This is a genomic window from Corynebacterium ciconiae DSM 44920 (genome assembly GCF_030440575.1).
In the GTDB taxonomy this organism is placed as follows: domain Bacteria; phylum Actinomycetota; class Actinomycetes; order Mycobacteriales; family Mycobacteriaceae; genus Corynebacterium; species Corynebacterium ciconiae.
Window position 1 is genome coordinate 518265 of record NZ_CP047189.1, and the last position, 57671, is coordinate 575935.

General features: G+C 61.8%; 50 protein-coding genes and 1 tRNA gene (1 of these 51 only partly in view). 36 read left to right on the forward strand and 15 right to left on the reverse strand.

The features are described from left to right. From CCICO_RS02240 to CCICO_RS02310, 15 genes are all read left to right on the forward strand, one after another. Positions 1 to 858, forward strand: partial view of an ABC transporter substrate-binding protein gene (locus CCICO_RS02240; RefSeq protein ID WP_026161293.1) — the 3' portion only. 348 nt of this gene lie to the left of the window's left edge; only the last 858 of its 1206 coding nucleotides appear in the window; its start codon lies off the left edge, out of view; its stop codon occupies positions 856 to 858. 68 nt (positions 859 to 926) lie between these two features. Beyond that, positions 927 to 2072: a FecCD family ABC transporter permease gene (locus CCICO_RS02245; protein WP_040357193.1), complete on the forward strand. Its 1146-nt coding sequence runs from the start codon at positions 927 to 929 to the stop codon at positions 2070 to 2072. After that, entirely contained in the window at positions 2066 to 2830 is a 765-nt protein-coding gene (locus CCICO_RS02250; RefSeq protein WP_018018839.1) for an ABC transporter ATP-binding protein, read from the forward strand. Before CCICO_RS02245 ends, CCICO_RS02250 begins: the two co-directional genes overlap by 7 nt. A gap of 361 nt (positions 2831 to 3191) precedes the next feature. Continuing rightward, entirely contained in the window at positions 3192 to 5297 is a 2106-nt protein-coding gene (locus CCICO_RS02255; RefSeq protein WP_018018841.1) for a S9 family peptidase, read from the forward strand. A 1-nt stretch (position 5298) separates the two neighbouring features. Then, positions 5299 to 5916, forward strand: a complete 618-nt coding sequence (gene bluB / locus CCICO_RS02260; protein WP_018018842.1) for a 5,6-dimethylbenzimidazole synthase — start codon at positions 5299 to 5301, stop codon at positions 5914 to 5916. Between the two features lie 107 nt (positions 5917 to 6023). Further along, on the forward strand, positions 6024 to 6491 hold the full coding sequence (locus CCICO_RS02265) for an MFS transporter (RefSeq protein WP_018018843.1): 468 nt from the start codon (positions 6024 to 6026) through the stop codon (positions 6489 to 6491). After that, complete coding sequence (locus CCICO_RS02270; RefSeq protein WP_083878238.1) at positions 6470 to 7141, forward strand: MFS transporter; 672 nt, start codon at positions 6470 to 6472, stop codon at positions 7139 to 7141. The genes CCICO_RS02265 and CCICO_RS02270 overlap by 22 nt, the downstream gene beginning before the upstream one ends. Positions 7142 to 7199: 58 nt before the next feature. Beyond that, complete coding sequence (locus CCICO_RS02275; RefSeq protein ID WP_018018845.1) at positions 7200 to 7889, forward strand: DUF2334 domain-containing protein; 690 nt, start codon at positions 7200 to 7202, stop codon at positions 7887 to 7889. 10 nt (positions 7890 to 7899) lie between these two features. Beyond that, positions 7900 to 8379, forward strand: coding sequence for a glutathione peroxidase (locus CCICO_RS02280; RefSeq protein ID WP_018018846.1), 480 nt, complete (start codon positions 7900 to 7902; stop codon positions 8377 to 8379). Between the two features lie 167 nt (positions 8380 to 8546). Continuing rightward, complete coding sequence (locus CCICO_RS02285; protein WP_018018847.1) at positions 8547 to 8834, forward strand: hypothetical protein; 288 nt, start codon at positions 8547 to 8549, stop codon at positions 8832 to 8834. Between the two features lie 335 nt (positions 8835 to 9169). Beyond that, positions 9170 to 10588, forward strand: a complete 1419-nt coding sequence (locus CCICO_RS02290) for an aromatic ring-hydroxylating oxygenase subunit alpha (protein ID WP_018018848.1) — start codon at positions 9170 to 9172, stop codon at positions 10586 to 10588. 60 nt (positions 10589 to 10648) lie between these two features. Further along, on the forward strand, positions 10649 to 11203 hold the full coding sequence (locus CCICO_RS02295; protein ID WP_018018849.1) for an aromatic-ring-hydroxylating dioxygenase subunit beta: 555 nt from the start codon (positions 10649 to 10651) through the stop codon (positions 11201 to 11203). 34 nt (positions 11204 to 11237) lie between these two features. Next, a complete protein-coding gene (locus CCICO_RS02300) occupies positions 11238 to 12260 on the forward strand; it encodes a VOC family protein (protein WP_018018850.1) in 1023 nt (340 codons plus the stop codon). Between the two features lie 5 nt (positions 12261 to 12265). Beyond that, positions 12266 to 12988 (forward strand): hypothetical protein, encoded by a 723-nt coding sequence (locus CCICO_RS02305; RefSeq protein ID WP_018018851.1) that lies wholly within the window; start codon positions 12266 to 12268, stop codon positions 12986 to 12988. Between the two features lie 157 nt (positions 12989 to 13145). Continuing rightward, positions 13146 to 14549: an MFS transporter gene (locus CCICO_RS02310; RefSeq protein ID WP_018018852.1), complete on the forward strand. Its 1404-nt coding sequence runs from the start codon at positions 13146 to 13148 to the stop codon at positions 14547 to 14549. Between the two features lie 24 nt (positions 14550 to 14573). Here the strand turns inward: CCICO_RS02310 and CCICO_RS02315 are convergent, their stop codons facing one another. Further along, a complete protein-coding gene (locus tag CCICO_RS02315; protein WP_156809796.1) occupies positions 14574 to 15557 on the reverse strand; it encodes an exo-alpha-sialidase in 984 nt (327 codons plus the stop codon). A gap of 449 nt (positions 15558 to 16006) precedes the next feature. Here CCICO_RS02315 and CCICO_RS02320 point away from each other — a divergent pair, with 449 nt between their 5' ends. Together CCICO_RS02320 and CCICO_RS02325 are read left to right on the forward strand one after the other, a co-directional pair. After that, on the forward strand, positions 16007 to 17398 hold the full coding sequence (locus tag CCICO_RS02320; RefSeq protein WP_018018854.1) for a GntP family permease: 1392 nt from the start codon (positions 16007 to 16009) through the stop codon (positions 17396 to 17398). Then, entirely contained in the window at positions 17399 to 17968 is a 570-nt protein-coding gene (locus tag CCICO_RS02325; protein ID WP_018018855.1) for a gluconokinase, read from the forward strand. A 185-nt stretch (positions 17969 to 18153) separates the two neighbouring features. Here CCICO_RS02325 and CCICO_RS02330 read toward each other — a convergent pair whose 3' ends face one another. Further along, positions 18154 to 18648, reverse strand: coding sequence for a ferritin (locus CCICO_RS02330; RefSeq protein WP_018018856.1), 495 nt, complete (start codon positions 18646 to 18648; stop codon positions 18154 to 18156). A gap of 642 nt (positions 18649 to 19290) precedes the next feature. On the opposite strand from CCICO_RS02330, the gene nrdF reads away from it, so the two are divergent. From nrdF to CCICO_RS02360, 6 genes are all read left to right on the forward strand, one after another. Then, complete coding sequence (gene nrdF / locus CCICO_RS02335) at positions 19291 to 20304, forward strand: class 1b ribonucleoside-diphosphate reductase subunit beta (protein WP_018018857.1); 1014 nt, start codon at positions 19291 to 19293, stop codon at positions 20302 to 20304. Between the two features lie 327 nt (positions 20305 to 20631). After that, positions 20632 to 22326 (forward strand): aa3-type cytochrome oxidase subunit I, encoded by a 1695-nt coding sequence (gene ctaD, locus CCICO_RS02340; RefSeq protein WP_026161295.1) that lies wholly within the window; start codon positions 20632 to 20634, stop codon positions 22324 to 22326. Positions 22327 to 22685: 359 nt separating this feature from the next. Continuing rightward, positions 22686 to 23897, forward strand: coding sequence for a phosphoserine phosphatase SerB (serB, locus tag CCICO_RS02345; RefSeq protein WP_083878249.1), 1212 nt, complete (start codon positions 22686 to 22688; stop codon positions 23895 to 23897). An 11-nt stretch (positions 23898 to 23908) separates the two neighbouring features. Next, on the forward strand, positions 23909 to 24652 hold the full coding sequence (locus CCICO_RS02350; RefSeq protein WP_026161297.1) for a peptidyl-tRNA hydrolase: 744 nt from the start codon (positions 23909 to 23911) through the stop codon (positions 24650 to 24652). A gap of 36 nt (positions 24653 to 24688) precedes the next feature. Beyond that, a complete protein-coding gene (locus tag CCICO_RS02355; protein WP_156809797.1) occupies positions 24689 to 25765 on the forward strand; it encodes a YciC family protein in 1077 nt (358 codons plus the stop codon). Positions 25766 to 25906: 141 nt separating this feature from the next. Then, complete coding sequence (locus CCICO_RS02360) at positions 25907 to 26668, forward strand: YwiC-like family protein (protein WP_279625136.1); 762 nt, start codon at positions 25907 to 25909, stop codon at positions 26666 to 26668. On the opposite strand, the gene CCICO_RS02365 is transcribed toward CCICO_RS02360, so the two are convergent. From CCICO_RS02365 to CCICO_RS02375, 3 genes are all read right to left on the reverse strand, one after another. Further along, the gene (locus CCICO_RS02365; protein WP_018018863.1) at positions 26665 to 28065 is read right to left on the reverse strand and encodes a class I adenylate-forming enzyme family protein; all 1401 of its coding nucleotides are present in this window, start codon (positions 28063 to 28065) and stop codon (positions 26665 to 26667) included. The genes CCICO_RS02360 and CCICO_RS02365 overlap by 4 nt on opposite strands. Further along, positions 28062 to 30074, reverse strand: coding sequence for an ATP-dependent DNA helicase (locus tag CCICO_RS02370; protein ID WP_018018864.1), 2013 nt, complete (start codon positions 30072 to 30074; stop codon positions 28062 to 28064). Before CCICO_RS02370 ends, CCICO_RS02365 begins: the two co-directional genes overlap by 4 nt. Before the next feature lie 156 nt (positions 30075 to 30230). Then, positions 30231 to 31580, reverse strand: coding sequence for a nicotinate phosphoribosyltransferase (locus CCICO_RS02375; RefSeq protein ID WP_018018865.1), 1350 nt, complete (start codon positions 31578 to 31580; stop codon positions 30231 to 30233). Positions 31581 to 31702: 122 nt separating this feature from the next. Between CCICO_RS02375 and clpS the strand changes: the two genes are divergently transcribed. The 7 genes from clpS to rdgB all read left to right on the forward strand — a co-directional run bounded on the left by clpS (position 31703) and on the right by rdgB (position 36823). Then, a complete protein-coding gene (gene clpS / locus CCICO_RS02380; RefSeq protein ID WP_018018866.1) occupies positions 31703 to 32011 on the forward strand; it encodes an ATP-dependent Clp protease adapter ClpS in 309 nt (102 codons plus the stop codon). Positions 32012 to 32080: 69 nt separating this feature from the next. Further along, positions 32081 to 32620, forward strand: a complete 540-nt coding sequence (locus CCICO_RS02385; protein ID WP_018018867.1) for a DUF2017 domain-containing protein — start codon at positions 32081 to 32083, stop codon at positions 32618 to 32620. Positions 32621 to 32754: 134 nt separating this feature from the next. Further along, complete coding sequence (locus tag CCICO_RS02390) at positions 32755 to 33465, forward strand: rhomboid family intramembrane serine protease (protein WP_018018868.1); 711 nt, start codon at positions 32755 to 32757, stop codon at positions 33463 to 33465. 160 nt (positions 33466 to 33625) lie between these two features. Beyond that, positions 33626 to 34498, forward strand: a complete 873-nt coding sequence (murI, locus tag CCICO_RS02395; RefSeq protein ID WP_018018869.1) for a glutamate racemase — start codon at positions 33626 to 33628, stop codon at positions 34496 to 34498. A gap of 61 nt (positions 34499 to 34559) precedes the next feature. Then, entirely contained in the window at positions 34560 to 35327 is a 768-nt protein-coding gene (locus tag CCICO_RS02400) for an MBL fold metallo-hydrolase (RefSeq protein ID WP_018018870.1), read from the forward strand. Between the two features lie 50 nt (positions 35328 to 35377). Further along, positions 35378 to 36109, forward strand: a complete 732-nt coding sequence (gene rph / locus CCICO_RS02405) for a ribonuclease PH (protein WP_018018871.1) — start codon at positions 35378 to 35380, stop codon at positions 36107 to 36109. Between the two features lie 27 nt (positions 36110 to 36136). Next, entirely contained in the window at positions 36137 to 36823 is a 687-nt protein-coding gene (gene rdgB / locus CCICO_RS02410; RefSeq protein WP_018018872.1) for an RdgB/HAM1 family non-canonical purine NTP pyrophosphatase, read from the forward strand. Positions 36824 to 36940: 117 nt separating this feature from the next. Here rdgB and CCICO_RS02415 read toward each other — a convergent pair whose 3' ends face one another. Together CCICO_RS02415 and CCICO_RS02420 are read right to left on the reverse strand one after the other, a co-directional pair. Beyond that, positions 36941 to 37300 (reverse strand): DUF3817 domain-containing protein, encoded by a 360-nt coding sequence (locus CCICO_RS02415; RefSeq protein ID WP_018018873.1) that lies wholly within the window; start codon positions 37298 to 37300, stop codon positions 36941 to 36943. A 6-nt stretch (positions 37301 to 37306) separates the two neighbouring features. Continuing rightward, positions 37307 to 37669: a hypothetical protein gene (locus CCICO_RS02420; RefSeq protein WP_018018874.1), complete on the reverse strand. Its 363-nt coding sequence runs from the start codon at positions 37667 to 37669 to the stop codon at positions 37307 to 37309. A 217-nt stretch (positions 37670 to 37886) separates the two neighbouring features. Between CCICO_RS02420 and CCICO_RS02425 the strand changes: the two genes are divergently transcribed. Then, a tRNA-Leu gene (locus tag CCICO_RS02425) sits at positions 37887 to 37971 on the forward strand. 295 nt (positions 37972 to 38266) lie between these two features. On the opposite strand, the gene CCICO_RS02430 is transcribed toward CCICO_RS02425, so the two are convergent. From CCICO_RS02430 to CCICO_RS02440, 3 genes are all read right to left on the reverse strand, one after another. Continuing rightward, complete coding sequence (locus tag CCICO_RS02430) at positions 38267 to 39673, reverse strand: NAD-dependent succinate-semialdehyde dehydrogenase (RefSeq protein ID WP_018018875.1); 1407 nt, start codon at positions 39671 to 39673, stop codon at positions 38267 to 38269. 148 nt (positions 39674 to 39821) lie between these two features. Then, positions 39822 to 40454: a response regulator gene (locus tag CCICO_RS02435; protein ID WP_018018876.1), complete on the reverse strand. Its 633-nt coding sequence runs from the start codon at positions 40452 to 40454 to the stop codon at positions 39822 to 39824. Further along, positions 40451 to 41560 (reverse strand): sensor histidine kinase, encoded by a 1110-nt coding sequence (locus CCICO_RS02440; protein ID WP_026161301.1) that lies wholly within the window; start codon positions 41558 to 41560, stop codon positions 40451 to 40453. Before CCICO_RS02440 ends, CCICO_RS02435 begins: the two co-directional genes overlap by 4 nt. Before the next feature lie 110 nt (positions 41561 to 41670). On the opposite strand from CCICO_RS02440, the gene CCICO_RS02445 reads away from it, so the two are divergent. Together CCICO_RS02445 and CCICO_RS02450 are read left to right on the forward strand one after the other, a co-directional pair. Then, the gene (locus CCICO_RS02445; RefSeq protein WP_026161302.1) at positions 41671 to 42273 is read left to right on the forward strand and encodes an ABC transporter ATP-binding protein; all 603 of its coding nucleotides are present in this window, start codon (positions 41671 to 41673) and stop codon (positions 42271 to 42273) included. After that, entirely contained in the window at positions 42257 to 43477 is a 1221-nt protein-coding gene (locus tag CCICO_RS02450) for an FtsX-like permease family protein (RefSeq protein ID WP_018018880.1), read from the forward strand. The genes CCICO_RS02445 and CCICO_RS02450 overlap by 17 nt, the downstream gene beginning before the upstream one ends. Before the next feature lie 77 nt (positions 43478 to 43554). On the opposite strand, the gene CCICO_RS02455 is transcribed toward CCICO_RS02450, so the two are convergent. The 3 genes from CCICO_RS02455 to CCICO_RS02465 form a co-directional block, all read right to left on the reverse strand. Continuing rightward, on the reverse strand, positions 43555 to 44226 hold the full coding sequence (locus tag CCICO_RS02455; protein ID WP_018018881.1) for a hypothetical protein: 672 nt from the start codon (positions 44224 to 44226) through the stop codon (positions 43555 to 43557). Positions 44227 to 44258: 32 nt separating this feature from the next. Next, a complete protein-coding gene (locus CCICO_RS02460) occupies positions 44259 to 44543 on the reverse strand; it encodes a hypothetical protein (protein WP_018018882.1) in 285 nt (94 codons plus the stop codon). 299 nt (positions 44544 to 44842) lie between these two features. Then, positions 44843 to 46069, reverse strand: coding sequence for a pentapeptide repeat-containing protein (locus tag CCICO_RS02465; RefSeq protein WP_040357204.1), 1227 nt, complete (start codon positions 46067 to 46069; stop codon positions 44843 to 44845). Positions 46070 to 46331: 262 nt separating this feature from the next. Here CCICO_RS02465 and CCICO_RS02470 point away from each other — a divergent pair, with 262 nt between their 5' ends. The 3 genes from CCICO_RS02470 to CCICO_RS02480 are packed head-to-tail and all read left to right on the forward strand — an operon-like array spanning position 46332 to position 56189. Beyond that, entirely contained in the window at positions 46332 to 55403 is a 9072-nt protein-coding gene (locus tag CCICO_RS02470; RefSeq protein ID WP_026161303.1) for a type I polyketide synthase, read from the forward strand. A 40-nt stretch (positions 55404 to 55443) separates the two neighbouring features. Next, entirely contained in the window at positions 55444 to 55890 is a 447-nt protein-coding gene (gene acpS / locus CCICO_RS02475; RefSeq protein WP_026161304.1) for a holo-ACP synthase AcpS, read from the forward strand. A gap of 17 nt (positions 55891 to 55907) precedes the next feature. Next, positions 55908 to 56189 carry a hypothetical protein gene (locus CCICO_RS02480; RefSeq protein WP_018018887.1) on the forward strand — a complete coding sequence of 94 codons (282 nt, stop codon included), beginning with the start codon at positions 55908 to 55910 and terminating at the stop codon, positions 56187 to 56189. Between the two features lie 13 nt (positions 56190 to 56202). On the opposite strand, the gene CCICO_RS02485 is transcribed toward CCICO_RS02480, so the two are convergent. Continuing rightward, positions 56203 to 56763, reverse strand: coding sequence for a TetR/AcrR family transcriptional regulator (locus CCICO_RS02485; RefSeq protein WP_244263973.1), 561 nt, complete (start codon positions 56761 to 56763; stop codon positions 56203 to 56205). Between the two features lie 299 nt (positions 56764 to 57062). Continuing rightward, on the reverse strand, positions 57063 to 57539 hold the full coding sequence (gene bcp, locus CCICO_RS02490) for a thioredoxin-dependent thiol peroxidase (protein ID WP_018018889.1): 477 nt from the start codon (positions 57537 to 57539) through the stop codon (positions 57063 to 57065). Positions 57540 to 57671 lie beyond the last annotated feature (132 nt).

The window sequence follows — 57671 nt, forward strand, 5'->3', positions numbered from 1 at the left end:
ATCGGCAATATGGCCAAGGGTGATGTCACCGTGGAAAACCTGCTCTCCTTCGAGCCGGATGCTGTGGTGATGACCGCCGATCACTATGATGCCGTTTCCACCACCGGCATGCTGGACAAGCTGGATCAGGCTGGCATCAAATACATCGTCACCGATTTCCGCCAGCACCCTCTGGAGAACACCACCAAGTCCGTGGCCGCCTTGGGTGAGCTCTTCGACCGAGAAGACGAGGCCGAGAAGTTCAACAAGGACTGGCAGGAGACCATCGACCGCATCGAAGAGAAGACCAAGGATCTCTCCGAGGATGAGCGCCCCTCCACGCTGCTGTGGCGTGCCGCTGGTCTGAAGGACTGCTGCGCCACGGTCTCCAAGTCGAACCTGGGTGAGTTCATCACCATCGCCGGCGGAAAGAACCTCGGCGATGAGATCCTGGACACCGAGTCCGGCGACATCACCGCTGAAAAGGTCATCGCCGAGGCCCCGGAGGCCATCATCGCCACCGGCGGCTCCTGGGATCCGGAGGTCTCCGGCTCCAAGGACGATGCCACTAAGCAGGCCATTCCCCACGTGGAGCTCGGCTACTTCGCTACCGAAGATAAGGCCCAGAAGACCTTGGCCGGCTTGCTGCAGACCAATGGCTTCGAGCAGCTGGAAGCGCCGAAGGAGGGCCACCTCTACGGGGTGTGGCACCAGTTCTACGATTCTCCGATGAACTTCCTCGCCCTGGAGCAGTTCGCCCAGTGGCTCCACCCGGAGCTGTTTAAGGATGAGGACGTAGAGGCGCACTGGAAGCAGGCCCACGAGGACTACCTGCCCTTCGAGGCCTCGGGCGTGTTCTTCGTCCAGCACAACAAGTAGGCATCTACTCACTATCGCGGCGCAGTCGGCTTTCGGCTGCGCCGCCCGCGTACTCAGGAACAGTATCTATGACCTCACGCGTGCATTCTCCCAGCACGACTCCCACATCCACTCCTGATCCCCAATCGCCCGCCACGCCTGCGCCCACCGCCAAGACGGCGGGAGGCACGGCCGTGGCGACCCAGCTGGTGCGACAGCACCGGGCCACGGCCATCAAACGGTGGCTCATCATTGCCCTATTGGTGGCGGTGGCCATCGCTGGATTCATTGCCGCCACCGTGGTGGGCCCCACCGAACTGGGGCTGCGCGGGGTGGTGCAGGGACTACTTAATCCCGGTTCGCTCAGCACCCAAGACCACACCGTGCTCTACACGCTGCGCCTACCGATGTCGGTGATGGCCCTGCTGGTGGGCATCGTGCTGTCGGTCGCCGGGGCGCAGATGCAAACCATTCTGGCTAATCCTCTGGCCGAGCCCTTCACTCTCGGGATCTCCGCTGCGGCGGCCTTCGGTGGTGCGGCCACCATCGTGCTCGGCTGGGTGATTATTGATCAACCCCAGTTCAACCTCGCAATGGTGGCGTGGGTTTCGGCGATGATCGCCACCGCCGTGATCGTCGGCGCCTCTATCTGGCGCGGGGCCAGCGCCGAGACCATGATCCTGCTCGGCATTGGTTTGGTGTTCCTCTTCCAAGCACTGCTGGCCTTGATCCAATATCGCGCCTCCACCGAAGCGCTGCAGCAGATTGTGTTCTGGTCCATGGGGTCAATGACCCGCGCTACCTGGGCCGGCAATCTGGTGCTCGCAATTGTGGTGGCTATCAGCATCCCCATCTTTGCGCTCCTATCGTGGCGACTCACCGCGTTGAAGCTTGGCGACGCCCGCGCCCAGGCCATGGGCGTGAACGTCCAACGTTTGCGCGTGGGTGTGCTCCTGCTGTGCTCGATCATGGCCGCCACGGCCGTGGCCTTCTCCGGCATTATCGGCTTCGTCGGCCTGGTGGGCCCGCACATCGCCCGCATGCTCGTGGGCGAGGACCAGCGCTACTTCATTCCCGCCTCCGCCGCGGCGGGCGCTGTGATGCTTTCGGTATCGCACGCGGTGAGCATGCTCATTATTCCGGGGGTGGCGGTGCCCATCGGCATCATTACCGCGCTGGTAGGCGTGCCCTTTTTCATCACCCTCATCGTGACCAAGAGGAGGAATTTGTGGTAACCACGCTCACTCTCGACTCCGTGGAGGTGCGCTATGGCCGCAGCGTCATCGTGCCCAATTTTGACTGCGAACCGCTGCGCGCCGGGGAGTTCACCTCCCTGTTGGGGCCCAATGCGGCAGGCAAGTCCACGCTGCTCAAGGCCATTGCAGGGGTGAATAAGCACCGCGGAACCGTGGTGCTTGATACCGGTGATGCCCGCTTCCATGGGGCCAGCCTGCGCCGTCACGTGGGCTATGTGCCCCAGGATTTGCCCAGCTCGGCGGCTCTGCACGCCTATGAAACCGTGCTTATCGCGGCGCGCCGAGCACAGGCGAGTAGCACCTCACCAGAGATGGCCGCAGCCGCTACCATGGAGCGGCTCGGTATCGCCGATCTAGCGCACTGCTATCTCGGTGAGCTCTCTGGTGGCCAGCGCCAGCTGGTGGCTGTGGCACAGGCGCTGGTGACCGAGCCGGATGTGCTGGTGCTGGATGAGCCCACCAGTGCTCTCGACTTGCACCGGCAGCTCTTCCTGCTGGATCTGGTGCAAGAGTGGGTGCGCGAGCACAATGCCATCGGCCTCGTGGCGATTCACGATATTAATCTCGCCGCCCGCTATTCAGATCGGTTGATCGTGATGAAAAAGGGCGAGCTCCATGCCGATGGGGCGCCCGAGAAGGTGCTCACCCCTGAGCTCATCGATTCCGTCTACGGGGTACGTGCCGAGGTGTTCGAGCGCGGCGGGATGCGCATGGTGCAGCCCTTGAGCGCAGTCTAAAGGGCCAGTTCGGGCATTATCCTGCGCTACAGTGGGGCGTGGTTGCCGGGCCGTCGCCGGCACGGCCCGGAGGAAGAAAGTAGGTGGATGTATCCATGGGTATAATCGAGCTCGCCGTTGTTGTTCTCACACTCCTTCCGATCATCGCTGGGGTGGTGTGGCTGGTGCGAAAGATCAACAGGATAGATCGCAGGCTCGATCAGCTTTCGCTGCGAAACGACAACCTTGAGCGCTGAGCGGGTCTTCACCTCGTGTGCGCTATGGACGATCAAGGGGCTGCGGGGCAGCGAGGTGGCGTCGATAAGCAACCGCAGTGCAGGGCGGAACCGCCGTTGAGGGTGGCTTTGTAGAATAAGGCCTTATGACACTTGAGCCCCCAGTAGCGGATATCCGACCCATCACCCGCACGCACCACGGCCGCAGCTTTGTGGACAACTACGAGTGGATGCGCGCAAAAGACGCCCCCGAGACGATCGAGTATCTCAACGCGGAAAATGCCTACACAGAGCAGGAAACCGCGCATCTCGCGCCACTCCGCGAGGCTCTATTTTCCGAGCTGTCCTCTCGCATTAAACAAACCGACATGTCCGTGCCCTCGCGCACGGAACACTACTGGTATTTTGGCCGCACGGAGGAAGGTAAGTCCTACGGGCGTTCCTGCCGTATTCCTGTGGAAGGCGATTCGTGGACCCCGCCGGAGATCCATCCAGAAAACCCGCATCCGCGCGAGGAAGTGGTATTGGACATGGATGCCCTCGCCGAAGGGCACGAGTTTTTCTCCCTCGGCGCTCTCGTCACCACTCGCTCGGGGCGCTACGTGGCCTATTCCACCGACACCAGCGGTGATGAGCGCTTTGACCTAGTGATTAAAGACCTCCACACGGGCGAGCTGCTGCCGGATCGCATTGCCGATACCTTCTATGGGGCGCTGTTTTCCGAAGATGAGCGGTATATCTTCTACACCCGCGTGGACGAGGCGTGGCGCCCAGATTCGGTGTGGCGGCACGAGATCGGAACGGATGCGGCAGAGGATGTGCGCATTTTCCACGAGCCGGATGAAAAGTTTTGGGTAAGCATCGGCAAAACCCGGTCGAATTCCTATCTGGTGATCGATGACTCCTCCAAGCTCACCTCCGAGCAATGGGTGTGCCCGATGTCCGATCCCACCGGCAGCTTCGAGTGCCTTATTCCGCGCACTCCTGGCGTGGAGTACGGGGTGGATCATGCCGTGGTAGGCGGTGAGGACCGGTGGCTGGTTTTGCACAACGCCACCGGCCCGAATTTCGCCCTCGGTTGGGCCCCGGTGGGCGAGCTGGAGTCGCTGGCGGATCTCCGCGAGATTGAACCGCACCGCCACGATGTGCGCCTGGAAGGGGTGGACTGCTTCGCGGGCCAGTTGATCCTCAACTACCGCAGCGAGGGGCTAGCGCGCGTGGGGATCATGACGCTCGACGGGGCGGAGTTCGGTAGCTTCGAGCCGATCGAGTTCGATGAAGAGCTCTATTCCGCTGGTTGTGGCTCTAACGCCTTGTGGGATGCTCCGGTGCTGCGCATGGGCTATAGCTCCTACACCACGCCCACCCAGGTGTTGGACTATGTGGTGGCCACCGGCGAGCGCATTGTGCGCAAGGAGCAGGAGGTGCTGGGCGGCTATAACCGTGATGAGTACACCGCCACCCGCGAGTGGGCCACAGCCCGCGATGGGGCTCGGATCCCGATCTCGTTGATCCGTCGCGCCGATGTGGACATGTCGCAGCCGCATCCGACCATGCTGTATGGATATGGCTCCTACGAGATGTCTAATGAGCCGGGCTTTTCAGTGTCTGCGCTCTCGTTGATGGATCGCGGAATGGTGATCGCTATTGCCCACATTCGCGGCGGCGGCGAGATGGGGCGTGCGTGGTATGACGAGGGCAAGATGATGAAGAAGATGAACACCTTCACCGACTTCATCGCCTGCGCCGACTATCTGCTCGACTCTGGCATGACCACCCCGCAGCAGCTAGTGGCCCAGGGCGGTTCCGCGGGTGGGCTGCTCATGGGCGCGGTGGCGAATCTCGCGCCGGAGAAGTTCGCCGCGATCCAGGCGATCGTGCCCTTCGTGGATCCGCTGACCTCCATCCTCATGCCGGAGCTGCCGCTGACGGTGACCGAGTGGGAGGAGTGGGGCGATCCTCTGCACGACGCGAAGGTGTACGACTACATCGCTGCCTACGCCCCCTACGAGAACATCAGCGCCCAGGATTATCCCAACATCATGGCGATCACCTCGCTTAATGACACCCGCGTGCTCTACGTGGAGCCGGCCAAGTGGATTGCGAAGCTGCGCGCCACCGCCACCGGCGGGCAATTTTTGCTCAAGACCGAGATGGTAGCTGGCCACGGCGGGGTGTCGGGGCGCTACGACAAGTGGAGGCAAACCGCCTTCGAATACGCCTGGGTACTGGATCAGGCGGGGGCCGCTTAGCATGGAGCTTTTCGACGCCATCTCGCGCCGCCGCGATGTGCGGGCCGAATACACCGGCGAGCGTATCGACGCCGCTTCGTTACGGCGCATCCTCGAGGCGGGACATCACGCCCCCTCGGTGGGTAATTCCCAGCCGTGGGACTTCGTGGTGGTCCAGGACCCGGCGCGCTTGGAGGCATTCGCTGAGCACGTTGCGGGCCGCCGCCGTGCCTTTGCGGAGTCACTGCCTGAGGAGCGCAAAGAGGTGTTTAATCCCATCAAGATCGAGGGGATTCGAGAATCCGGCACGGGCATTGTGGTGACATACGATCCTGAGCGTGGCGGGCCCAATATTTTGGGTCGGCACACCATTGATGAGACGGGGCTGATGAGTGTCACCCTCGCCATTGAAAACATGTGGCTTGCCGCCACCGCGCTTGGTGTAGGTATGGGCTGGGTGAGCTTTTATGAAGAGGACTTTTTGGCCGAGTTTGTGGGCTGTGTGGCCCCGCAGCGGCCCGTGGCGTGGCTGTGCGTGGGGCCGGTGAGTCATCTGGAGCAGGTGCCGGATCTGGTGCGCTTTGGGTGGAATCGTGGTCGCAGTCTCGACGCAGCGATTCATCAGGAGCGGCTGCGCTAGCATTCCTACGGTGCGGTGTGTGACTGTGGCCATGTTGCTATCTCGCTATGGCACAGGTTACACACCGTGGGAGTGGCTCATGTGGCGGGTTCGTCCTGCTATGCGGGATGTTTCACGTGGTGCTGGGGAGCACTCTTCCCAGTGGGCTGTACACCCTCTACGAGCAGCAGTGGGGCCTAAGCCGTGCTCAGACCACGGTGATCTTCTCCATATATGTCGCAGGGGTTCTATTGAGCCTCGTCGGGCTTGGGGGAGTGGCCGATCGCTATGGCCGCAAGGCTTCCATCCTGATCTCCACCGTGCTCGGGGTGGCATCGAACGCGATCTTTCTTTGTGCGTGGACGCCGCCGGCTTTGTATGTGGCGCGGTTTCTCAGCGGTCTATCAGTGGGGTTGTGCACGGGCGCATTTACGGCGGCGCTCAATGATCGCTTCGGCCGCCGCGCCGGGACCACCTCCAGTGCCGTGGTTACCTCTGCGGCCCTAGCCGCAGGCCCGGTGGCCTCGGCGGTGGTTGCTAGTGCGCTGCCTCATCCGCTGCGCCTGCCTTCGCCGTGCACGTGGTGGTGCTGCTGATTGTGCTGGTAGCGGTGTGTCTTTTGCCGGAGACTGCTGCCAGTGCCGGCGCTCAGGAAGCCACGGTGGAGCAGGGGCGGCTGTTTTCACACCCACTGGCCTTCTCCACGTTTATTGGCAGCGCCTCGGTGATCGGGTGGGCCTACGGTGTTAACGGTATGTGGCAAAGCGTGGTGCCGCTCTCGGCGCTCGGTTCGGAGCCTTCGCAATTGCTCGTCGCTGGGCTGGCGAGCTGGATGCTCGGAATATCTGCCCTCGCTCAGGTGCTGGCCTTTCAACTCGATGTGCGTCGGATCCTCGTCCCTTCGCTGGTGGTGCTGGCTTTCGGGCTCGGCGCTAGTGCGTGGGCGGTGTCGCGCGAACTCGCCGTCGTGGTATGGGCCGCCACGGCGGTGGTGGGTGTGGGGCAGGGGCTGTCGTTTCGTAGTTCGCTGGCGATCGCCGCGGAGAGCGCCACGGCGGAGAAACAGGCCACGGCGATTTCGCTGTATTACGTTTTCGGCTATGTCATGACGGCCGCGGCGCCGCTGGTGAGCACGCACGCGAGCGTGTCAATGGTGTTGGCGGCGATGGCTGCCTGCTGTGTGCTCAGCGCCCTGGCAATAGCCCTGCTCTGGCACCGTGGCCGGGGTGTCCGCGGGAGGCTATAGCCGGCGAGCGGGTATCGCTCGCGCTGCAACTGCGGCGGCTCGGTGCGATAATCGCGCTATGCATCCCACGCTGTTGGTGTCACTGTCCTCAGTATGTGCGCGCACTCTCGACGATGCGGCCGGGTTTATCGAGCAGTGCCAGCATCGTGATCTGCCTGTCTCCATCTTGGTAGCGCCGCGGGTTGAGGGCTGGAGGCTCAAGCGTGATCGCAGCACCCAGCAGTGGCTGCAGCACTGCGTCACACAGGGCCACTGCTTGGTGCTCAACGGTTTCGATGCCTCCGTGCAGGGCCGGCGCACTGAGTTTGCCACCCTTCCTGCCCACGAAGCTCGGCTGCGGCTGCGCGGGGCCTTGCGGCTTATGGGCGATGCCGGGTTTGAGCTCGATCTTTTCGCCCCGCCACGGTGGCGCATGTCCGCCGGCACGCTTGCGGTGCTGCCGGAGTTGGGCTTTCGGGGCGGGGCCTCGACCAAGAGGATCTACAACTTTGGCACCGGCGGGTTCATCCGCACTCGCAACCTGTCCGTGGGTGAGGGCTATGGCACCGCTTCCTGGTGGCGCAGCAGTATTACGCAGGCTGCCCGTCGCGGTGCTGCGCGCGGCAACACGATCCGCTTGTCCATCTCTGCGCGCTCGCTGGCCACCACGGGGGCGCAGCGGGATTTCTTTCACGCCATTGATGCCGCCACCGGCTATGGCGCTGATCTTCACACCTATCGCAGCATCCTGCACCGTCGGGGTGCGTAGGCTGTGGGGCATGAGCACCTTCTATGACATTCCCGTGACCACAATCGACGGCAAAGACACCACCATGGGCACGTGGGCCGGCCACGCCCTACTGATCGTCAACACCGCCTCCGAATGCGGGCTCACCGAGCAGTACGAGCAGCTGCAGGAACTCTTTGAGGGGTACATGATGCGCGGTTTCTATGTGATTGGCATGCCCTGCAACCAGTTTGGGGAGCAAGAGCCCGGCAGTAACGCCGAGATCGCCGACTTCGTGCAATCCACCTTCGGGGTGGAGTTTCCGATGCTGGCCAAAGCGGAGGTCAATGGTGAAAACACACATCCGCTCTTTGCCCATCTCAAGGAGGCAACTGGGGGTGAGGATATTTCCTGGAACTTTGAGAAATTCCTCGTTAATGACAGCGGAGAGGTGACCGCTCGCTTCGCTCCCAAGACCGAACCCGATGACGATGAAGTTATTGCCGCTCTCGAGGAGATTCTCCCGATTTAGCCTCAGCGCACCCTCTCCAGCCTGCACGTTTGCAATAACGGTGCCTTAGTGAAAAAATTGCTGGTGAGAGAGTTCCCCGCCGGGGAGCGCGTTCCCCACGGGGAGCATCAATGCTCTCGACTGGGGAGGGACCCCGGAGGATCTGATTGAAGAAAGGTGTGTTGAGGATGTCTCACGTCCATGAAAACCACGACCACGAGCACGGCGAGGGCTGCGGCCACACCGCCTTTACCCACGGTGACCACACCGATTACGCCCACGACGGCCACATCCACCGCAAGGTAGAGGGCCAGTGGGTGGAGTGCGAGCAGGATGCTCACACCGTTCACGAGGGCCACGACCACGAGCACGGCGAGGGCTGCGGCCACGAGGCTGTGCAGCACGGCGATCACGTGGACTACATCCACGATGGCCACCGCCACGCCAAGCATGGCGATCACTGGGACGATCACTAAAGATCTTTCCCGTGGGGGCTGATAGCCTCCAGGTGATGTTTTTCGTTTACGTGCAGGCAACAACCGGCACCTACCGCGTGTAGGGGCCGGTTGTCGTCGTATGTGCACAGCTCACACCCAGTGTCGTTCCGCCTATCGGAAAAGGGACGTGGTGTGAGGCGTCGCCTCGTTAAGTTGTTAGCTACACAGTGACCTGCGGCACACAATCCATGTGTGTCGGGTTGGGTCTCAGCCCAAGAACAACAGTCGCTCGATTCCATCGCTTCGAAAAAGCAAGGGGAGTAGGCCCCGGCCGGTGGTAGGAGAGTCGATGAGTAGCGAGGAGGCAGCCAGCAATGGTTGATATGACGACATTGATCGATCCCGTCGGAGGATACGTCTCCGGAAAGATCTTCGCCGACGAGGAAATTTACGCCCAAGAACTGGACCAGGTGTGGAAGCGCACATGGGTGTTTCTCGCCCACGAGACCATGCTGCCTAAGAAGGGCAGCTACATCCAGACCTATATCGGGGAGGACCCGGTGGTCGTCGTCAAGCAAAAAGACGGCAGCGTGCGCGCCTTCCTCAACCAGTGTCGACACCGCGGCATGCGCATCTGCCGCGCTGATCGCGGCCAAGCCAAAAGCTTCATGTGCTCCTTCCATGGCTGGGCCTATGGCCTGGATGGAACTTTGGTCAATATCCCGCACGAGAAAACGGCCTATCCCCAAGGCATCGACAAAACCAAGCTCAGTGCCGTTTCGGTGCCGCGCATCGAAAACTATAAAGGCTTCATTTTCGGCTCGTGGGATGAAACTATCCCGCCCCTCGAGGACTATCTAGGCAACGCCAAGTACTACCTCGACGGCTATATCGACCGCTATGCGGGAGGTATGGAAGCCATCGCGGTGCACAAGTGGGTGCTGCCCGCCAACTGGAAGTTCAACGTGGAACAACCCACCAGCGACATGCAGCACTCCGAGATCTCGCATGTATCCGCCGTGGAGGCACTGGCCAGCGGCTCGGACACCTTCGACCGAAAGAAGGGGCGCGAGAAGATCCCCACCGGGCGGCAGTTCTTTAGCCCCTATGGTCACGGCGGCGCCTGGTTTGGTCGCCGCGGTAAAGAGATCCCGAACACTGCCCCCAGTCTGATCGAGTGGGAAAACAGCGTGCGCTCCTCCATTGAGGACCGGCTCGGCGAGTTCCGCGAGGTGCGCGGGCACATGAATGTCTTCCCCAACTTCATGCTGTTGGGTAACTACACCTTCCGCGTCACCCATCCGCGCGGCCCGCACGAGATGGAGATCTGGTCCTGGGCCTTCGTGCCCAAGGATGCGCCCGAGGAGGTAAAAGAAGCGATCCGCATGGACGTGATGCGCACCTTCTCCCCAGGCGGGATGTTCGAGCAGGACGATGCCGAAAACTGGGAGGAGATGCAGCGCATCCTACGCGGCTCCAAGGCGCGAGAGACCGGCTTCACCTACAACATGCGCGGGGTGGCAGTGAGCGAGGACGAGGACGGCTACCCCGGCGGTTCCACCGCCCACGTCTATTCCGATAATGCGGCGCTGAACATGTACGGCTTCTACCGCGACATGATGAACGGCCACAGCTGGGAGGAACTTGCCACCATGCGCGCCGGCACCCCAGAGATTGTGAACGCGGATTTCAGCGCGGTCATGCCTGACGACGCCGACAGCACCAATATTTCCGCCGAGATCGACATCGATGCCGAAAACGCCAAAGCAGCCCACGCCGAGGCCCACAGCTAGAGCGGCCAGTGACCCTGTTGCGCCTCAGCCTGCCGTGCTTAACCCAGTGAAGGAGCACCCATGACCACCGCTACTCAGTCCGCCGCCAGCCGCCGTCCGCTCGTGGACGCAGACACCGAGCGCCGCCTGCAGCGCTTCCTCTTCGATGAAGCCGAGCTCATCGACAACATGGAGTGGGACGACTGGCTCACCTGCCTGCACCCCGAGATCTGCTATTGGGCGCCAGTGCGTGAAAACCGCGTCTACCGCGAACGCAAGCACGAGTTTTATCCCAAGGGCACCTCGGTGTATTTCGAGGAAAGCTGGGAATTTCTGCGCCAACGCGTATTTCGCCTGCAGACCCAAACCGCGTGGGCGGAGGAGCCCGCTTCGCGCTCACGCCACCTCATCACCAATATTCGCGTCGATGCCCGCGACGACGGTGACTTCGATGTGCGCTCGAATTTCTTCATCTACCGCAGCCGCGGTGAACGCTCCCAAGACCACATCGCCGGCGAACGCCGCGACATCATCCGCCGTGATGATTCCGCGCCCTTCGACTTCCTCATTCTCGAACGCGAGATCCGCTTCGATATGGCCACCATCTTGGTGAAAAACCTCAGCCTGTTCTACTAGCCCGACCCCGCAAGAAAGGACCCGGTGTACGCCCATGTCCAGCACCATTCTCAACCGCATCGGCGTTGTTGTCTACGATCTCGACGCTGCAGTGGCTTCCTACGAAAAGATCTATGGCATTAGCACCTGGCAGCGTGGAACCCACGCCCCTGACGATGGCATCAGCTATGGTCGCCACAACACCGAAACGCCTGGCCGATGGGCCAGTGCGGTGGGCTCGACTGACACGCTCACCTTCGAACTCATCCAGCCACTCAGCGGCGAATCGCCCTTCAATGAGCACCTGCGTACCAAGCGCGAGGGCATCTGCTTCATTCAAATCTGCTTGCCCGAGCTCAACGATGATGCCGCCATCGATCGCCACTTTGCCGACCTCGGTATTGAGGCGGCCTACACCGCCACCGTAGACGGCACCCAGCGGCGCTTCTTTGACACCCGCAGCCAACTCGGCGGTTTCCTCGTGGAGATGGTGGCTGAGAACAATCCCATGGGCGGCGGCACAGTCGACTCCGCCCTGCTTCCCACCGAGGGTATCTACCACTTCGGGGTGCTAGTGCACGATGTGATGGCCAGCCTCGAGCACTACCGCGCCATCTTCGGCATCGACCGCTTCGACATGAAAACCTGGGAAACAGGCACTGGTCGCCTAGATCGTTCCCAATATCGCGGGGAGCTGGTGGACCACGGCTACTTCACCGCCCAAGGGGCCTGCGCCAACTTTGCTTTCGAGATCATCGAATGCAACCACGGACCCAGCCACTACAACCGGGAATTCTTCGACATCCGCGGCCCAGGCATCCACCACGTGTTCACCACGATGACAACCGACTCGGCCGAATGGGACCGCATCATCACCACCGCCGCCGAGGCCGGTTATGAGCTGTGCATGGGCTCGCCCCTGCGCGGCCACGCCGCCGAGTTCGGATATCTCGACACCTTCGCCGATCTTGGCGGCTACCTCATCGAGGTGGTCGTACGGCGTCACACCCCAGATCCCGCCTATGCCTCGCCCGATTGGGTGATCGATTACTCCACCCAGCTGCCACAGGAGGGCTGACTCTCATGTTGCGCGTACTTCACGAGATCGCCGATCCCGCCGCCCACGGCATCGATGCGGAAGCACTCCAGGCAGAGATCACACAACTTCGCCAGCGCGTGGCCGGCGCGGAACTTTATCGCAGTCTCGTGCCCGGCGAGACAGCTTTCGCTGTCAGCATCCTTGCGGTGGACGAGCACAGCTATAGCGCGGTCGTGCGGGATACTCAGAACTGTCCCACCTATCACCAGCTGCTGCAGGCCGTGGGCGCCGAGATCTATGTGGCAGAGCCATTCGCTGTAGACAACGGGTGCTGGGTCAGCGAGGAGGCGTCGACACGCGGAGCGGACTCGGTGATCGCCTGGCCCGGAGACGCGCCGGTGCGCATCGCCATCCACAACGCCGTGCAGGACAACCCAGAGATGCGCGCCCTTACCGCCGCCGAAATCGCCGACACCCGTCGCGAGCCCGGCTGTGAGACATACTGCTGGTACGAAAACGCCGAATTGAGCAACCACCTGCTGCTTCTGGAGCTGTGGAGCGATCAGAGAATCTATGATCTCCACTGGTTCGGCCGCATGGTCACCGCGGCCTATCGCGGCGATTCCGGCCGGCAGCCCGCTGAGATGCAGCGCGGCACGCCCAGCCGTGAGTTCTACCGCTACCACCACTTCGATTATCACTACGGCCGGCTCCTACCGCGCCGGGCAGAACACAACTCCCACACCGTGCGCTGGACTGCCCGTTAAGACACACCTAGCGCCACGCCCTGGCGAGAGACATCAATGCTTGGCGTGGCGGGGTGTCTCCTCGATTCCTGTCATCCCACCGTATTCGCCTGCCACTCGCACAGGGGCCCTTCGCCCGTGCCGCAGTGGTGCGTGAGCCATACCTTGGAGAACAAACATGTCTACCCCCGATGCGGCTGTGGTCCGCAGCCCAGCCGATAAGCGCCGCGCGCTCATCTCTTCCTTCCTCGGCAGCACCGTGGAATACTACGACTTTCTGCTCTACGCCGCCGCTGCCGGGCTGGTGTTTCCGCAGCTGTTCTTTTCTTCCCTCTCGCCCGCCGTGGGCACCACCTTGTCCTTTGTCATTCTGCTCACCGGCTACATTTCTCGGCCCATCGGCTCCATGGCATTTGGGCACTTCGGCGATAAGTATGGCCGCAAGAACGTGCTGGTGATCACCCTGCTCACCATGGGTTTGGTGTCGGTGGCCATCGGCTTGATGCCCAGCGCCAACGATGTGGGCATCATCGCGCCGATCCTGCTGGTGGTGCTGCGCATGATCCAAGGCGTGGCCGTCGGCGGTGAGTGGGCGGGTGCCACCCTCATGGCCATGGAGCACTCGGAGGAAGGCAAACGTGGCTTCGCGGCCTCCATCGCCATTGCCGGCGGGCCCGCCGGGGCGGTGCTGTCTACCTTCGTGCTGGCGATCTTCTCCTCGGCTTCGGGCGATCACTTCGCCGATCCTTCCCAGTACTTCGTGACCGACTGGGGCTGGCGGGTGCCCTTCCTCTTTTCTGCGGCGATCGTGGTGATCGGCCTATATATGCGCGCACAAGTGAAGGAATCTCCCGATTTCGAGGCCGCCCGCTCTCGCGGCGATGTGCACACCGGCGCTCCGCTGGTGAAGATCCTCACCTCCTCGCACAAAGAGCTGGTCCTAGGCACGTTAGCGGCCGCGGGCGGACTATTCATCCAAGGCCTCCAAGCCGCCTACCTAGTGCCATACCTAGTGGCATCCACGGCCGAGAATCCACACCCGATCTCCCGCGAAGACGGGCTGATGATGGTCACCCTCGGCTCAATGATCGCGATTTTCGCGATGCCCTTCGCAGCCCATCTCAGCGATCTCTTCGGGCGGCGCCGCGTCATGCTCGCCGGCGGTGGGTTCACCATCGCAGGCGTGTGGATCACACTGATGCTGCTCGATACCGGCAATCCCGTGCTGGTGTGGCCGGCGTTGATTGCGCTCGTCGGTATTGTTCAGCCTTCCCAGTACGGTGCAATCGGGGCGTTCATCTCGGAAAAGTTCCCTCCCGAGCAACGCTACACCGGCTCCGGCATGGCATTTCAGCTGGGCGCGATTGTGGGCGCTGGCGTGGCGCCGCTGGTGGCCACCCGTTTGGCCCAGCTGGATCAGGGGCTGGTGCCGGTGGCCATCTATGCCACGGTGATGATGGTGATCTCGACAACTGCGATCGCGCTCTCACGCACCCCCTCCCACACCGCGGAGGTTGTGCTCGATGCTCCACCAACGCCCGCTGCAGCCCCAACCCAGGCGGCCTCATGTAATCGGGACTAGGCGCTTATCGACGCCACCTTCCCCTTATGTCCACTGTGGACACCGAGTACGAAGCTCGGCGAGACACCCTGCGGTTTCGTACACCACGAGCAGTTCCTCGCCGAGAACTACCGCATCGCTATAGCCAAAACTATCGGAAGTTAATGGCACGGTGCTGCCGTCGATCATGTGGCTGAGCGCGCCCGATCGGCGTTGGCTGCTATGGCTAGGGTGCAGCAACCACGGGCCGATCTGGGTGGCGTTGCAGCCGGGATCACTCATCCGGCGAACTTCGACCGGGCTAAATCGCAGGCCGTCTTCGCTGCTTGCCCAGCATCGGCGCCCAGCCCCTCGCCCTTCGAAGCCTTGAACGCGGGCGTTGAGCACGATGCGGTTCTGGTAAATCGACAGGGTGGTCTCATCCAGATTGAGCTCGGGATGAGCGATGGGCTCTGAACACGCGCGGATCTCCGTGCCCTCAAGGTGCACAATGCGGATATGGGTGCGCTCGCCTCGGCGCACCACATAGGGCACCAGTACCGCGTTGTTCCACACGATGGTCGAGCCTGAGGTAGCAAACACGGCGTCGGCGTCCCAGCGATCGTAGAGTTCGTCGAGACGCCTATGGACGAGTTGCTCAGGGGCATCGCCATGAGCCACCCACGGTTCTAGACGGGGTCCCCGGCGGGTAGACGAGATGTAGGTGACAGGCGCGCTCACCGAGGCATACGCCAAGGTCAACCGCCCGCGCTCTGAGGCCACACACGCATCGCTGGAGATCGCGGGAGCTTCCCGCAGCGCATGAGGAGAGGACCAGTGCCCATCAGTGCGGCGGCGTAGATACATCAGCCTATTGGGATTCGGTAGATCGGAGGCCATCACTTCTCCGGTGAAATCCGATCCGGCGCCGCGTGCGGGGCGAGGACGCAGGTCGAAGAAACAATAAACGGTGTCATTGTGGTGCACTAGGGCGGGAATACGCACCTCGCCTCCATGGCTAGGAGAAAGAATGCAACGCGTACGTGTCATAGCCTCCAGTATGGCCAGTTGCGCGGGTGGGAGTTGGCACTGGGATTGCGCTCAATATTGTGATATCTCACTCCTTTCTGTGGTCCAAGAACACTAGGGCCGCTTTATGTACGCAAAAGCGCAGGACAGTGACGTCAGATGGGGGCCTGCGGCAGTGTTGTGGTGGGTAATAGGCCAGTGTGCGGGAACTATAGCTTTGCCCAAGGAAATAGATAAGTGCTCGGTGAGCTGCGGAAACGAGAAATATAGCGGAGGAGATGTGGGGTTAGAGAAGGGTGGTCCCCTCGTTAAGGGGCGCGCCTGTTGGTTTATTCATAGCCAATGATAAAAGAGATGTAGACCTCTTTTATGTGCGTTCGTGGATACATCACACGCACTCACTCCGCCTGCTCGCGCGTCCCCATTCGTGCGGACCACACTGGGCAGGGCCATAGCTGAAAAGGATTTCTATGGACACGTGGGAACAAACCCTGGGTGCTGGGCCATTGCTCGGCATTGCCGCGGGTGCCATCGCACTCATTCTCTTTCTCATTATCGGGCTGAAACTGCACGCCTTTTTGGTGCTCATCCTGATCTCCGCCGTCACCGCCCTGGCTACTGGCATTCCCGTGGCCGAGATTCCCGGGGTGATGGTCTCTGGATTCGGATCCACCCTCGGTAGTGTTGCGCTCCTCGTGGGCCTTGGAGCCATGTTGGGCCGGTTGGTAGAAACATCCGGTGGGGCACAGTCCCTCGCCGATGTTCTGATCAGACGCTTCGGCGAGGACAAAGCCCCCTTTGCCCTCGGCGTAGCCTCGCTGCTGATCGGCTTTCCCATCTTCTTCGACGCGGGCCTCATGGTCATGCTGCCGGTCGTCTTCGCCGTCGCTCGTCGACTTGGCGGCCCGGTCCTGCTGTACGGATTGCCCGCCGTAGGTGCGTTCTCTGTGATGCATGTGTTCATGCCGCCGCACCCAGGCCCCATCGCCGCCGCCGAGTTCTACAACGCCGATGTGGGAGTCACCCTGCTGGTGGGCCTGATCATCGTCTTCCCCCTGTGGTACATCACCGGTTATATGTTGGCTAAGGTCCTCGGCCCCAAGTACAACCTGCCCGTGCCGGAGCTACTCACCGGCGGTCCCATCGACAATGACCAGCCAGACACCCCCGCCCGAGCAGGCACCGTGGTGGCCCTGCTGGCCATCCCGCCGTTGCTGATCTTCCTCAACACCGGAACCTCCATGGCGGCCGCAGCCGGCTGGATCGCCGAGGATTCTCCGCTTATCAGCATTGGTTCCTTCTTCGGCAACACCGCCATTGCACTCCTCATTGCCACCCTTATCGCCGCCTATGTGCTCGGCTCCCGCCGCGGAGTCAGCCGCACTGCCATGGAGAAGTCCCTCGACGGCGCCCTTGGCCCGATCTGTTCGGTGGTGTTGATCACCGGCGCTGGTGGCATGTTCGGTGGGGTGCTGCGCACATCCGGTATTGGCGATGCCGTGGCCGACTCGATGGAAGGCATGGGCATCCCCGTGATCCTTGCCTGCTTCCTCGTGGCCGTGGTTCTGCGTGTGGCCCAAGGCTCGGCCACCGTGGCACTCACCACCGCCGCAGCCCTCATGGCCCCAGCTGTGGCAGCTGCCGGCTACAACGAATGGCAGCTCGGCACCATCGTGATGGCCACTGCCGCCGGATCCGTGTTTGCCTCGCATGTGAACGACTCCGGCTTCTGGCTGGTCGGTCGCCTGATGGGCATGGATGTGGCAACCACGCTGAAAACGTGGACCGTCAACCAAACGCTCATCGGTATCGTGGGCTTCACCTTCTCCTACATCCTGTTCCAGATTGGAGCGCTGCTCTAAATGACAGCTCACGCTAGCGACACTCCCGAACAGCCCACCGTGCGCCACATCGTGTGCATGGGAGTCTCCGGCACCGGCAAGTCCGTGGTGGGGGAGTACCTCGCCGCCGAACGGGGAGCCGTCTTCGTGGACGCCGACAGCTTCCATCCCCAAGCCAACAAGGCCAAAATGGCCGCCGGCATACCTCTGAATGATGACGATCGCTGGCCCTGGCTGCACAATCTCCGCCAGTGGATCGCCGAGCAAGACGAGGATGGAGTGAGCACCGTGGTGGCATGCTCGGCGCTCAAACGCTCCTACCGAGACATCCTCGCAGCCGGCGCCGAGGGCGTCTTCTTCCTGCACCTCGTGGCCGGTAAGGCGGTCACCGCCGAGCGCATGAACGCCCGCGCCGGGCACTTCATGCCCGCGAGCCTGCTGGACTCTCAATTGGCCACCCTCGAAAACCTCGGCGAGGATGAGTTTGGCGAGGAAGTATCCAATAACGGCAGCCTCGAGCAAACCCAGGCTTCGGCTCTGCGGGTGATCTCCGAGCACACGCACCCGAACTCGGCCGATCGCCCCGAGTAGGCGAGGTGCTCTGAGGACTCGCCGGCTTGGATGTCGGTACACACCCCCGATTCTGCGCTACTGCTGGGAATCGGGGGTGTGGTGTGAGAGAGGTGGCGTCGATAAGCAAACGCCATATGCACTCGAGCCGTCGCCTTCCCTAGATGTGATGGGAAAGCGGCGGCTCGGATTTAGTTTATGGAGGATTAGTCCTCGGAGTTGAGCTCGGCGTCAATGCGCAGGATGCCTGCGCCGTCCTCACCGGCCACTGCGAGACGATCGATGATCTCAGCCACGGTGGCCTCCTCTTCGATCTGCTCGTCGAGGAACCAGTTAAGCATCGGGCGAGAATCGAAGTCGGATACCTCGTCGGCGGCGCGGACGAGATCGCGGATCATCTCCGAGACCTTCTTCTCGTGCTCGAGGGCCAACTTGAAGGCATCGATGGGCTGGACCACCTTCATCTCAGGAACGCTGACGGTGTTGATCTGCGGAACAACGTCGCGATTGAGCAGGTGGGTAGAGAAACGCTCAGCGTGCTCCATCTCCTCAGTGGAGTGTGCGCGCATCCACGCGGCCATGCCGGTGAGGCCCTTGTTCTCCAGTTCGTAGGAGAGCTGGAGGTAGATCATGGAGGCTTCAATCTCGGCGGTAACCTGATCGTTGAATTTCTGTGCGAGGTCCTGTGGCAAAGTAGTCATGCTTCAAATAGTAGCAGCTTTCAGCTAGTTCGGTTTAATTCACCACCCGTTGTGCTGCGTCAATAAAGTATGGTTTACCTGCGCTTTCGGTGTTAGTAAAGCCTAATATAACCCAGCTAGAACTACTGATGAGTGTAAATATAAAGCATTTATTCCAATGAATTACCCCGCCCTTTGTGGGGAACAAATAGCTATTGTTAAGGCCTAGCTGTGAAGCTATTCATAGTTGTCTATATCTTGGGTTTGCGGGAGGAAGGTGAGCCTGCCTGCGCATGCGACGGGGGTAACGCGCCGCGGTAGGTGGCGTCTGCGCTGAGGTGTGTGGCGGTGAGTGCATCACGCCGGGGCGGCGAAGTGGATGGGGTGAAGTAGGGCGGCGAAGTGGTGGAGATGGGGGAGTGTGCGCCCGGTGCGAACGGGGGAGGGTGTGAGAAAGCTTGCGCCCCGTGCGGTCGGGTGCGGGTGGGGGTTAAGCTAGAGGCTCGATTGTGGCGCGCGTGAGCGTTGCCGCGACTATCCCACTAAAAATTACGTCCTTGAAACGCGCAACGTCGGTTGCTTGCTCGCCTACCGAGGGCGGCGCGACGGGTGCGTGAGTGTGTCGTGCGAGTGCGGCATCTGAAATGAGAAGGGAAGCAAGCAATGGCGGTTCACCCAGACGCCCAGAGTCCAGTGCATATCACCTCGGGGGAGCCTGGCCGGGCCACCCCGGTGCAGGCTATCGACTGGAACACCATTCCCGACGAGAAGGATCAGGAGGTGTGGGATCGCCTTACTGGTAACTTCTGGTTGCCCGAGAAGGTGCCGCTGTCGAATGACATCAAGAGCTGGAGTACGCTCAACAAGCTTGAGCAGCAAGCAACCATGCGCGTGTTCACCGGCCTGACCATGCTGGATACCATTCAGGGCACCGTGGGCGCCGTCTCGCTGATTCCCGATGCCATCACTCCGCACGAGGAGGCTGTGTACACCAATATCGCCTTCATGGAGTCGGTGCACGCGAAGAGCTATTCCTCTATCTTTATGACGCTGTCGTCTACCGCGGAGATCAATGACGCCTTCCGTTGGTCCGAGGAGAATGAGAACCTGCAAAAGAAGGCGCATCTCATCTTGGACTACTACAAGGGCGATGACCCACGAAAGAAGAAGGTGGCCTCCACGCTGCTGGAATCTTTCCTCTTCTACTCGGGCTTCTACCTGCCGATGTACTGGTCGAGCCACGGCAAGCTCACCAACACCGCGGACGTCATCCGCCTGATCATCCGCGACGAGGCTGTGCACGGCTACTACATTGGCTATAAATATCAGCGCAACCTCGAGGCCCTCACCGAGGCCGAGCGGGAGGAGCTCAAGGAGTACACCTTCGACTTCCTCTACGACCTCTACGAAAACGAGATTGAGTACACCGAGGATCTCTACGATGATCTCGGCTGGACCGAGGATGCCAAGCGCTTCCTGCGCTATAACGCGAACAAGGCGCTCAACAACCTCGGCTACGAGGGGCTCTTCCCGGCCGATGAGACGCGCGTGTCGCCAGCCATCCTTTCCGCGCTCTCGCCGAATGCCGACGAGAACCATGACTTCTTCTCTGGCTCCGGCTCTTCGTATGTGATCGGCACTGCAGAGTCCACTACGGACGAAGACTGGGATTTCTAGCCTTCGAGGGGCGAGCTGGGTGGTGTCGTAGAGCGGTTCGCTTATCGACGCCCACCTATCGGCCTAGCTAACCCCCCTTTTGGTGTAAGCGCTCGCCAGAAAATGTGATCGATACCACCGGGCTTAAGCAAATTCTTAGGTAGAAGCGTGCTGGGCACAGCGGAAACCGGATTCTGGTTCCCAAAAGTGGTGGTAGCCGTTAAGGTAGGGACAAGTCCAGATCCTAGGAGGACTGGCAGAAAAACTTATACTTCCCTTAAGATATGGGGTGTATGAACGTCGGCGGTGGGGGTCTATCTCTCACCGCCACCTAGTCAGGAGGAAAATATGACCGCTGTAGCGCCACGGGTCGACCAACCGGTCGCACCTGCTCGGCCTGCGCCTACAGGTCACGCTCGCAAGGGCAATCTGGCCTGGCGGATGCTAACCACCACCGACCACAAGGTCCTGGGCATCATGTACATCATTGTGTCCTTCACCTACTTCTTTGTCGGTGGCTTGATGGCACTGCTGATCCGCGCAGAGCTCTTTGAACCCGGCCTCCAGATGCTGTCGAACGAGCAGTACAACCAGCTCTTCACCATGCACGGCACGGTGATGCTGCTGCTGTACGGCACGCCCGTCGTCTGGGGCTTCGCCAACTATGTCATGCCGCTGCAAATCGGCGCGCCGGACGTTGCCTTCCCGCGCCTCAATGCCTTCGGCTTCTGGATCACCACTGTTGGTGGTCTCGTTATGCTCGCCGGATTCCTCACCCCTGGTGGTGCCGCGGACTTCGGCTGGACCATGTACTCGCCGCTGAATGACGCCATCCACTCCCCGGGTATCGGCTCGGACTTCTGGATCGTGGGTGTCGGCGCTACTGGTGTCGGTACCATCGCCTCGGCTATCAACATGCTCACCACCATCCTGTGCCTCCGTGCACCGGGTATGACCATGTTCCGTATGCCGATCTTCACCTGGAACATCTTCGTCACCTCCGTGCTGGCGCTGCTGATCTTCCCGCTGCTCACCGCAGCCGCTCTGGGTGTTCTGTATGACCGCAAGCTTGGCGGCCACATCTACGCTCCCGGTAACGGCGGCGCGCTGCTGTGGCAGCACCTCTTCTGGTTCTTCGGTCACCCTGAGGTTTACGTGCTGGCGCTGCCGTTCTTCGGTATCGTCTCCGAGATCGTGCCGGTGTTCTCCCGCAAGCCGATGTTCGGCTACGTTGGCCTGGTCTTCGCTACCTTGTCCATCGGTGCGCTGTCCATGGCTGTGTGGGCACACCACATGTTCGTCACCGGCGCTATCCTGCTGCCCTTCTTCTCCTTCATGACATTCCTCATCTCGGTTCCGACCGGCGTGAAGTTCTTCAACTGGGTGGGCACCATGTGGCGCGGCCACATCTCGTGGGAAACCCCGATGATCTGGACCATGGGCTTCCTGGTCACCTTCCTCTTCGGTGGTCTGACCGGCATCATGCTGGCCTCCCCGCCGCTGGACTTCCACATCTCTGAGTCCTACTTCCTCATCGCACACTTCCACTACACCCTCTTCGGCACCATTGTGTTCGCATCCTGTGCTGGTGTGTACTTCTGGTTCCCGAAGATGACCGGTCGTATGCTGAGCGAGGGCTTGGGCAAGATCCACTTCTGGCTCACCTTCATCGGCTTCCACGGCACCTTCATGGTGCAGCACTGGTTGGGCAACATGGGTATGCCCCGCCGCTACGCCGACTACCTCGAGTCCGATGGCTGGACCACCCTGAACCAGATCTCCACTGTGTTCTCCTTCATCCTGGGCCTGTCCGTGATTCCGTTCATCTGGAACGTGTTCAAGTCCTGGCGCTACGGAGAGGTCGTCACTGTGGACGACCCGTGGGGTTATGGCAACTCCTTGGAGTGGGCAACCTCCTGCCCGCCCCCCGGCCACAACTTCACCTCCTTGCCGCGCATCCGCTCCGAGCGCCCCGCGTTCGAGCTGCACTACCCGCACATGGTTGAGCGCATGCGCAAGGAAGCACACGTGGGCCGCCACTAAGGCTCCACGCTCGAGGGATTAAACCTCCTAGAAACCTCCTCGACTAAGGGCGTTACCGTTCGGATCCACCACCTCGGTGGCCGGGCGGTAACGCCTTTTGTGCATGCAGGCAGCGGCGGCTATCGCCCCCGTATGGGCCTAAATGGCCGTCATAGGTGGGTGAACTTCAAGAAAACAACGTTTAAGCGGGTAGTCTGTGACATTTGTCAGAGCTATTCGCCTGCTCCCGCCGAGCCCCGAGCGCGGTGGAAGCTTATCGACGCATAAGGACAGCACGCACTGTGACCACCTCGCCGAACGCCAGCAACACCAGTAGCGATATTTCCACCACCCTTCGCGAGGGTCTCACCCCAGCGGTGATGACAGTTACGGGCCCAGACCGCTCCGGAGTGACCGCCGCATTCTTCCGTGTCCTTGCAGCCCATCGAGTGCAGCTCCTCGACGTCGAACAGTCTCAATTCCGTGGACGCCTCGCGCTAGCTGCCCTTGTTGGCTTCAACGCGGACAACGAGGAGATGTTGCGCGTCGGCCTGACGGAAACCATGCGCGCATATGGCATGCAGATCACCGTCGAACTTAGCGAAGAGCTATCGCCCACGCGGCCCATGTCCACCCATGCCGTGGTGGTGCTCGGCTCTCCTGTGACCGCACAGCACATCTCGGCTATTGGTCAGACACTGGCGGACTATGGGGCCAATATCGACACCATTCGCGGGATTTCCGATTACCCTGTCACCGGGATTGAACTTTTGGTGACGGTGGCCAATCCGGAACCGGGCGGGGGAGTGAGCCTGCGTAAGGCACTCGCCCAGCTCACCGCGTCGCTGGGCATCGATATAGCGATCGAGCGTGCCGGATTACAGCGCCGCTCTAAGCGGCTGATCTGCTTCGACTGCGATTCCACACTCATCACTGGTGAAGTGATCGAAATGCTGGCCGCCCACGCAGGTAAAGAAGCCGAGGTCAAGGAAGTGACCGATCGTGCGATGCGCGGCGAATTGGACTTTGAAGAATCCCTGCGCGAGCGCGTCGCCGTACTCGAGGGGCTCGATGCCTCAATTATCGATGACGTCGCCCGAGACATTCAGCTCACGCCTGGGGCACGTACCACCATCCGCACGCTTAAGCGCATGGGTTACCGAGCCGCCGTTGTCTCCGGCGGATTCATTCAAGTACTCGAAGGCCTCGCCGCTGATCTAGAGCTGGACTATGTCCGAGCGAACACCCTTGAGATCGTTGATGGAAAGCTCACCGGCAAGGTCGTGGGTGAGATTGTGGATCGCGCCGCCAAGGCCCGCTTCCTCACCGAGTTCGCCGCCGATGCGGGACTCCACATGCACCAAACCGTGGCGGTGGGCGATGGCGCCAATGACATCGACATGCTCTCTGCGGCGGGCTTGGGCATTGCCTTCAACGCCAAGCCGGCTCTCAAGGAGATCGCTGATACCAGCGTGAACCATCCCTACATGGACGAGATCCTGCACATCCTCGGTATCTCGCGGGAAGAGATCGACTCCGAAGACCTCGCGGAGGGCACCTACCGGCGCGTCCCCCTCTCTGCGCAGAGCTAAACTGCTCCACCATGGTTGAGATTCCTGAGAGCTTCCGGACCGCGCATGCGCGGCTTGCCGCAATCTCTGCACCCCGCCCGTCGGATGTTGAAGACCCAGCCGATCCTTCGAGCATCCAAGCGATGCCAATTGTGCTGCATATGCCGAAAAGCGAACCGCCGGACCGGTTGAGTCTGTGCGCTGCATCAGCTCAGGCGGTAGTGGCATGTTGTCTCGATGAGCGGGCTGGCCGCGATAACAGCTACGCCGCAGCGCTCGGGCGCTGGTACGGGGCACGGATCCGTAAGGTGTCTCGCCGGGCCCGCAATATCCACTGGCGGCGTGCTCAAGAGGTTCCGGGAGTCACGTGTTCGGTCAATGGAGCCCAGGCTCGGGCGTGTGTGCCTTCTGCGATAGCAGACACCGATCCGGTACTAGCGAAGCTTCAAATCGGCGGAACTGACCTACCGCCGGTAGACATCCAGCCGCCCGTGCGGGATGTACCGATGATCGTGGTGGACCGTGATCTGGGAATGAGTGTGGGTAAACAAACCGCTCAGGTAGGTCACGCATCTATGCTATTAGCTGCAGCTATGCCGGTAGAAGACGCATGGTCGTGGGCGTGCATGGGCTTCGATCTGCAGGTGCGCGAGCTGCCCCGCGCGGAGTTCCAGCGGTGGGTGCAGGATCCTCACGTAGTCCACGTAGCGGATGCTGGGTTCACAGAGGTAGCGCCTGGGTCAATCACGGCGGCTGCTCGATACTATTTCCCCTAAGACGATATTAAATGCGATATACGCTACCGTTGTGGCATGACATATCCTCAGAATCCTTATAGCGGACAGCCTGATCCGAACTATAACGGCTATAACGGCTACGGCCAGCCCGAAGGAAAGCAACCTCTCGGGTCACCGGACCTGGGCAGTGCACTCACTGTTTCGTGGAAGGTGTTCTCCCAGAACTGGATTCCTTTGGTGCTGGGCAATCTTATTTTCGCGATCATCAGCATTGTCATTCTTGTTACTCAGTTGGGGACGACGAGCTTCCTCGCCGACCCAGGAACAAACGAGAGCATGACTGGAGAGGAAGCGGTTTCCTTCTTCCTGTTCTTCCTCGTGGCGGCTGTGGTGTCGATGGTGTCGAGCTTCTTCGTCTACCGCACGTCGAGCGACGCTCTGCGGGAAGGCAAGCTCTCCTTTGCGGACTTCTTCCGCATCGACCGCTTCCTCGGCTTTATTGGTGTCAGCCTTCTCGTGGGTGTGCTGACACTGATCGGTTTCGTATTGTTGATCATCCCAGGCCTCATCGCGGCGGTGCTTCTGTGCTTCGCGGTTCCCGCGTACTTGCGAGAGCCTGAATTGGGTGTCGTTGGTGCCTTGAAGCGCTCCAAGGATGTAGTGACTAAAAACCTTGGCGTGGTGGTACTGGCGCTGCTCATCATGCTTGTAATCAGCATGGTAGGGGGCGCGCTTCCTATCATCACTGTGTTCACCACCCCCTTCCTCGCTGTGTTCATGACAGTCCTGTACGAGCAGTCCCGTGGCCCAGCTGGTTTTCTTGGCGATCCTTCCGCACCTTATGCCGGTGTCGCATCGGCGGCTTCGCAGCAGGGCGGCTACCAGCAGGGTGGTTACCAGCAGGAGGGCGGCTACCAGCAGGGTGGTTACCCGCAGCAGGAGAATCCCCAAGCCGGTGATGGATCCCAGGGGTCTGAACCGTTTAGCTGGCAGGGCTATCCCCAGAATGAGTCCACCTCCCAGCCGGGTGCTCACGCCCGCCCCGAGCAACAGCACCCAGAGGGCACGTCTGAGTGGCCGAATCAGCCGCAGAATCGTCCATTCCGCTTCGAAGAGCCGTCCGAAGACGACGACCCTCGTTCGCAGAACTAGGGCTGCACAAGATCACAGTGTGGGCTAAGCCTAGCGTGACCTACACTGATCCTTGTGAGTAGAACCCCATCTCCTTCGCCGTCCCCTGCACAGGCCGCACGCCGGTCGCACGGCACCCGTTCCGCTCGCAACCGGGCATGGGTGCCGGATCAGCACGGAGCGTGGGTGATGGTTATTCTGCCGCTAGTGATCGGTGTCGTGCGTGCAGGGGGTAGTCCCTTACATATTCCGCTCGCCATTGCATGGCTGAGCGGATATTTTTGTTTCTTCGCTGCGGGACTTTTTTTGAAAGTTCGTCATGCGACCCGCGGCAATAGGCGGAGACAGTACGCCACGCCGATGTGCGTATATGGAGGAGTCAGCGTGCTGGCCTCAGGGGTGGTTGTTTTCGCCCAGCCGCAGGTACTCATCTTCTCTCTGCTGTTCGCCCCGCTGATAGCCATCGCTGTGTGGGAAGCGTGGAACAAGCGGGGCCGATCCTTAGCCTCTGGGCTGTCTACAGTGGTGGCCTCGAGTCTGTTGATCCCCGTGGCCTGCTTCATCACCGGCGCGCTGGATCGCAGCGTGTGGATCACGACGCTGCTCATCGCCATGTATTTTGCCGGCACGGTTCCCCTGGTTAAGACACTGATCCGTGATCGTGGCAGTAGCCGGATGCTGGGTATCTCCATTGGCATGCATAGCGTGGCTGCCCTGATCGTGCTGGGGCTCTATCTCGCGGGGGAGGCCTCGTGGCTTGCGTTAAGCGTATTCTGTGGCCTCGTTGCGCGAGCCACCATGATGCCGATGCTGAACAATCGGAGACTGGATGCAGGCCAGCGGCCGATCAGCGCCAAGAAGGTCGGGCTCTGGGAAAGCCTGTGGACGCTCCTTGTCACAGCGGCGGCGCTTCTACCGCTCTAAGCGCGCAGCAAGCGTCGCAGGGTTTTGCCTGCTGCAGAACGCGGGATGGCGTCAACAAAGCGGACCTGCCGGATCCGTTCAAAGGGTGCGACGCGCTCGGCCACGAAGGCCATGAGCTCCTCCGGATCCACGCTAGATTCATCAGCTACCACACACGCCACCGGCATTTCTTCGCCGTGCGGCCCTATTCCTGGTACCACAGCGCAATCGGAGACTCCAGAAAAGTGCAGCACAACATCCTCCAGTTTCACTGGCGAGACCTGGAAGCCGTGGGATTTGATGATGTCTTTTAAACGGTCGACGATGAAGACTTCCTCGCGTTCATTGATATAGGCCATATCCCCAGTGCGTAACCAGCCATCTACGAGTGCGCCGTAGGAATCTGGGCCGGCACCGGCGTAGCCCTGCATCACCTGCGGCCCATATACCCACAATTCGCCCACCTCGCCGGGCGAGAGATCCTTGAGGCTTTGTGGGTCTACGATGCGCTGGCGGGTATCGCGCAGTGGAGGACCAATGGATGTCACGGGCGAGTCGGGCATACATAGGTGGGTCACCGGCGATGCCTCAGTGAGCCCATAGCCCTGACGGATCGGCACCCCCGTGCGCTCCATTGCGGCGGCGGCCACAGCTGCCGGCAGTGACGCCGCGCCGCTGATCATCTGGCTGCAGTGGGAAAAATCAATCGTGTCAACGAGGGAATGCTGGGCTAATAGCCGTGCAAGGGGAGGGGCGATGAAGGTGGTGGTGACGTGGAAGCGCTGGTGGTCGCGGAGAAAGTCCTCTGCCGAAAAGGGGGTGGCTATCACCCGTGCGCGGCAATAGAGCGGCACGGTAAGAAGTGCTGTGAGGCCATAGATATGGCTTAAGGGCAGAACTGATAGACAGGTATCCTCCGCAGCCACGTTGACACGTTCGGCGAACTGCACCACGTTGGCGCACAGGTTGCCGTGGGTGAGCACCACCGCCTTAGGTGTCCCCGTTGTACCGGAGGAGAAGGGCAGACACGCCCGATCCTGCGGAGACATAGTGGCAAAGCTGGGGGCGGGTGCGTGGGGGCGGGCGAGCACGGCGGCGATATCCTCAGGGCTGCGCATCGCCAGCGTCGCTTGAGCATCACGCAGCTGGGCCTGCGCCTCCTCATCGCTGAGGTGCGTGCCCAGCGGGGTGGCTGTTGCACCGGCGGCAAGAACAGCGAAGAAGCAGCGGGCGAAGTCGATGCCATTAGGCAGCTGAATGCCCACCACGTCTCCAGTGCCCACCCCGCTGCTGTGGAGCGCGCCGGCGAGGTCCAGAATCTCCTCGCGCAGCTGCGGGTAGGTGATGCTGCGTTCTCTGTCTACCAGGGCGGTGTGGGAGGGCAGGGTGGCGTCGAAAAGCAATGCTGCGAGGTTCATGAGCGCACCAGCCTCTGCAATGCCCCGCGCACCACGGCGGGATCGGCGGTTTCCCACATGGGCGGAATGGATCGCCTGAGGAAGGTGCCATAGCGTTTGGTTACGAGCCGCTGATCCAGCACCGCCACCACGCCGCGGTCTGTGACAGAGCGCAGCAACCGGCCCGCACCCTGGGCGAGCAGCAGCGCGGCGTGCGTGGCCGCGACCTCCATAAAGCCATTGCGCTGCTCAGCATCGGCGGCCTCTTTGCGGGCTTGCAGGAGCGGATCATCGGGGCGGGGGAAGGGCAGCCGGTCGATCATCACTAACGAGAGGGAACGGCCAGGCACATCTACGCCTTGCCACAGGGTAAGCGTGCCGAAAAGACAGGTGTTTTCGTGTCGTGCGAACTCGGAGACGAGCGCGCCGATGGAATCATCACCCTGAAGCAGGATATCGAAGGGAACGAGCGGGCGGAGCTTCTCGGCGGCTTCGCGGGCAGCGCGGCGGGAGGAGAACAGCCCCAGGGTGCGGCCACCGGCAGCCATGATGAGCTCGCGCATCTCCTCCAGTGCCTCCGGGGAGATGCCGTCGCGGCCCGGGGCGGGCAGATGGGTGGCGCAGTAGAGGATGCCCGAGGAACGCGTATCGAAGGGGGTGCCGGCATCGAGGCTGTCCCACGTTCCCTGCTTGAGTCCCCACGAGGCGGCCATCGCGTTGAAATTACCGCCGAGTGCCAGCGTGGCGGAGGTGAGCACCACGGTGGAGGTGGAAAAGAGCTTCTGGGCCAGCAGGGGAGCCACCGAGAGTGGGGCCACGTTCAGCGAATCGCGCCGAGAACTGCTGTTGAACCCAGCTGTTTCTGGGGAGGCGGTGTAGGGTCGATCGAGCCACACCACGTCCTGCTGCTCGGCGGGGTTATCGGTATCGAAGACCGCCATGATTCGGTCGATGGCGGTGACGAGCTCGACGATGTGGTTATTCAGCGAGCGTCGCTCGGCCGCGGCCTCTTGATCTTCTCCCGGTTCGCCACTGTCGAGGGAAGAGAGCATGCTGGTGCACTGCTTGCGCACGCTCGTGAGCATTCCCGACGCGTGCTCGCTGATGGTTAACCAGCGGCCCGGCTCTTCGCTCTCGAGGGTGAGGTCCCATTCTTCAGCCAGCTCGGCGAGCTTTGTTTCCTTGCCGTCCACGCCCACCTTGCCGGCCCGGGTGGCGGTGAGCTTTAGGGCCGTAGAAGAGAGCGAGTTGGTGGATACAGCGGTGATGCGCCCGTCGAGCTCGTGGGCCTCGTCAATAATCACCGCATCGTGTTCGGGGAGAATATCCACATCAGAGAGCGCATCGATGGCCAATAGGGCGTGATTGGTTACCACCACGTCCACATCGTTGGCGTGCTGGCGGGCATGTTCTGCAAAGCACTCCTCGCCGAAGGGACAGGAGGTGGCCCCCATGCAATCCCTTGAGCTCACGCTCATGAGATTCCACACTCGGTCGCTGACCCCAGGGTCGAGATCATCGCGGTCGCCCGTGTCGGTCTCCTCGGCCCATTCGGCGATGCGGCGAACCTGTTTTCCTAAATCCGACAGTTCGGTGGGAGGTTGTTCTGCCTCGTCCATGGGCAGCGAAGGATCCTCGGCGTTGAGCTTGTGCAGGCACAGATAGTTGTTGCGGCCTTTGAGGATGGCGAAGGTGGGTTCGCGGTCGAGGTGCGGGCGCAGGCCTGCAACCAGTGCTGGGAGATCGCGGCCGACGAGCTGGCGTTGCAGTGCGATCGTGGCTGTGGACACCACCACCGTGGTGTCGGTTTCGTGCGCATAGCGAAAAGCCGGCACGAGGTAAGCCAAGGATTTACCGGTACCCGTGCCAGCCTGTACAGCGAGGTGACGCTGCCGAAAGAGAGCGGAGCTAACGGCGTGCGCCATCTTCTCTTGTCCCTCGCGGCGCGCCCCGCCGAGGTGATCGACGGCCGCATGAAGCAGGCCGAGAACATCGTCCGTAGGGGAGGCGGGGCTGTCGGAGGAACTCATAACGCACATACTAATGAGGCGTCGGCCCCGTGGGGCTGTCAGCACCCGTCAGCCCCACCGGGTCCGTGGGCTTTGGGCTGGCTGCGGCTTGCCAGCTGGTCTGTGAGCCGAGTGTAGATGCCGCCGGCCGGCCCATGGCCGGTCTGTTTCTGGTGGCTAGTGGTCGAAGCCGTAGAAGCGGGTGTTCACTGCGGGCTCGCCGCGGGAAAGCGCCAAGCCTTCCCAGGGGAGGGATTCGATTTCGCGTGCGAGATAGTCGCGGGACTGCTTCAGAGTGGGTAGGCCATCGACGATTGCGCCGCCGCGCATGAGCGGTTGTGTCAGCTCCACAAAACCCAAGCGCCCGGTCGGTGGGGTGTCGTGGTCGAAGGGGTAGACGATTTCTTCCACCGCAGTTCCGGTGGGGCGCAGGGTGCGCAGGGCGCGTTTGGTGCCCCCATGAGAGCGCTTATTGGACGAGCGCTTGGATACCGGGTGGCCGTCGACCTCCACGAGCTTGTACACCAAGCCCGCGGTGGGAGCACCGGATCCGGTGACCACTGAGGTGCCCACACCGAAAACATCCACGGGGTCGCCGCGCAAACCTGCGATGGCAAACTCATCCAGATCGGACGAGACCACAATCTTGGTATCGGTGGCTCCTGCGGCATCCAATTGATCCCGCACCCGCCGAGTGAGCACGCCGAGATCGCCGGAGTCGATGCGCACGCCCCCCAGTTGGTTTCCGGCCACTGCCAGAGCTGTCTCGACACCCTTGGTGATGTCGAAGGTATCGACCAGCAGGGTGGTGCCTACTCCTTGGGCGGCGATCTGGGAGCGGAAGGCCCGCTCCTCGTCAGGCTGACCATTGTCGTCCACGTGCAGCAGCGTCCACGCATGGGCGGCGGTGCCGGAGGCGGGCACGCCATAGCGGTGCGAGGCCTCCAGGTTGGAGGTGGCATAGAACCCAGCGAGATAGGCGGCGCGGGTGGCGGTAACGGCCGCGTATTCGTGGGTGCGGCGCGAGCCCATTTCCAGAATGGGTCGGCCGTCAGCGGCGGTGACCATACGCGCGGCAGCGGAGGCCACGGCGGAATCGGCGTTGAGAATAGAGAGGATTACCGTCTCTAGGATCACGCATTCGCCAAAGGTTCCGCGCACCGTAAGTACTGGGGAATAGGGAAAGTACAGCGAGCCTTCGAGATAGCCGTCAATATCGCCGGAGAAGCGGTAATTCCGCAGATAGTCGAGAGTTTCTTCACTGAGAAAATCGAGGCTGCTGAGTTGCGCCTCGGAGAACACAAAACTGGTGACGGCGTCGAGCACGCGTGCAGTACCGGCTACCACCCCGTAGCGGCGTTCGCTGGGCAGCCGCCGGGAAAAAACTTCAAATGTGCACTGCCGATCCACCGAGCCGTCCTTGATGGCGGCTTCCAGCATGGTCAATTCATACATGTCAGTGAGCAGCGCCGAGGACACACTCTTCAGGTTCTCGTGTTCTACCATGTCTTCACCATACGCGTTCATGCAGCGCTTCTTGCTTATCGACGTCGACTTGCCGGCACCCACCGCCGAACTGCCTTGAGTAATCAACCCCTATCAACCCCCGAGGAACGTTCTTTATGACTAACCTATGGAGTATGAATGCAATGAGTACCCCCTCGGCGCCGATGGCCACGCCCGAGCTCGACGAAGCACTCGAGGTCGATGTCACCACCAGCGAAAACCTGCCGTGGTTGTGCATTTGCTGGGATGATCCCGTGAACCTGATGAGCTACGTTTCCTACATCTTTCACACGGTCTTGGGATACGACAAGAAGCGTGCAAACGAGCTCATGATGCAGGTCCACACCGAAGGCAAGGCGGTCGTCTCCTCTGGTGAGCGCGACAAGGTAGAGGCTGATGTGAAAAAGCTGCACACCGCAGGCCTGTGGGCCACTATGCAGCAAGCCGGCTAAGAGCCACTGACAGTACTGGGCCACAGAGACATAGTGTGAGCCCTAGTAGTAGAGAAAAAGAAAGCCAGAATGGAAGCCTTCAAGCGCAAGAAGGGGCTGATGCGCAGCCCCAAATACACTGCCGTGTTTGAGCCACTCGAGCGCGAAGTATTGGGAAATCTCACCGCCACGGTATCGGAGGCGTTGATTCAACGCGCCCAGTCAGCTCCGAAAGATGAGCTCGAAGAACTTGTGGGAATGTCGAGCGGCCACAAAGAGGCGCCGAAGGATCCTGGTTTGGCCCGTCTCCTGCCCGATTTTGAACGGGAAGGCGATGAAGAATTCGAGGGGGACAATGCCCTGCTGCGTTCTCTGCACGAAAACGATATTTGCAAGGACAAACTGCGCAACCTGCAGGTCATTAACGGCGCCCTCGGACCCGATGGTGGCGTACATGTTGTGGTTGATGATGAAGACGTGCATGCGTGGCTGTCGGGGTTGAATGATCTTCGCCTTTACATCGCATCCTCCGAAATGAGTAACCACGAAGGCGCGGAAGAAGAGCGCGATCAGCTGGTGGAATGGCTTGGTTACGTGCAGGATTCCCTGTTGCACGCCTATATGAGCTAGCTCCGCCTTTTCCAAAGACGGCTGTGGGCTCAGCTCAGCGGGGTCTAGAGGTGGCGTCGATAAGCATGTAACGGGTGTAAGCGGCGTGCGTACAATCGGCTACACCACCGAGTCCTAGAAAGAGTCACCTTCACATGTCTCATGGCTATTCCCGCTATTCCCATCAGCCTGCCTATGGCGGCAGCGAGCACCCAGGTCCGGCCTATAGCCCTGCACCGCGGAAGATGAGCCGAACCCCGCAGCGCCAGTCGCGGGGCGGTTTCGGTACCGGTGTGCGCATCGCTATCGGTTATGTGGTGGTGCTCTGGGTCGTGTTTTTTGTGCAGCAGACCGGTGCGCTGAATCTCTCGTGGTTCGGTATTCATCCGCGGGATACCTCCACGCTGTGGCATGTGCTGACATGGTCGTTTTTGCACGCCAATATGGATCATCTCATCGGCAACACAGTGACAGGCGCACTTTTTGCTTTTCTTGTCGGCGTCACCGGCAAACGCACCTTTTGGGAAGTGACCATCATCGCAGCCATCACGGGCGGACTGGCAGCGTGGTTTCTGGGCTATCCCGGCACGAACCACATCGGTGCCTCGGGGGTGATCTACGGCTGGCTGAGTTATCTCATCGTTCGAGGAGTGTTTAATCGCTCGCTTCGGCAGATCATTCTCGGCGTCGTCCTCGCTTTTACTTACTCGGGCTTTGTCTGGGGTGTGATTCCCACCGAGGCGGCGGTGTCCTGGCAGGGCCACCTCGGCGGGGCGCTCGGCGGGATCGTCGCCGGCGCCGTGATTACCTCAGATGACCCGGTGAGAAAGATCAGCTCGCGGCCACAATCTCCTTACGGCTACTAGTAGGCGAGACACCGCATAGGGCGCCCACCTGCGCCCCGTGCAGGCTGTACGCAGCTGCGGACTTGGGTGGTGGCTGCCTGCTGCTAGTGTTCGCGCGCCCGCCCCACTAGGCTTGCGTGCTGTGGATACCAGCGAGGACAAAGACAGCACAGGGCAGCTAATGGTGGATAATCCGTGGAATTTCCGCACGGTGGTTGATGAGTTCGGGCACGAGCGCGTACTCGCGGATCAGCCGAGTAATAACGCCCCGATCGGTATCTTCGATTCAGGCCTCGGCGGGCTCACCGTGGCGCGGTCGATCGTGGACCAGCTGCCTCATGAGTCCATTATCTACATTGGTGATACCGCACACGCCCCCTATGGGCCGCAGCCTTTGTCCAAGGTGAGAGACCACTCGCAGCGCATCGCCGATGAGCTTGTGCGCCGTGGCTGCAAAATGATCGTCATTGCCTGCAATACAGCGACCTCAGCCTTCGTGCGGGATGCGCGCGAGCGCTACAACATTCCCGTGGTGGGCGTGATCCTGCCTGCGGTGCGACGTGCTGTATCCACCACGCGCAATAACAAAATCGGCGTCATCGGCACCCAAGGAACGATCACCTCGGGCGCCTATCAAGAGTTTTTCGCCGCCTCACCACAGGTTGAGGTAACGGCCACTCCCTGCCCCCAGTTTGTGAACTTTGTGGAACGCGGAATCACCTCAGGGCGCCAGATCCTAGGCGTGGCCGAGGGGTATTTGGCGCCGCTGCAGGCGGCCGGCGTGGACACGCTCGTTCTCGGCTGCACGCACTATCCTCTGCTCTCTGGTGTGATCCAGCTGGCCATGGGCGATGATGTCACCCTCGTTTCCAGCGCGGAGGAAACCGCGAAGGATGTGTTGCGGGTGCTCAGCCAGACCGACCAGCTCGCCGATCCGGACCACACGGCGCAGCGCTCCTTCGAATCCACCGGCGATCCCGCTATCTTTGCCACGCTGTCACAGCGATTCCTCGGCCCTCATGTGACTGAGGTCCAACACGCGCAGGGCTTGTAACTTTTCAGACACCGCCGCGGCTTTTTCCACATGACCGCGGCTTTAGTGGCAGAGTGATGGTATGAAGTTGACCATCATTGGATGCACCGGCAGCATGGGCGGCCCCGAGGGGCCGGCGTCGGGATATCTCCTTCAGGGCGAACGCGGGCAGTCCATCATCATGGACATCGGCCCCGGGGTGCTGGCACAGCTGATGCAGATGATCAACCCCTCAGAGGCGCATGTGGTGTTTTCTCACCTCCACGCGGACCATTGCCTCGATTTCCCCTCTCTGCTGGTGTGGCGCCGTTTCCACCCCGAAATGGCAGCCCAGGGGCGCAACCTGTGCTTCGGGCCGAGTGATACCGAGCTGCGGCTGGGGCGCATCTCGGCGGATGTCACCGATGGGGTGGATGACATGTCCGATACCTTCGCGTATTCCACTTGGACGCTGGGCCAGGCGGAGCACCTCGAGGGCATTTCTATCACCCCCTATCGAGCTATCCATCCGATCGAGGCCTATAGCCTGCGTATCGAGGAAGAAGCCACGGGAACAGTGTTCGCCTACTCCGGCGATACCAGCCCCACTGAATCCACCCGTGAGTGCGCCCGCGGGGCGGACGTGTTTCTGTGCGAGGCCACCTGGGGGTATTCCTCGGACGATAAGCCGGAGGGGTTGCATCTGTCTGGCCGTGAGGCTGGGCGTATCGCGCGCGAGGCAGGGGTGGGCACACTGGTGCTCATTCACATTCCGCCGTGGGGCGATGCGGACGGGGCGGTGCGTGCCGCGGCCGAAGAATTCTCTGGGCCCATCGTGGTGGGTGCCCCTGGGCAGGTGTACACCGGCTAGGCCCCTAGCACCTAGGGAGTGAACATGGGCTGCGGTGTACCCTGAAGCCCATGACTACTAGCTTTCAGCGCGCAGATGGGCGCGCTCTCGATGAGATGCGTCCGGTCCGAATCACCCGTGGTTTCACCACCAACCCCGCTGGCAGTGTGCTGGTGGAGTTTGGCAACACTCGCGTGATGTGCACCGCTTCGATCGAGGAGTCGGTGCCGCGTTTCAAGCGGGATTCCGGCGAGGGCTGGCTCACCGCGGAGTACTCCATGCTGCCCGCTGCCACACATGAGCGGATGCCGCGTGAATCCATGCGCGGCAAGGTCAAGGGCCGCACGCACGAGATTTCTCGCCTAGTGGGGCGTTCCTTGCGCGCGGCTGTGGATTTGTCGCAGCTCGGAGAAAACACCATTTCCATTGACTGCGATGTCCTCCAAGCCGATGGCGGTACCCGCACCGCTGCGATCACAGGCGCCTATGTGGCGCTTGCCGACGCCATCTCGGTGCTTCGTGAGCGGGGAGTGCTCAGCGGCGATCCCCTGCTGCCGCCAGTCGCGGCGGTGTCGGTGGGGATCATCGACGGCCACGTCTGCCTCGATCTTCCCTACGAGGAGGACTCCCGCGCCGATGTGGATATGAACGTGATCATGACCGACTCTGGCGAATTTGTGGAAATCCAAGGAACCGGCGAGCACAACACCTTCAGCCGCGCGGAAGTCACCGCTATTTTGGATATGGCAGAAAAGGGCTGCCGCGAGTTGATCGACGCCCAGAAGCAGGCCCTCAAGGCCTAGCGAAGTTGGATTAAGGGGACTGATGCGATGCTGCTGCATGTAGCTACTCACAACACCAAGAAACTCGCCGAGCTACGCCGCGTGCTCGATGCCGCAGGTATCGATAACTGCGAGCTCGTTACTACGGAAGATCTCCTCGGCTACGAGGAGCCAGTAGAAGATGGTCGCACCTTCGCCGATAATGCGCTCATCAAGGCCCGCGCCGGGGCGAAAGCCACCGGCGAGGTGACTCTCGCCGACGACTCCGGCCTGTGTGTGAAGGAAATGAACGGCATGCCGGGCGTGCTCTCTGCCCGGTGGTCCGGCGAGGGAGACGATGACGCCAACAATGAGCTGCTATTGAAGCAGATGAAGGATGTGCCCCTGGGCCGGCGCGACGCCAGCTTCGTGTCGGTATGCGCCATCGTTACCCCAGACGGCGAAGAGTTCATCGAAAAAGGCGAGTGGGTTGGTCGTTTGCTGCGCAATCCCGTGGGCGAGAATGGTTTCGGCTACGATCCGTTGTTCGTTCCGGCCGAGGAGGATGAGCGGGTGGAGGGTACCGATGAGCGCCCCCGCAGCTCTGCGGAACTCAGCGCCGAGGAAAAGGATGCGCTGTCGCACCGAGGCAAGGCCCTGGAGGCCCTTGTGCCCGCTATCTCCTCACTGGTGACGCAGTGGGAGGCCCGCACCGCCGAGCAGTCCGAGGAAGACGAAGAGTCCTCGTCGAGCTAGGCGCGTAGCCTTCGCGAGATCCCAGAGATAGCAGCACCGCCGAGTCCGATCGCAGTGATCAGGCTCGGCGGTGCTGCCGTGGTCGGGGGTGGGGTGGGCGTCGATAAGCGGCCCGGCTTAGAGCTGGAAGGCGGCGGTGACTTCCTTGCGGCGGCGGGCCTCGGCCACGAAGGACAGGAAGGGGATGGTGCCGGCGAGCGCGGTGAGGATCCAGCGGATGGGCTCCCACCGAGCTTTCACACCGAGGTTCAGGGTCGCGATGAGATAGAGCATGTAGAACAGGCCGTGCAGCTGGCCAATGATGCGGGTCCACTCCGGCATGTCGATGCCCACCACATACTCGAGAATCATGCGGGTGGTGAGGATGATTAGCCACACACCGGTGACCCACGCCGCGATGGAGAATAGTTTCAGCGCGTTACGTACGCGCTCCTGCCGTTGTGGGGTGGGGGTTAGGCGTTGAGAAGAAGACGTCATGTTTATCTAGGAACTTTCGTTGGTTTCGGCGGAGGGGGAACGAGGGGAGCGACGCTGCTCATTGAGCGAGTTGAAGGTGTCTACATCCACACTGGGGCGGCGGGGCAGAAAATTCTCATCGATCTCAGTCATTTCTCCGCGCTCAGCAATACGACGATCCACGGGGGAGACATCCTCGCCATCGTCAAGCATCTCATTTTCGTACTTGAGATAACTCCGGTAGGCGTAGACAATAAAGGCCCCAAAAAACGGCCACTGCAGCGCATAGCCCAAGTTTTGGAAGGTACCCGATCCCGACTGGAATCGCGTCCACTGCCAATAGGCCAAGCCGAGCGTGGCAGCCACCGCGAGGGCGACAAATACAATCATCCCGACCGACGCGCGCTTGCGAGGACGCGGCGAAGAGGACGGCTCACCCTGATTAGTACTCACAACCGTCTACGATACCCAACACGCTTATCGACGCCGCGCTCCGGGCCACGCCCAGTGGCCGGTAAGCAGAGGAGAAAACCCCGCGTCAACAGTGCTGTTGGCGATCGGCATAGCCGCTGGATACAATACCCGCAGCACCTTCAAGACGGTGCGGGCGCCTGTGGCGGAATTGGCAGACGCGCTGGATTTAGGTTCCAGTGTCTTAGGACGTGGGAGTTCAAGTCTCCCCAGGCGCACCACTACCCACCTACCACGGTAGGTGGGTTTCTTCTTGTATCGGCACTGGTAGAGCACCTGAAAGGGGCGCCTAGTCTGGGCTCGGCCGAGCTTGGCCGCGTTTCGTACATCGGTGGCAACGGGATGTGCGGCCTGGCTGCGTGGAGCCCACCTGGCAAGTCGATCATCGAGCAGCAATAGCTGAGACCCGCATCGGCTGCGATAGTAGTGAGCCGTGAATGCCCCAAGTGCGCGGATGCGCCCACCTGCGTCGGCAGGTGGGCGCATCTAGGGCTTAGGCGCTTGAGCGTTCAGGTGTTACAGAGCGGGGGACAGGCCCGCATCGCTTTGGTCGCTGACGCGGTAGAGGTGCTCGTTCACGAACTCGCCCACACCCCAGCGGGCCAGCTCGCGGCCGTAGCCAGAGCGATTGATTCCACCGAAGGGCAGATTGGCAGCGGTTACGGAGGCTTCGTTGACGAAGGTCATGCCATCCTCGAGTTGCTGGGCCACAGCGTAGGCCTGCTTCAGGTCCGTGCCCCATACCGAGGAGGACAGGCCGTAGTCCGAATTATTTGCCAAAGCAATGGCCTCCTCGACATCCTTCACCTTGTACACGATGGCGACAGGGCCGAAGATCTCGTTGCAGCCGACCTCGGCGCAGGGGTCCACATCGGTGAGCAAGGTGGGCTCCATGTACGCGCCCTCGCGGTCGATGGCGGTGCCGCCGACGCGAATCGTCGCGGTGCCCTCCTTGGCGGCCTGTTCGAGGCGCTCGACAATCTCGTCGCGGGCCCCAATAGAGGACAGCGGACCGATGTCAGCATTCTCGTCATCGTAGGAGCCCACGGACAGTGCGCTGATCTTCTGCTCCAAGAACTCGACAGTGCGATCGTAAAAGTCGTCCATCACGATCAGACGCTTCGGTGCGTTGCAGGCCTGGCCGGTGTTATACATACGGATCTTGAGGAACTGCTCCAGCACCCACTCCAAGTTCTCATCGTCGAGCACGATGAAGGGGTCGTTGCCGCCCAGCTCAAGCACGGACTTCTTGTAGTGTTTGCCAGCGGTCTGTGCCACTGCAGCGCCGGCGGCCTCGGAACCTGTGAGGGATACGCCCTTGATGCGCTTGTCTGCCACGAAGGCGTCCATCTGCGATCCGGAAGCATAAATGTTGATGAAGGCATCCTTCGGCAAGCCTGCCTCTTCCAGCAGATCTTGGCAGGCCTGGGAGGAGAGTGGGCAAATGGATGCGTGCTTCAGCACGATGGTGTTGCCCAGCAGCAGGTTCGGGGCGGCGAAACGAGCTACCTGGTAATAGGGGAAATTCCACGGCATGACACCCAGCAGTGGGCCGAGTGGCTCCTTCTTCACCACGGTCTGCTGGGCGCCCGAGGCGGGTAGGTATTCATCGGCAAGCAATTCGTGGGCGTGCTCGGCGTACCAGCGGTAGATATCAGCCACGATCTGAATCTCTGCCTTGGCCCAGCGGGTCAGCTTGCCCATTTCCCGACCGATATAATCGGCCAGCTCGTCCGCGCGCTCTTCGTAGAGATCAGCGGTAGCGTTCAGTACCGCTACTCGTTCCTCGATCGAGCTTGTACGCCAGGAGGCGTAGGCGGCAGTGGAGCGATCGAGAATGTCGTCGCGGTCGGAATCGTTGATGCGGTCGAACTCCTTCTCGGAGCGGCCGGTGTTCGGATTGTCCAATGCAAATGTGCTCATGTGGCCCTGTATAGTCCCGTCCGCCCACGGGCTGCAAAGGTCTTCGCACACAACCATGGCAGAAGGCCTATTCCGTGGGATATATCACCAGCCACTGGCCCCGATCAGGGTGGAGGGGGCGTGCACCGTGAGGGGCTCTGAGCGGGGCCTAGCCAGTATGGCGCAGCCACGCCAAGACTGCCTTTACTCGGCGATTATCATCCTCGGGCTGAAACCCTAGTTTCATAAACACATTGGCCACGTGTTTGCTCACCGCCGAAGGGCTTAAAAATAATGACGCTTCAATGTCTCGATTGCTGAGTCCGCGGGCCATGAGTGCTAGCACATCTTTTTCCCTAGGGGTTAGTGCGGTGATGCCGTCGCGTTTGGCGCTGAGCAGGGTAGCGACCACTTCTTGGTCCACCACTGTGTTGCCAGCAGCCACGTCCTCGATTGTTTGAACAAATTCTTCGATCTCAGAGACCCGTTCTTTAAAGAGGTAGCCGAAGCTCCCAGCGCTCATGAGCTGGTCTAGATAGCTGGCGGCCACATACTGGCTCAGCACGATCACCGGCAGCTCGGGGCGTGAGTGGCGCAGTTCGGCGGCCGCTTTGAGGCCATCATCGCCCATGGTCGGTGGCATGCGCACATCGGTAATCACTAGGTCATAATCTGCTCCGAGGCCGTGCTCGCGGAGCGTGTCGGCATCTTCCACCGCGGTGACTTCGTGCCCGAGGGCCTGAAGAATCTGTGTTATCCCCGCGCGCAGCAGCGTGGAGTCCTCCGCGAGAAGAATGTTCATGACAGGGGCTTTCTTGCTAAAGGTACGGTCAGTTCAAGTACTGCGCCGGTGGTGGCGCTGCGCAGCGTGAGGGCTCCATCGAGCACCGCGGCGCGTTCGCGTAGCCCCACAATGCCGGTGCCGGTGCGCTCGCCGTCGGCGGTGGGGAGTGGGGTGTCTACTCCTTGGCCGTTGTCGTGCACTCTCACCTGCAGCCTAGAACCGGTGGTGAGGATAGAGATATCGGCGTGGGTGGCGTGGCCATGCCGAGTGGCATTCGTTAGCGCTTCACTAATGCAGTGGTAGGCCAGTAACGCTGTGGTCTCATCCAGCGGCGGTAGGGGTGCTGTGTCAGTGTGCAGTGTGGTGTCTATTCCCGCGTGGGCGATCAATTCCTCGACTGCCGCCACGAGACCGTTATCGTAGAGCACTTGAGGGGCAATGCCACGCACCGTGGCCCGCAGGGCAGCCAGCGCTTGGGCGGCGTTTTCCTGGGCTTTGAGAAGTGCCGGCTCGGGATCCTCGGAGAGGCGGGCGGCCGCGAGGTTGAGCTTGAGAGCAGTGAGATGCTGCTGCGGCCCATCATGAAGTTCCCTTTCGATGCGGCGTCGCTCGCCCGAAAAAGCGTCGGCAAGCAAAGCACGCGAGGTCTCTACATCTCGGGCGGAAGGGGCGAGAATGAGCTGAGAGATACGCACCGACACCCACGTCATCGCCCACGCCAACGCCGCGAGCAGTATCAACGCTAGCGAGGCGACACCGAAGCAGATGGCCACATTCAACGCGCGGTTGGTGCTCTGCCATGAATTGATCTCGAGGGTATCCGTAACAAAGGGCGCAACCAGTAAAAATCCTGTGGTCAGACCCAGAATGCTCCAGATGAAAAAACTCAGACACGAGATAAGCAACTGCAGCAGAAGATGAAGAATCTGCCGAATATCGAACCATCGCGATGCTTCTCGATGGCGGATAGGGCTGGCGAACAGCCTAGCCCCAAGGCGACCATAAGCATCCACGGGACGGGCCAGAAGCGGCAGCCACGGTACAAGGACGACGCTGACTATCAGCGCTGGGATACACGCCACGGCAAGGAGGGCATTCCACCCAATCGAGCGCAGAACTGACATAACTATCAAGCCTAAACGGGCACGCGGTCGAAGGCAGTGGAGCTAGCTCCACCATGGATTCGGCAGCCAACTCCAGCGCCGAGCGCGGGTGAGCGTGTTGTGATGACAGCATGTTACAAGCACAGAACCTCACTAAGAAGTACGGTCCTCGTCTGGTGTTCAAGGATCTCAACCTTGAGATCGCCCCTGGGGAGTTTGTGGCCATCATGGGCCCTTCCGGCTGCGGAAAATCCACCTTACTCAATCTGCTCTCCGGTTTGGACAAACCCAGCTCAGGAACAGTCAATGCGCCGAGCCGCACGCAGCGGGCTTTCGTATTTCAGGACTATAACCTGCTGGAATCCCTGGACGCTCGGACTAATGCGTTGCTCACCGCCAAGTTCTCGGGGCGGCGCTGCAGCAAGGAGGCCGCAGATCAAGCATTTCGGGATCTCAAGCTAGATGGATGCCAGAAACAGTTGCCCGCCGAGTTATCCGGTGGACAACAGCAGCGCGTGGCCGTGGCACGAGCACTGCTCGCGCGGGCCCCCTTCATCTTCGCCGACGAACCCACCGGAGCCCTTGACGATGACACCGCCGACACCGTGCTGCACCATTTGCGTGCTGCGGCGCACGCGGGCGCCACCGTGGTGATGGTGACCCACTCGCACGCCGCAGCAGCAGCGGCCGACCGCGTGATCGACTTGGAGGCTGCTCATGATCGTGTGGCTTAAAGATGTATGGGCGAATCGCGTCTCGTGGCTTGCAGTGGTCCTCACCCTAGCGGTGTCTTCGGCGAGCTGCAGCCTGGCATTGGTGCTCATGGATTCTGGTACCGATGACGCCGTACCCCTAGGCGGAACAATCCTCGGGATGTCGCTGTGCTCCATCGTGCTCGTTGTGGCGGCGCAGATGCGTCTACTCATCGACGAGCACTGGGAGGTCTACCGCAGTTGGCGGCTTGTGGGCATGCCCGGCTGGCTCATCGTGGTGTTTGTGCTCGGCCAGGTTGCGGTCGTTGCGTTAGTGGCAAGCGCGGCTGGTCTGGTGCTGGTGCCGCCGCTGCTCGAACCAGCGCGAGAAGCGCTGCTCTCTGATGGGATAGTTCTTGACCAGCTCACAGTGAGCGCGGCGACCGCGCTGCTTTCCGTCGGGGTCTGCGCTGGTGCCGCGGTGCTGGCTGTTCTTCTGCCGGTACGGCGCATTTTTCGCCCCAAGGTGGTACGTACAGCGCGGTGGACAGCTCCCTTAGCCGTGCTGCTGCTGGCGGCGGTGGTTGCGCCTTCGCTGTTCGCAGAGATGAAGCCTGATGATCTTCTCGGCTGGTCGATGGGGCTTATTGCCGGCGTGGGTCTGCTGATTCCGTGGCTCATGCCCCTCGTGGATCAATGGACGCGAGTAATGGGAATTGCTGGGGCGAACGTGCGTCAGCGGCGCCGCTTCAGCGCTCCTCAGATCTTGCCGTGGGTACTCTTCGGCGGGTTGATCGTGGTTATTGGTTCCGGAATGCGGGCGATGATGGCAGATGGGGCCAACGCCCAGGTATCGAAGTGGCAGGTGTTTGTCGTGGTGCTTGGACCTGCAATCGTGCCCAGCGTCGTTGCTGCACTCTCTATTTCCCTGCTCATGCGGCACCGTATCGCGGCGGATGTGCGGGCGCTGCGGCTGGCTGGAGCGCCGTCGCGCGCGCCGCTGAGTATCCAGGTAGGGGAGGCGTGTGCACTCGCGGTCACCGCGGCAGCGATTGTTGCTGTTATGGCGGTGTACGTGGTCACGCAATTGAATAGGGCCCTCGGTTCAGAGAATCTTTTAACTGGGCTGTGGTGGCAAGCCTGGGTTCCCATGTTTGCCGTCATGGCGGTCATCATCGCGCTGGTCAAAGTCGTTGTGGCCGGCCGTGTCTTACACACAACGATGACCGAGGATGGCTACGCCTAGGCGCTCGCTTATCGACGCCACCCTCCACCGCCCAGTCGGTCTGCTCGGTGTGGGGCGGGAGGGGAAGGATACCCCGACTAGGTGATGTCTAGTTTCTGCCATCCCTCGGTAGAACGATCCCCGCGCCTGATCCACTGCGAGAGCTCGTGGATAAGACTGTCCGCATCGGCTATATCCCGCCAATAGTGGTGCTGAGCGTCGCCCAGCCGCATTTCCAGCCGGTAATTGCCTACAGCAGTGTTGTAGAAGCACTGCATGTAGTGCTCCTCGAGGCTGTTGTCGGCGATGATGAGGAAGTCTCGCGGATCTTGGCCGATATTGAGTTCCGCCATCTCGCGTGCGTGATCGGTGATCTGGTGGATCCAGCGGGGGATGCCGCGCAGGCTTGCCCACGGCGCCTCGCACTCTGAGGTGACTGTCGTGAAGGTGGTGTCTTCGTCGCCGTAGGTCCACACAAGGTCGGCCTCGTCATTGATGGTGAGGGTGTAATACTCCGCCAGAATAGGACTGATGTACTGCAGCATCCGGCCAATGAGTTCGTCATAATCGCTGATGACAATGCAGTTGTCTCCGGCGATGTCAGCGCCGAGGTGGACCGGTTCGAGCCGAGCGAGGAGTCGCTCATGTAGCTGCTGCGTCTGCGGAGACACCTGCTTGTCTGCACGGACGGCGCGACGAACCACGGATGTGACCTCGTCAGTGTTCACCGGGGTGTTGGGAACGTGAATGATGACGTGTTCGAGACTCATAAAGCCGCACGGACCTTTCTAGATCGAAGTCGTTAATTGAAGAGGACAGCTGTGGCATGACCACTGCGGGCGGCGGTGCTGTAAAACTCCACCAACCCGTCGAGATCATTCTGGAGGTTCTGATCGACGGTGGATTGAAAGAGAGCGTAAGCCATGGCCGCGGTGTCTGCGGGGGATGCCACAAGAACTGTCGGATCTGGGCACAGCAAGGTGTGCCCAGTTACTGCTTTTTGTGCTTGCGGTGTCGATAGCGCCTGTTCGAGTTCGATTGCTGATTTATCGATATCCGTGCGGGGGCCGGTGGTTTCTTCTTCCATTCATTCCATGAGCAAGTCGGCAGCCGTGTCCTCGTCCGTGGCGAGAAGCTGTTGGTACTGGCCACTGGTGATGGCCACGTAGCTGGGGATGAGCATGGTCAAGCTATTCCTCATTCATTGCCATCGACTCTATCGGTGATGGGCTGGCGCGATCAGGAGTTGCCGCCATCCTAGCGAGCTACACAACGCCGCGCCGATACCCGCAGTGCGGGTGTATCGACGTTTCACAGATGCCGCTGCCTCACACCTTCACTGTGGCGCCGTCCGCCCACTGGGCACCCCGCCTGGGCTAAGTGGGTTTAAGCGGGGGAGAACACACCAGCTGCCGAGTACATCGCCCTATACGGTGACGGGTGGCCACTGGCGCTTGGAAGGAGCTCGGCGGCGAACCTGCTGCCGCGGGCGTGCCCCGATGAATGTTCAGCATCTTCTTCAATGAGCTGCAGAAGTAAGGAGGCAAACGCTTGGTCCATTCTTCCCGCTTTGCGCATATGCTCCTCGCAGGCGTGAATGAGTTTCGGCTTCGCGGCCGGCCAGTCTGGAATGATCACCGAATGATAGTCATCCTTTAGCTGAGAGCGCTCCACGTTTACTCCTAGGGCCTGAAAGTTTGCGAGCTCGCATCTACTGATATCTGCGCCAGAAAACTGCGTTTGCGATGCCCGTGCACTGATTGTTACGTCTGTTAGTTTTCCCTCGAGCGTGGATTCTTCGATGCGCAAATCGAGATGCGAGGAGTGCCCGCGCAGATCCATCCCCCGCACGGCAGAGCCGATGATTTCCCGCAGCAGGCGCCCGTCGATAAGCGTCGTAGCGAAGGAAAAATCGCAGTCAATGAATCTGGTGATGTTATTTTTCGGCGTGAGTATGGCGAAGTTTTCGCCGTGGCAGTGGTGGAAACTCACACCATCCAGATCGCAGTTAATGAATCGACTGTTATGAAAGCAGCAGTGTGAGAAAACGACGTTCTGGAAACGTCCCCGTAGAACAGAGGCGTCTGAGAAGTCGAGGCCTTCGATCGTTGTGTCGCTGAAAACGCACGGAGGGGATATAGCGCCAGGGGAATTTTGGATTGCCTGCTCCAATTCGGCCGGTGTGAGGCATGTGAGGGGATCGTTGTCTCTGCGTTCGGAGTCGAAGTCTTGGCCGGCGATGGCCCGAAAGAACTCATAATGCGCATCGTGGGTGATCAGGGACGTGAGCACATGGTTAAGGGCGCTGTCTGCGGGAAGCGAGGACGCAGAGGCGAGGATGCTTATCGTCGCTTGAAGTAGTTCCTCTCCTAAGAGGCTGCGGGGGGTGCGTTTCTCCTCGGTGAGTGGCTCGAGTAAGGCGATGACCGTGCGGACATTGGTCAGGCGCCCGTCTTCATCGCAGTCGAGGTGGCGAAGGGCGTTCTGGATTGCTTCTCCCCCGGGAGAGTGAGCTCCGTTTACTTCACTGAGCATGTGTGCCAACGCCTCGATTGGTGAGCGGGTGCGGGTGAGAAGCGAGGAATGCTGCTGTATGTCATCAGTGCGCGTCATGGTCAGCCCATTGTAGGTGTGTGTACGGGGGATGTTCGGCGAAGTGACGGCGGGGCAGTGCCGGCTGAAGGCAATGGCTAGCCGCGGGATGCACACCCAGTGCGGTAGGCGACGCGATGCGCCACGGGGCTAAGATGACGAATCCCTCATGATTTCATGGTAGGTTGTTTTCCCACGAGATACCTGTTTGATCACAAAAGGCAGTGTGTTTCGCGTAGAACCCTGTTCCTCCGAGTTTGAGAAGAGCCGACCACACAGCATGATGACTACCCACTCCACCCCCTCTCAACAGGACACATCCGCCACTGCAGGGCCGAATACTCTCAGCGATCGGCTGCAGAGCGAGCGTTTCGCCCTAAGTTACTCGGGCCAAGGGTTCGACTGGTTGCGCCCGCTTGCTCTTGCCGCCGAGGCTGGGGCAGAGGAGTCTCGCTTGCGCACACTGGTGGCCGAAGCCGAAGAGCGTCTGAGCGAACTCGCCGATGAACTCGCCGGGGTAGTGCCATTGGGTTTCGCCCCCTTCCGCTGGGCTGGGCTCGATGGCACTGCCGAAGGATCCGATCACGGCTACAGCACCAACGCGGCTGTGTCCGTTCCCGGTATCGTGCTCGCGCAGATCGCCACGCTCGACGCACTCAGTGCACAGGGCGTGCCCTGGCAAAAGGCAGAGCTATCGATTGGGCACTCCCAAGGACACATGGGCGTGGAATACGCTCAGGATCCCGATAGTGGCAGCGAGCTGTTGGTGATAGCACGCCTGATCGGTGCGGCCATAACGCGCGTCGCCCAGCGCAGCGGCGTGATGAGCGAAGGTGAGCGTCGTCCAATGCTCGCTATGAGCGGAGTTAAGCGCTGCATCGTGGAGGAAGAGCTGCGCGGCACGGACGCGGTGGTGGGATTGCACAACGCGCCTGACATGCAGGTAGTTGTGGGCACTCCCGCAGAGCTCGAGCGTGTATGCACGCGGCTGCTTCGCCGTGCGGAAAAGCAGCAGCAGGCAATCGAGAATAAAGAGCGCGGTGGTTCGGCGCTCAGCCCGTCCTTCAGCCCGATTGCTGTGACCGCCGGTTTTCATCATCCGGTGATGGACGAGGCCGTTGAGATGACCATGCGCTGGGCACGTCGACTCGGGTTGGACAATGGGCGTGCCGAGCGCTGCGCCCGTGCCGTGCTGGTAGATCCTGTGGACTGGCCGGCTGAGCTGCGCCGCGTGCGTGATGCGGGGGTGTCGTGGCTGCTCGAGATCGGCCCCGGGGAGGGAATGGCGAAGCTTAGTGCTGCGCAACTGAGCGGTACCGGCATCGCCGTGGTGCGTGCCGGTACCGCGGAGGGGCAGGGCCAGCTGAGCGATCCGCATGCCCAGCTGCCGCAGGCCGTCGACTACACGGCTTTCGCACCCCGTCTGAGCGCCGATGGGCGCCGGGTGGACACCGCGTTTACTCGCCTGACCGGCCGTTCTCCCATCGTGCTCGCCGGTATGACCCCCACGACGGTGGATCCCGAAATCGTTGCCGCCGCGGCTAATGCGGGGCACTGGGCCGAGCTCGCAGGTGGCGGGCAGGTAACCCCAGAGATCTTGGATGAGAATCTCACCCGCCTTGCCGAGCTACTGCAACCGGGTGTCAACGCCCAGTTCAACTCCATGTTCTTGGATCCCTATTTGTGGGGCATGCACATCGGCGGAAAGAAGCTGGTGCGCAAGGCGCGCGCTCAGGGCGCGCCGATCGATGGTGTGGTGATCACCGCCGGCATCCCAGAGCGGGACGAGGCAGTACGGCTGATGACGGAGCTGCGGGCGGAAGGAATCCCGTGGGTTGCCTTCAAGCCAGGTGCGGTGAAGCAGATCACCCAGGTGCTCGCGATTGCCCGCGAGGTGCCCGAGATGCCAGTGATCATGCACGTCGAAGGCGGCGTCGCAGGTGGCCACCACTCGTGGGAATCTCTCGATGATCTGCTGTTGCAGACCTATGAGCAGATTCGCCGCCAGCCCAACACAGTGCTGCTGGTCGGTGGCGGTATCGGCACTCCGGAACGGGCTGCAGATTACATCACTGGGCGTTGGGCTGAGGCCTATGGCGTGGTGGCAATGCCGGTCGACGGTGTGTTGGTGGGTACCGCCGCTATGGCAGCGCGGGAGGCCTGCACCTCCCCGCAGGTGAAGCAGGCTTTGGTGGAGACGACCGGTCCGAATGATTGGGTTCCCGCCGGCGGTGCCAAGGGTGGGATGGCCTCTGGGCGCTCTCAGCTGGGTGCCGATATCCATGAGATTGATAATTCCTTTGCCCGCGCGGGGCGTCTGCTCGACGAGGTCGCCGGCGATGCCGAAGCTGTGGATGCGCGGCGCGAGGAGATCATCACTGCCATCAACGCCACCTGTAAGAAGTACTTCGGAGACCTCAAGCAGATGAGCTACCGCGCGTGGCTGGAGCGCTATCTCGAATTGTCGGGGCCGGATGGCCGCGAGTGGGTGGATAAAACGTGGTACTTACGTTTCTGCCACATGCTGCAGCGCGCCGAGGCGCGACTGAGCCCAGCCGACCACGGTGAGCACCCCTCGCAGCTGTCCCCGCTGGAGATCACGGACGATCCCGCGGCAGCCGTGGCAGAGGCGGGGGCGGTCTATGATCTTGATCGTCGCCTCCACCCAGCCGATGTGGAGTGGTTCATCGCCGAACTGCGTACTCCCGGCAAGCCGGCCAACTTTGTGCCCGTGATCGATGAAAACGTTCGTCGCTGGTGGCGTTCTGATTCTCTGTGGCAGGCGCACGATTCGCGCTACAGCGCGGACGAGGTGTGCATCATCCCCGGCCCCGTGGCCGTGGCAGGAATCACCACCGCCAACGAGCCTATTGCCGAGTTGCTCGGCCGCTTCGACGCCGCTGTTGTCGACGCTGCACGCGAACGCCACGCGGAGACCGAAGAGAGCCCATCGCGCTTGTCGACGCTACTCTCCAGCCCCACCACCTATTGGGCAGGCCGCAATGTGCCGTCAATGCTGCACGCCCTTGCCCCCGCGTCCGAGTGGGAAATCCTCTCCGAGCACGAGGCGCGCGAACCGCGTACGGGAGCGCACCTGCGCGTGCTCGATGAGACCCGCGCGGAGCTCGCGGTTAGTCTCGCCGGCGAGCGCCGTTGCGAGGGCCTTGATCTGCATGTGGACTTCCAGCTGCCACAGATTCCAGGCGCCGCTCCGGTAGTTTCTCAGCGCGCCGCGGAAAAGGCCATGGACGCTCTCACCGAGATCGCCGATGGCGGGCAACTCGCGGAGCTGGTCGATCACGTGGCTACGCATGAGTTCACCATCGATGCAGAAAAGGCCGCTGACTATCACAACCTCACCAGCGCAGTGCTGCGCGAGGTGAGCGTGGGTGGGTCTCGCTTTGTGGCCCCCGATGTCCTGGTCGGAGCCTGCTGGCCGGCGATCTTCGCTGCGGTGCGCGATGCTGAGATTCCTGGCCGCCCCGGCGAGCGGGTGGTGGAGGGCATGCTCTCTTTGGTGCATCTCGAACACCATCTGTCCTTGCTCGATGAGCAGGCCAGCGCCGCGGCACTGGTCGGGGTGCCGCTGACGGCCACCGCGCACGCCGATGAGGTCAGCGACACCGACATCGGTCGGGTCGTGGTGGTGCGGGTGCGTATCAGCGATGCCGAAGGGCGTGAGCGCGCCACGTTGACCGAACGCTTCGCCATTCGCGGGCGCAGCGGCTCGGCCACGGCGCGGACCAACACCTCCGCGTTGCCTTCCATCAGCTCGGTCACCCGCTCCGCGCGCACTCGGGCTCAGGTGGTGGCACCGGAATCCATGCTGCCGTTCGCTATCGTCTCGGGCGATCGCAACCCGATCCACGTCTCTACCACCGCCGCACACTTGGCAGGTTTGGAGGATGTGATCGTCCACGGGATGTGGACCTCCGCAGTATCCGAACTCGTCGCGACCGCCGCCTATTCCGACGATGCCGTGCACACCGAACCCGCCCGCATCACCGAGTTCACCGCCACAATGCTGCGCCCCATCGCCCCAGGCGAGACGGTCGATATTACCGTCGAGCGCACCGGCATCGATGACCGCCCTGGGCGGGGCGAGGTGCGCGAGGTGACCGCCAGCGTCAAGGGTGAGCCGGTGCTCACGGCCGTCGCAGTGATGGCTGCACCCGCCACCTTCTACGCCTTCCCCGGCCAAGGCATCCAGCACGAGGGCATGGGGATGGAGGCCTATGCCTCCTCCCGTGAAGCCAAGAAGGTGTGGGACCGTGCCGATGCCCACACCCGCCGCACACTCGGATTCTCCGTGCTCGAGATCGTGCGCAATAACCCCCGCGAGGTCGTGGTCAATGGCGAACGTTTCTTCCACCCCGACGGGGTGCTCTTTCTCACCCAGTTCACCCAGGTGGCAATGGCCACCCTCGGCGTGGCACAGGTCGCGCAGATGCGCGAGGCTGGGGTTCTCGACGACACCGCCTTCTTCGCTGGGCACTCCGTGGGTGAGTACAACGCACTCGCTGCCTACTCGGGCGTGCTCTCCCTCGAATCCGTAGTGGAGATCGTCTATGCCCGCGGACTCACGATGCACCGTTTGGTCGAGCGCGACGCCGATGGCGTATCCAACTACGGTCTGGCTGCCCTGCGGCCCTACAAGTTCGGCCTCGCTGCAGACGATGTCGCCGACTTCGTGGCGGAGATTTCCCGCAACAGCGGCGAGTTCCTCGAGATTGCCAACTACAACCTCAAGGGCAAGCAGTACGCTGTCGCTGGCACCCGCGCCGGGCTGAAGGCCCTGGCCGCCGCGGCAGAGAAGCGCGCCCCAGGTGCTCGCGGCCTCATCCTCATCCCTGGCATCGATGTGCCTTTCCACTCCTCGGTGCTGCGCGACGGGGTGGACGACTTCCGCGATCACCTAGATAGCCTGCTGCCGGATCAGATCAACCCCGAGGTATTGCTGGGCCGCTACATCCCGAACCTGGTGGCCCGTCCCTTCGCGGTCACCGCAGACTTTGTGGAATCCATGCGCGAGGTGGTGGACTCACCGATCCTCGACAGCTTGGCCGAGCGTTTCGATACCGCGGTGGCCGAGAACGCCGCAGCGGTGGCACGGACCATCCTGATCGAGCTGCTCGCCTGGCAGTTTGCCTCCCCTGTGCGCTGGATCGAAACCCAAGACCTCATGCTGGCAGAACTGGGTGTGCAGCGTTTCGTTGAAATCGGGGTGGGCAGTGCCCCCACCTTGGCCAACATCATGGCCCAGACCGCTGCGGCCAGCCCCGGCGGGCACGGGATGGAGATCCTCAATGTTGAACGCGATCGTGCAGTCGTGTTCGCCGAGGACAGCTACAGCTTCGCTGTGCAAGCAGAAGAGGAGCCCGACCACCCCGCAGAGGCGATCGAGCAGGCCCCCGCTGCGCCCTCCACTCCACCGGTGGAAGAACCTACGCCAGCGCCGGCTAGCCCGGCACCCGCCGCAACGGCAGGAGAGACCCCGGAGGTGGAGTTCACCCCCGCGGATGCCACCACCGTGCTACTGAGCCTGTGGACCAAGGTGCAGCCCGGGCAGATCACCGACACCGACACCATTGAAACCCTCACCGACGGGGTGTCCTCGCGGCGAAACCAGCTGCTGCTGGACCTCGGCGTGGAATTCGGACTCGGGGCCATCGACGGCGCTGCAGACGCCGAGATCCCCGATCTGAAAAACACAGTAAGCCGCATGGCTAAGGGCTACCAGGGCTTCGGCCCCGTTCTTGGCGACGCCATCAGCGATGGTCTGCGCACGATCACCGGCCCAGCAGGGGCCAAACCGAGCGCAGTGGCCGAACGCATCAACAAGGTGTGGAACCTCGGCGAAGGCTGGCGCCTCCACACCGAAGCACAGGTGGTGTTGGGCACCCGCGACGGTGAGTCCGTGCGTGGCGGCCAGCTAGCGGAACTCAGCCCAGCTCAACCGAGCTCTGCCAGCGAGCTGGACCAGCTCATCGATAACGCCGTGGTGCAGGCGGCACAGCGGCTGGGAGTGAGCGTCGCAAAGCCGCAAGCGGCAGGAGGAGAACACACCGCGGTGGACTCTGCAGCCCTCGGGGCCTTTGCAGAGCAAGTCACCGGCAAAGCCGGTGTGCTCGCCGAGACCGCCCGCATGATCCTCAAGCAGCTTGGTCACGACCACGCGCCCCAAACCGTGGGGCTCGATGAGCGCGCCGCCGACGAGAAACTCTTCGACATGGTCTCGGCGGAGCTCGGGCAGAACTGGCCGCGGATGGTCTCCCGCAACTTCGATCCACGCCGCGCCGTCCTGCTCGATGACCGCTGGGCATCGGCGCGAGAAGACATCACGCGCGCCGGGCTGGGGCTGATCGATCCAGCCACCATCGATGTCAGTGGCGCGGGATCCGCTGTTGCCGCCCACGCCCGCCACTTCGGGCTCGACTCTTTGGAGCTACAGGCCCTCGACAGCCGCCGCGGCGACTTCGCCGAGGACGTGGCCGTGGTTACCGGCTCCTCCCCGCACTCCATCGCTGCTGCGGTAGTGGGGGAGTTGCTGGCCGAAGGAGCCACCGTGGTGACTACCACCTCGAGGCTCAATCACGAGCGACTCCAGTTCTACAAGAAGCTCTACGCGGATAACGCCCGCTACGGCGCGACGCTCTGGGTCATTCCGGCAAACCTGGCCTCCTACGCGGATCTTGACGCGGTGGTGGACTGGATCGGATCCGAGCTGCGTGTCACCGTGGGGGCATCCTCTGTAGTCACCAAGCCGGCGCTGGTACCCACCCTGATCTTCCCCTTCGCCGCCCCACCCGTGCAGGGAAGCATCGACGAAGCCGGACCGCAGGCGGAAAACCAGATGCGGCTACTGCTGTGGTCCGTGGAAAGGCTCATCGCTGGGCTCTCCGCCCTCGGTGCGGACACCCACGTTGGACAACGAGCCCACGTGGTGCTGCCAGGCTCGCCCAACCGTGGCATCTTCGGCGGCGACGGCGCCTATGGAGAATCCAAGGCCGCCCTCGACGCCCTAGTGAACCGCTGGAGTGTGGAGGAGAACTTCTCTGCCCGCACCAGCTTGGCGCACGCCCTCATCGGCTGGGTGCGCGGAACCGGACTCATGGGCGGTAACGATCCGCTGGTCGAGCTCGTCGAGGCCAAGGGAGTGCGCACCTATTCCACCGCGGAGATGGCGCGTGAGCTCATCAGCCTCGCTTCTCCAGAGTCGCGCCGGGCTGCCCTCGAGACGCCTCTGATCGCCGACTTCACAGGAGGGCTGGCCGAAGCGCAGCTCAACCTCGCAGAATTGGCCCGCTCCGCAGCAGAGGCCACCTCAGCCGAAGGGCTGCACGAGGTCGATACCACGCCGCGGTTCGACGCCTTGCCGAACCTGCCCCAGCGACAGCCCGCCCCGTCCACCGCTGCGGCCGCATTCCACGGCTCTGTGAGCGCCGCCCTGGAGAACATGGTGGTGCTGGTTTCCGCAGCGGAACTCGGCCCCTATGGTTCCTCGCGCACCCGCTTTGAAGCCGAGGTTAGCGGCGATCTCAGCGCTGCCGGGGTGCTCGAGCTGGCATGGTCGATGGGGTTGATCTCCTACGAGGACGGCAGCTGGATCACCGCCGATGGGGACGAGATCGCCGAGGCGGACATCTTTGACGCCTACCACGACGAGGTTCTCGGACGCGTCGGCGTGCGCCAGTATCACGATGATTTCTCCATGGTGAACAACCTTGCCCCGCAGCTGAGCAAGATCTATCTGGAAGAGGAACTCACCTTCGCCGTGGCGAGCCGCGAGGAGGCCGAAGGCTATGTTGCCCAGGATCCGAACACCGTGGTGCGCTTCCATCCCGAGAGCGAAGAATGGCTGGTTACTCGCCCGGCTGGATCCGAGGTGCGTGTGCCCACCCGCACGGTGATGTCGCGCTTCGTGGGCGGCCAAATTCCTGAGGGCTTTGACCCCACCCGCTGGGGCATTCCCGCCGAGATGGTCACAAACCTCGACCGCGTGGCTGTGTGGAACCTCGTGTGCACCGTGGATGCCTTCCTCTCTGCAGGGTTTACCCCCGCCGAGATTCTGGCGCATGTGCACCCAGCGAAGGTCAGCTCCACCCAGGGCACCGGCATGGGCGGGATGTCCTCCATGCGCTCCCTTTACGTGGACGGCCTGCTCAACGAGGCTCGTGCTAATGACATCCTGCAAGAAGCCCTGCCCAATGTGGTGGCTGCACACGTGATGCAGGCCTATGTGGGCGGCTACGGCCAGATGGTCCACCCGGTGGCGGCCTGCGCTACCGCAGCGGTGTCAGTGGAAGAGGGCATGGATAAAATCCGCCTAGGCAAGGCCGATGTGGTGGTCACCGGCGGTATCGATGATCTCTCGGTAGAGGGCATCACCGGCTTCGGCGATATGTCCGCTACCGCCGATTCTCAGGTCATGCGCGATAAGGGCATTGAAGATCGCTACTTCTCGCGGGCCAACGATCGGCGGCGGGCCGGATTCGTGGAATCCGCCGGCGGCGGCACCCTGCTGCTTATGCGCGGCACGGTGGCCCTCGAGCTGGGTCTGCCGGTGCAGGCGGTGGTGGGCTATGCCCAGTCCTTCGCCGATGGGCTGCACACCTCCATTCCCGCACCCGGCCTGGGAGCCTTGGCCGCGGCCCAGGGCGGCAGCCACTCGCAGCTGGCCACCCAGTTGGCGGAGTTGGGCGTGCACGCCGATGACATCCGCGTGGTGTCGAAGCACGACACCTCCACCAATGCCAATGATCCCAACGAGTCCGAGCTGCACGAGCGTATTCAAACTGCTCTTGGCCGCGGCGCGGGCACCCCGCTGTACGTGATCTCGCAGAAGACGCTCACCGGCCACGCCAAGGGCGGTGCGGCGGCCTTCCAGCTGGCAGGGCTGGCCCAGGTGTTGCGTTCGGGAGTGATCCCAGCGAACTTCTCGCTTGACTGTGTCGATCCGGTACTAGCGGAGCATCCACATCTGGTGTGGCTGCGCCAACCGCTCACCCTGCCGGAGCAGGAGGTGCTCAAGGCTGGCTTCGTCACCTCGCTCGGTTTCGGCCACGTGTCCGCACTCGTTGCCTTGGTTCACCCAGCGGCCTTCTACGAGGCGGTGCGCTCGCAGCGAGGTGAAGACGCCGCAGCGGCGTGGGCTGCAAGGGCCACCGCCCGCGAGGAGGCAGGTGCCGAGCGCATCCTCGCCGGAATTCACGGTGCCGCCGCCTTGTACGAGCGCACGAGTGGACGCAACCTAGGCGGCGACGGCGCTGACGCTCACGAGCGAGAAACAGCCATGCTTCTCGACGCCGATGCGCGGCTGCACCAGGGGCGCTACCGTCTATCCGAAAATCGCTAGGACGGTGGACACTCCCCAGAACCCCAGCGCCCCTTCCGCTCTGCCGGTACGAGGATGCGGGATCGACCTGGTGCATGTGCCGGGCTTTGCCGAGCAACTGGCCCAGCCCGGCACCCGTTTTACGCGGGTCTTTCACGCCAGCGAACTGCGTCTTGTGCAGCAGCGCGGCCTAGATGGTGTGGCTCGAGCGTGGCACCTCGCGGGGCGCTGGGCGGCGAAAGAGGCCTGGATCAAAGCGTGGTCGCAGGCTCTGTTCGGCCAGCCCCCGGTGCTGGCCGAACATGAGGTGGATTTCCGCGAGATCGTGGTGCAGGCCGATCCTTGGGGCCGGGTGCGGCTTCGGTTGCGCCATGGCCTGCGCATGATCGCCGCCGAGAGCCTCGCACTTAACCCCGAGCAGCTGGATGCTGCGCTGGCGTTGAGTATTAGCCACGATGGCGATTACGCCACAGCAGTGTGCATAATCGCTGATACCCCACACCGCTAGGGCTAGGCTATAAAGGTGTGAGTATCTCGAAACACTTCGATGACTATCTCGCCGAGCATCAGCTGATCCCCGCGGCGGAGGTGGTTCCCGATCACCCCTGCCAGGATTTCTCCCACAATAAGCACGTGGTGGATTCCTCCACCCCCGCGCAGAGCTGCGATGACGCAGCCGCGTCTGGGGCCGCCGATGCACCAGCTTCTTACTGCTCGTCTGCGGAGAAGCCGAGCGAGAACGATGCCCTCGACGAGGCCGCCCGGCTGGCTCAGGCCATGCTGGGCGCCAACGGCAGCAGCAGCTAGCTCTGCCTGCCGGCTAGCCCTGCGCCACGGAGAAGAGATAGGCGATGAGCATGCGTTTAATCTCTTCCACAGTGGTGCGATAGGTGGCGGGGGAGTCGGTGGCATCGCGTACCGCGTAGTTCAGCAGCGAGGTGGCGGTGTGAACCAAAATACCGGCGTGTTTGCGCCGCTCGGGCAGCGGCAGGGTGGGAGCAAGGGGGATGAGTACCTGGGCAAGCAGGTCCAGTAGCTCCGACTCGGTGGCCGCGCCCGTCGCCCGTGTCGCCGGGGTGGACTGGATGGCGTGCCACACCGCCCGCCGTGAGGGGTCTGCTTTCCACAGCTGAGCGAGGTGATCGATGAAGTCATCGAGAAAATCCGGCCATTGAATGGAAGGGTCGCGGCTGGGCCATTTCTTCAGCTCAGCCACGATCACCGCGGTGTCCTGACGATCCAGCTCGCAGATCATCACGTACTTGTTGGCAAAGAATTGATAGAGCGTGCCGATGGGCACCTCGGCGCGTTTGGCTACCTCGTCAAAGGTAAAAGACTCAAAGCCGTGATCGACCAGAACGCTGCGCGCGGCCTCCAACATGCGGGCAAATTTTTCTCGGCTGCGCTGCTGGGCGGGGCGGCGGCGGGGAACCAGAATCACAGGATCGCCACTGGCGGCGTCGCTATGCTGCTGCGGTGCGGAGCGTGGCCCGCGGCTGGCGGGGGCGTGTTCAGAGCTGTTCTGGTCAGAGATTCTAGCCATGATAAGTATCGAGTCTATCGGACACGAACGCCCCTGTGAACGCGGGTTATCTCCCCTTTAGGCCGCCTTTAAGTTTCCGCGCTCGAGCACGGGGCTAGCGTCACCTCGAGCGCTCGGCGCCGGTGGAAGGTGGGGTGCTAGAGAACGTCGCGCAGAATGCGATCCACGTGCCCTTTGGCGCGCACATTGTAGAGGGCGTTGGCGATGCGGCCTTGCTCATCCACGAGGAAGGTTGAGCGAATCACGCCCTGGACCACCTTGCCGTAGTTCTTCTTCTCCCCGAAGGCACCCCAGGCAGTCATCACCTTTTTATCTGGGTCAGAAAGCAAGGTGAAGCTGAGGCCGTGATCTTCGCGGAACGCCGCTAGCTTCTCGGGGGCGTCGGGAGAGATACCCACCACGGCCACGCCGAGGTCATTGAGCCGAGCAAGGTTATCGCGGAAATCGCAGGCCTCGGTGGTGCAGCCGGGGGTGTTGGCGCGCGGGTAGAAGTACACCAGCACGCGCTGCCCGCGGAAGTCGGTGAGGCTGACGGTGTCGTTGGCGTCGTTAAGCAATGTGAAATCGGGGGCGGTGTCGCCGTCGCTGAGGCGGACAGAAGCTGGTTCAGTCATGGCTCTAGGGTAGGCGAGTGGGCGGCATTGCTGCACTGCGGTGGGTATGCCAAGTAGAAACCGTGGCGTGGTATTAGGTAGGCTCATGCTGGTAAACGCCGCCCCCACAGGTGGCGCAATGAACATGGATAA

Excerpts from the sequence above, each read along its gene's own strand:
- CCICO_RS02245 (WP_040357193.1), top strand. The coding sequence starts at position 927 with ATGACCTCACGCGTGCATTCTCCCAGCACGACTCCCACATCCACTCCT.
- CCICO_RS02255 (WP_018018841.1), top strand. The coding sequence starts at position 3,192 with ATGACACTTGAGCCCCCAGTAGCGGATATCCGACCCATCACCCGCACG.
- bluB (WP_018018842.1), top strand. The coding sequence starts at position 5,299 with ATGGAGCTTTTCGACGCCATCTCGCGCCGCCGCGATGTGCGGGCCGAA.
- CCICO_RS02265 (WP_018018843.1), top strand. The coding sequence starts at position 6,024 with ATGTTTCACGTGGTGCTGGGGAGCACTCTTCCCAGTGGGCTGTACACC.
- CCICO_RS02275 (WP_018018845.1), top strand. The coding sequence starts at position 7,200 with ATGCATCCCACGCTGTTGGTGTCACTGTCCTCAGTATGTGCGCGCACT.
- CCICO_RS02280 (WP_018018846.1), top strand. The coding sequence starts at position 7,900 with ATGAGCACCTTCTATGACATTCCCGTGACCACAATCGACGGCAAAGAC.
- CCICO_RS02285 (WP_018018847.1), top strand. The coding sequence starts at position 8,547 with ATGTCTCACGTCCATGAAAACCACGACCACGAGCACGGCGAGGGCTGC.
- CCICO_RS02290 (WP_018018848.1), top strand. The coding sequence starts at position 9,170 with ATGGTTGATATGACGACATTGATCGATCCCGTCGGAGGATACGTCTCC.
- CCICO_RS02295 (WP_018018849.1), top strand. The coding sequence starts at position 10,649 with ATGACCACCGCTACTCAGTCCGCCGCCAGCCGCCGTCCGCTCGTGGAC.
- CCICO_RS02300 (WP_018018850.1), top strand. The coding sequence starts at position 11,238 with ATGTCCAGCACCATTCTCAACCGCATCGGCGTTGTTGTCTACGATCTC.
- CCICO_RS02305 (WP_018018851.1), top strand. The coding sequence starts at position 12,266 with ATGTTGCGCGTACTTCACGAGATCGCCGATCCCGCCGCCCACGGCATC.
- CCICO_RS02310 (WP_018018852.1), top strand. The coding sequence starts at position 13,146 with ATGTCTACCCCCGATGCGGCTGTGGTCCGCAGCCCAGCCGATAAGCGC.
- CCICO_RS02315 (WP_156809796.1), bottom strand. The coding sequence starts at position 15,557 with ATGACACGTACGCGTTGCATTCTTTCTCCTAGCCATGGAGGCGAGGTG.
- CCICO_RS02320 (WP_018018854.1), top strand. The coding sequence starts at position 16,007 with ATGGACACGTGGGAACAAACCCTGGGTGCTGGGCCATTGCTCGGCATT.
- CCICO_RS02325 (WP_018018855.1), top strand. The coding sequence starts at position 17,399 with ATGACAGCTCACGCTAGCGACACTCCCGAACAGCCCACCGTGCGCCAC.
- CCICO_RS02330 (WP_018018856.1), bottom strand. The coding sequence starts at position 18,648 with ATGACTACTTTGCCACAGGACCTCGCACAGAAATTCAACGATCAGGTT.
- nrdF (WP_018018857.1), top strand. The coding sequence starts at position 19,291 with ATGGCGGTTCACCCAGACGCCCAGAGTCCAGTGCATATCACCTCGGGG.
- ctaD (WP_026161295.1), top strand. The coding sequence starts at position 20,632 with ATGACCGCTGTAGCGCCACGGGTCGACCAACCGGTCGCACCTGCTCGG.
- serB (WP_083878249.1), top strand. The coding sequence starts at position 22,686 with ATGACAGTTACGGGCCCAGACCGCTCCGGAGTGACCGCCGCATTCTTC.
- CCICO_RS02350 (WP_026161297.1), top strand. The coding sequence starts at position 23,909 with ATGGTTGAGATTCCTGAGAGCTTCCGGACCGCGCATGCGCGGCTTGCC.
- CCICO_RS02355 (WP_156809797.1), top strand. The coding sequence starts at position 24,689 with ATGACATATCCTCAGAATCCTTATAGCGGACAGCCTGATCCGAACTAT.
- CCICO_RS02365 (WP_018018863.1), bottom strand. The coding sequence starts at position 28,065 with ATGAACCTCGCAGCATTGCTTTTCGACGCCACCCTGCCCTCCCACACC.
- CCICO_RS02370 (WP_018018864.1), bottom strand. The coding sequence starts at position 30,074 with ATGAGTTCCTCCGACAGCCCCGCCTCCCCTACGGACGATGTTCTCGGC.
- CCICO_RS02375 (WP_018018865.1), bottom strand. The coding sequence starts at position 31,580 with ATGAACGCGTATGGTGAAGACATGGTAGAACACGAGAACCTGAAGAGT.
- clpS (WP_018018866.1), top strand. The coding sequence starts at position 31,703 with ATGAGTACCCCCTCGGCGCCGATGGCCACGCCCGAGCTCGACGAAGCA.
- CCICO_RS02385 (WP_018018867.1), top strand. The coding sequence starts at position 32,081 with ATGGAAGCCTTCAAGCGCAAGAAGGGGCTGATGCGCAGCCCCAAATAC.
- CCICO_RS02390 (WP_018018868.1), top strand. The coding sequence starts at position 32,755 with ATGTCTCATGGCTATTCCCGCTATTCCCATCAGCCTGCCTATGGCGGC.
- murI (WP_018018869.1), top strand. The coding sequence starts at position 33,626 with ATGGTGGATAATCCGTGGAATTTCCGCACGGTGGTTGATGAGTTCGGG.
- CCICO_RS02400 (WP_018018870.1), top strand. The coding sequence starts at position 34,560 with ATGAAGTTGACCATCATTGGATGCACCGGCAGCATGGGCGGCCCCGAG.
- rph (WP_018018871.1), top strand. The coding sequence starts at position 35,378 with ATGACTACTAGCTTTCAGCGCGCAGATGGGCGCGCTCTCGATGAGATG.
- rdgB (WP_018018872.1), top strand. The coding sequence starts at position 36,137 with ATGCTGCTGCATGTAGCTACTCACAACACCAAGAAACTCGCCGAGCTA.
- CCICO_RS02415 (WP_018018873.1), bottom strand. The coding sequence starts at position 37,300 with ATGACGTCTTCTTCTCAACGCCTAACCCCCACCCCACAACGGCAGGAG.
- CCICO_RS02420 (WP_018018874.1), bottom strand. The coding sequence starts at position 37,669 with ATGATTGTATTTGTCGCCCTCGCGGTGGCTGCCACGCTCGGCTTGGCC.
- CCICO_RS02430 (WP_018018875.1), bottom strand. The coding sequence starts at position 39,673 with ATGAGCACATTTGCATTGGACAATCCGAACACCGGCCGCTCCGAGAAG.
- CCICO_RS02435 (WP_018018876.1), bottom strand. The coding sequence starts at position 40,454 with ATGAACATTCTTCTCGCGGAGGACTCCACGCTGCTGCGCGCGGGGATA.
- CCICO_RS02440 (WP_026161301.1), bottom strand. The coding sequence starts at position 41,560 with ATGTCAGTTCTGCGCTCGATTGGGTGGAATGCCCTCCTTGCCGTGGCG.
- CCICO_RS02445 (WP_026161302.1), top strand. The coding sequence starts at position 41,671 with ATGTTACAAGCACAGAACCTCACTAAGAAGTACGGTCCTCGTCTGGTG.
- CCICO_RS02450 (WP_018018880.1), top strand. The coding sequence starts at position 42,257 with ATGATCGTGTGGCTTAAAGATGTATGGGCGAATCGCGTCTCGTGGCTT.
- CCICO_RS02455 (WP_018018881.1), bottom strand. The coding sequence starts at position 44,226 with ATGAGTCTCGAACACGTCATCATTCACGTTCCCAACACCCCGGTGAAC.
- CCICO_RS02460 (WP_018018882.1), bottom strand. The coding sequence starts at position 44,543 with ATGGAAGAAGAAACCACCGGCCCCCGCACGGATATCGATAAATCAGCA.
- CCICO_RS02465 (WP_040357204.1), bottom strand. The coding sequence starts at position 46,069 with ATGACGCGCACTGATGACATACAGCAGCATTCCTCGCTTCTCACCCGC.
- CCICO_RS02470 (WP_026161303.1), top strand. The coding sequence starts at position 46,332 with ATGACTACCCACTCCACCCCCTCTCAACAGGACACATCCGCCACTGCA.
- CCICO_RS02485 (WP_244263973.1), bottom strand. The coding sequence starts at position 56,763 with ATGTTGGAGGCCGCGCGCAGCGTTCTGGTCGATCACGGCTTTGAGTCT.
- bcp (WP_018018889.1), bottom strand. The coding sequence starts at position 57,539 with ATGACTGAACCAGCTTCTGTCCGCCTCAGCGACGGCGACACCGCCCCC.